Source organism: Streptodolium elevatio, from assembly GCF_040649515.1.
Taxonomy (GTDB): Bacteria; Actinomycetota; Actinomycetes; order Streptomycetales; family Streptomycetaceae; genus Yinghuangia; species Yinghuangia elevatio.
Map to the genome: position 1 here is coordinate 1 of NZ_JBEZFP010000055.1, position 50,733 is coordinate 50,733.

Here is a 50,733-nt window from a genome sequence, read left to right on the forward strand (position 1 = left end):
AGCCAGTACTCGCGCAGCGGACCCGCGGTGGCCGGAAGCGCCAGGAACGGCTCGTCGAGGAGTTCGGCGAAGGCGACCTTGTCGCGCCCCGCGAGGCGTTCGCCGAACGCGGCCTCGAGGTCACGGTGTTCGCGGACCACATGACGGACAGCGCGAACCGGCACTACAACCTGTACAACCTCGCGGCCGGCTGCCACAACAACGAACGCGGCCAGCGCGCCTGGGCGTCGCTCATCCGCGACCACGTCGACAAGCTCGTGCGCGCGATGGACGCCCCTTCGGCCGTCGAGACGCTGCCCACCGACGAGCTGTGGGCGCGGCTCTACCCGCGCGTCACCTCGGACGACAACCTCCCCGACGACCCCGCCTTCGGGTACGCCCCGGTCCCGGCCCCCGGTCTGCGCGAAGTGCTGGCCCTCGACCTGCCGGAGAGCGTGCAGACGCTGCCGGGCGACGCGCTCGCGCAGCTCGGCGACATCGCCGAACTGCGGCTGCGCGCGATGAACAACCTGCGCGCGCTGCCGGTGGAGGACCACGACGTGGTCAAGCAGGACGACGGCGCGACGTTCCGGGTGGTGCTGGGCGACTCGTTCTTCACCGCGAGCCGCGTGCTGGTGCTCGACGACCTCGCCGAGCGTGTCTCGGGCGAGGGCATCGGCCCGGACGGCGCGCTGGTGGCCATGCCGTTCCGGCACATGCTGGCGTTCCACCCGGTCGTCGGCGTGGACGTGATCCCGTCGCTCAACGCGCTGGCGGCGTTCGCCGCGTACCGGCACGAGGAGGCGCCGGGCCCGGTCAGCCCGTACGTGTACTGGTGGCGTCGGGGCCGACTCACCCAGCTGAGCGAGCGCGACGAGGACGGGCAGTTGTCGATCGTCGTCGGCGCGGAGTTCCAGGCAGTGCTGGAACGGCTGTTGGACGAGGACGAGGGGCACTGACCGGTCGCCGGCCTGGGCTCGGGACGCGCCCGAGCTCCTCGCCGAGACCGTGCGAAGACCTCGCAAAGACTTGCGGAACGGCTTCCGGGAGTTGTACCGGACGACTTCCGGAATCGTGCGTAACCCGCGGCGCGCAAGGTCGTTGTACCCGTCGAGACCCCGGAGCGTCCCCCCGTTCGCTCCGGGGTCCCTTCACGTCCGGGGTCCCGTCACGTCCGGGGTGGGCTGCGGCCTACCAGCGACGGCGGCGCGTACGCGTGCGCGTGGTACGGCGCCTGCGGTACCCGCCGCGCCGACCGCCGCCGCCGCGGGCGCCCGCCCGTACTCCGATGCGCTGGCCGCCGAAGACGAAGGCCAGCAACCAGACGACGATGACAATGACTGCGACCCACCACAGTGCCTCGATGAGGAACCCCGCACCGAAGAGCAGGAGGGCCAGGATGAGGACCAAGACAACGGGAAGCATGTAATTCCGCTGCCCGGTTGCGCCCGGTTGATGCGGTTGGAGGTTGCCCCAATCCGATTGCGTCTCGCAGCGTCCACTGCGGTGTGATCGTCCAGGTCCGGCCGCGGCGGGGGCGCACCTAGCCTGACCCCGTGGAGCCCGCCGGAGAACAACGCCCGCCCTTCTCCCCCGTCGCGGCGCGCCGCGCCCGCGTCGGACTGCACATGACGCATGATCAAGTCGCCTACGGACTCGCGGCGTTCCGGGTGCACACGACAGCCGCCACGGTGGCTGCCTGGGAGTCGGGGCAAGCGGTGCCCGACGAATCGGAACTGCTCGCGCTCGCGGAAATCCTCTGGTGTGCTCCCGTCGACCTCATGGGATCGGCCGGGGCACTGCGCGAGCACCGGATCGGACGGCGTCTGTCGGTCGCGGAGTTGTGTGCGCGCATCGGCGTACCCGAGTCGCGCTACGTCGCCATGGAACGCGAGAACGCCTGGCGCGGCGATGAGCGCGCCTCGGCCGCCCTGGTTCGCGAACTCGGGCTTTCGCTACGCGATTTGGTGCGTGTCGCGGGCGCGTCCGGGCAGGTCGAGGATCTGCTCCACGAGACCCTTCAGGGCCGTCCGAAGTCGCAACTGGCCGCGATGACCCGGCTTTTGGGGATGCGGAGGAGTCGGATCGGAGCCGCCTTGGCCGGGGTACACGAGGAGTTCACGCACCGGGCTCGGGTGTCGCTGTCATGGTCCGACGGCGTTCCGGGGGCGCGACCGCGCGGCGACGCCGACGGGTCGGCCGTCGATCCGGCGCGCATGGCCGACCGCTTCTGGGAGCTCCTCGGCCACCCCGCCGCGGAACCAGGCATGATCGGCATATGGCACCGAGACCGCCTGGACGTGGACTGACCGACGGCATAAGGCTGTTCCCGTACGTCGGCCCGCCAACTCTGGCCGAAGCCGCCCGCACCCAGCCCCCGGGGACACCCGCCCGGACGCGCGCCGATCTGTCCGCATGGCTGGGCGCACGCCCGCCCGCCGAGCACGACGAGCCGTTCACCTACACGGTCGGCGCCGACGGCGTACTGCGGCTCGCTCCACGGCGCAGCGAGCATGTGGCCTGTGCGGGCGGCGAACCGGTGGGCGCGGCAGGGGAGATCGCGTTCGTGCGCGCAGCGGACGGCTGGATGGTCGACGAGGCCGACAACCTGTCGACCGGGTACTGCCCGGACCCGGACTGCTGGACGGTCCTGGCCGCGGCCCTGGACACCATCGGCGTCGGGCGCCCGGACGCGTTCACCCGCTCGGTCGTCTTCCGTCGCTGCCCGCGGTGCGGTGAACGCAACGTAGTGCGCGACGGCTACTTCACCTGCGCCCTGTGCGACGCGGACCTGCCGAGCGAGTGGAACTTCGCCTGACTCCCATCCGGGTCTCGTGCCACCCACGGTCGTGTGCGCCCTGCGCGGCGGGTGCGGCCCCGGTGCCGTGGTGCTACCCCCTGTTAACGTCGGGCGCCTATCTTGCCGACTGGGCAGCCGGCAGGTTGCCGAGCCGGACAGGGCGCCGCCCGGCGTCCCGGGATCGCGCACAGCACCAGGGAGGCGCCATGGCCGTGATCGAGACCATTGATGTCGAAGCGGGCGGGTTCACTTTCCGCGCGCGGGCCGCGGGCCCTGGGGACGGGCGGCTGGTCCTGCTCCTGCACGGGTTCCCCGAGACCTCGGCGGAGTGGCTCGGCCAGTTGGACGCCCTGGGCGATGCGGGCTATCGGGCCGTCGCGTTCGACCAGCGCGGCTACTCGCCGGGTGCCCGGCCGGCCGAGGAGTCGGCGTACGACCGGGACGCGCTGGTCGGAGACGTCCTGGCGGTCGCGGACGCGCTCGGCGCGGTCGGGCCGGCCGCCGGCGGAGCGGCCTTCGACCTCGTGGGCCACGACTGGGGCGGGGCGATCGCGTGGCAGGTGGCGGGGCTGCACCCGGCACGGGTGCGCACGGTGTCCGTCGTGTCGACGCCGCACCCGGACGCCATGTGGGCGGCGAGTCGGCAGACCGGGTCGGACCAGCGCGAGCGCTCCTCGTACATGAAGCTGTTCCGCACCCGGGGCGAGGCCGAGGAATTGCTGCTCGCGGACGACGCGAAGTACCTGCGGGCCGCCTTCAAGGGGCTCTCGGAGACCGCGGTCGCGGAGTATCTGGATGTTCTGCGGCAGCCTGGCGCGCTCACGGCCGCGTTGAACTGGTACCGCGCCATCGAGCCCAAGTCGCTGCACGACGCGGGAAGCATCGAGGTGCCCGCGCTGTACGTCTGGGGGGCGAAGGACCCGGCGATGGGGCGCATCGCCGCGGAGATGACGGCGACGTACGTGAGCGCGCCGTACCAGTTCGTGGAGCTGCCGGACGCGGACCACTGGGTGCCGGAGAACGCCGTGGCCGAGTTGAACGAATCGCTGCTGGAGCACCTCGCGACCGACTGACGCGCGCCGCGGCACCCCGGCGGGCGGCTCACGCGCCGCGTGACAGGATCTTGGAATGCGCGAACCGCTCCTCGAAGTCGTGGTCCTCTCCCCCGCCGACGCCTTGGCCGCCGTCGCGGGCGGCGCGGACCGGGTCGAACTGGTCACCGACATGGCCGCCGACGGGCTCACTCCGGATCCCGCGGTGTTCCGGGCGGTCCGGGACGCGGTCGAGGTCCCGGTACGCGTCATGGTCCGCCGCACGGCCGGTTTCGCGCGCGGTGCGTCGCCGGACGCCCTCCGCACCGACGCCGCCGAGTTGTGGGCGGCGGGCGCCCGGGAGTTCGTGGGCGGCTGGCTGACCGAGGACGGTGCCGTCGATGTCGAGGCCTGTCACGCGGTGTTCGGCGGACTGCCCGATGGTGCTTGGACGTTCCACCGGGCCGTCGACCACGCGCGCGACCGCGCCGAGGCGTGGCGGCTGATTGGCGGGCTGCCGGGTGTCGACACGGTCCTGACCTCAGGCGCCCGCGAAGGGGTCGGAGCCGGGGCGGCTGTCCTCGCGTCGCAGCTGGACGCGACGGGGCCGGAACGCGACCGCTCGGGCGAACACGGCGGCTCGGACGGACATGACCGCTCGGGCGGACTCACCGCAGCACCGCGCGTCCTCGTGGGCGGCGGTCTGCGTCTCGACCATGTACCGCAGTTGCGGGCCGCGGGCGCGGATGCCTTCCACATCGGCACCGGGGCGCGGGACGGCGGTTGGTCCGGCCCGGTGGACCCGGAGCGCGTTCGGGTCTGGCACGACGCCGTCCACCGGCCGCTCTGAACGATTGCGCCGACCACGCCCGGTCGGCCCGACCCGGCGGCGCAACTACGGTGCCACCAGGCCGAATTCATACGCCATGATGACCAGGTGCACGCGGTCGCGGGCGGCCAGCTTGGTGAACAACCGCGCCACGTGTGCCTTGGCGGTCGCGACGCTGATGTGCAGTTCCGCGGCGATCTCGGTGTTCGACAGCCCGCGCCCGACGAGGACCAGCACCTCACGCTCGCGCTCGGTGACGCCGCCCGGCACTCCGGAGCCCTCGCCCTGACCACCGGACTTCGCGGTGGCCGCCGGGCGCGCGGCGAACTCGCCGATCAGGCGCCGCGTCACGCTCGGCGCGATCAGCGCGTCGCCCGAGGCCACCACGCGGATCGCCCCGAGGATGTCGTCGAGTGCCATGTCCTTGACCAGGAAGCCGCTCGCGCCCGCGCGCAGCGCACCGTACACCGAATCGTCGTCGTCGAAGGTCGTCAGCACGAGGACCCTGGTGTCGACCGGCAGTTCGCCGATGCGGCGGGTCGCCTCGATGCCGTCGGTGCCGGGCATGCGGATGTCCATCACCACGACGTCGGGCCGCAGTCGGTGGACCTGCTCGACGGCTTCCGCGCCGGTTCCGGCCTCGCCGACCACCACGAGGTCCGGGGTGTCGGCGATCAGCACCCGCAGCCCGGTGCGGATGAGCGGTTGGTCGTCGGCGAGCACGACACGGATCGTCATCGGTTCTCCGCGGGAAGGGGCAGGCGGGCGGTCACCCGGAACCCGCCCTCGGGCCGTGGTCCGGCGGTCAGTTCGCCGTGCAGCAGTGCCGCGCGCTCGCGCATCCCGGTCAGGCCGAAGCCCCGCCCGGACGGCGGTCCGCCGCGCCCGTCGTCCGTGATCTCCAGCCGCAGTTCTCCGTCGTCCCGGTCGACCGCGACGCGGCACACATCCGTCCCCGCGTGCCGGATCACGTTGGTGACCGCCTCCTGGACGATGCGGTACGCGGACAGGTCGATGTCCGGCGGGAGTTGCCGGGGCACTCCGCCGCACGAGATCTCGACGCGTACGCCCGCGTCGGCACTGGTGGCGGCGAGCCGGTCGAGGTCGGCGAGTCCGGGCGCCGGGGCGCGTACCGGGTCCTCGGACCTGCTGCGGCCCGCGCGGCCGTCCCGGTCGCGCGCCGGTTCGGCTTCGGCGGCGCGAAGTGCGGTGACCGTACGCCGCATTCCGGCGAGCGCCTCCCGGCTGGTCGCCTCGATCGCCTTCAGCGCGTTGCGCGCCTCCTCGGGCTGCGTGTCCAGCACCCGGTGGCCGACGCCTGCCTGGATGGCGATGATGCCGATGCTGTGCGCGACCATGTCGTGCAACTCCCGGGCGATGCGCAGGCGTTCGGCGGTGACGGCCTGAAGGGTGTCGCGGACGCGGCGCTCGTCGTCCGCGGCGCGGCGGCGGCGCAGCGCGTCGCCCGCGGCCCACGCGACGGCGGTGGCGGCCAGCAGGATTTCGGCGACGAGGACCACGCCGGGGTCGCCCGCGGGCGGCCAGGCGGCGGCGTACGCGCCCAGCACCGCCGCGGTGCCGAGCGCCGCCGCGACCGAGGTCCGCCGTACGCGCGTCGCGGCGATGTGGGCGACCGCGGCCTGCACCGCGAGGACCTGTGGGACGGCGACGCCGCGTTCACCGAGGACGGCAGGTATCGCCATAAGGGCGACCAGCAGCACGGCGAGCACCGGCAGCGGGCGGCGGCGCAGCAGGGTCAGGGGCGCCAAACCGACGGCCGTGACGAGTAGCGCGAGAGCCGGCCCCGGCCCCGCGAAGCCGAGGACCAGGTCGCCGTCGAGCGCGCCGTCCGGACTCGTGGGCACGATCACGGCCGCGCCGACCAGCGCGCACAACAGCGGCGCCGTCCACACGCCGGGCGGCGGCAGGCGGCGGGCGGACGGGGTCTCCGGTTCGGTCGGCACAGCCAGATCGTAGACGTTTGCCCTGTTCAGTGGCATTGGCCTGGGGGCGTACGCCCGGAGGCCACCTCCCGGGCCGACTACTGTGGCCCACGGCCCGATGCCCGCGTACACGCTGTGGCGGCACCGTGGACGGCATGATCGAAGTCCACGAGTTGACGAAGCGATTCGACGGCACCACTGCCGTCGACCGGCTGACCTTCACGGTCCGTCCCGGCCAGGTCACCGGCTTCCTGGGACCCAACGGCGCGGGCAAGAGCACGACGCTGCGGCTCATCCTCGGCCTGAACGCGCCGACCGGCGGCACCGCGCTGGTCGACGGCCGCCCGTTCCGCGACCGCCCGCGCGGGCTGCGGCACGTCGGCGCCCTCCTCGACGCCCACGTCGTGCACGGCGGACGCACGGCCTCGGCGCACCTGCGGGTGCTCGCGCGGAGCAACGCGATCCCGCGCCGCCGCGCGGACGAGGTGCTGGAGGAGGTCGGGCTGTCCGCGGCGGCGGACCGGCGGATCGCCGGGTTCTCGCTGGGCATGCGGCAGCGCCTCGGCATCGCGGCGGCGCTGCTGGGTGATCCGCCCGTGCTGCTGTTCGACGAGCCGGTCAACGGCCTGGATCCCGAGGGTGTGCTGTGGGTGCGCGGACTGTTCCGGCGCCTGGCCGCCGAGGGGCGGACCGTGTTCGTCTCCAGCCATCTGATGAGCGAGATGGAGAACACCGCCGATCGGCTGGTCGTGATCGGGCGCGGGGCGCTGGTCGCGGCGGAGGGCGTCGCGGAGTTCGCGGCGCGGGGACGGCGGCCGAGCGTGGTGGTGCGTACGCCGGACCCCGACGCGCTGGCCGTGCTGCTGTCCGCCGAGGGCGCGACCGTGCGGTCCGAGGCCGCGGGGCGAATGGCCGTGACGGGACTGACCGCCTCCCAGGTCGGCCGCGTCGCGGCTGCGGGCGGGGTCGTCCTGGAGGAACTGGCGGCGCGCGCGTCGTCACTTGAGGAGGCGTTCGTGGAAATGACCGGTGACCGCGTCCAGTTCACCGCAGGCGGTGAGCGATGACGGGGACGGCCTCCCGCCCGGCGGCATCCGAGGGCGCCGGGCCCGCGCTGCGCAAAGTGCCCCGCTCAGAGGCTCGTTCGGAGGCTGGTGCGGGGGCCCGTTCCGACGCCCGCCCGGAAACCTGTTCGGACGCCCGCTCGGGCGACGGACGCGAGCCCGGCCCGGCGCCCGGTCCGGCGCCCGGTCCGAAGTCCCGTACGACGTACCGCTCCGCTCCGCGGCCGGAGCCCCGCGCCCGCTTCCGCGACCTGGCGGCGGCCGAGTGGATCAAGTTGTGGTCGCTGCGCTCGACGCCCTGGGTGCTGCTGGTCACCGCGGCCGCGGTGCTCGCGCTCAACGCGAACGCCGCTTACGCCGACTACGCGAACTGGCCGCACTACGACGCGGAGGCGCGCCGGTTCGTGGTCGAGGTCACCGCGCTGCGGGACGCCTTCAGCACCAACGCGGCCATGCTGCTCGTGCTGGCGTGCGGGACCGTCGGCGCGCTTGCGGTCGTGAGCGAGTACGCCACGGGGATGGTGCGTACCGTCTATGCCGCGGTCCCCGCACGGCAGTCCGTGATCGCCGCGAAGGCGGCCGTGCTGGCCGCGCTGATGACGGTGTTCGGCGCGGTGGTGGCCGCGGCGTCGCTCGGCGTGACGCGCGCGATCCTGGGGAGCCGAGGCGCGGGCGTGCCGGTCACGGACCCCGCGACGCTGCGCGCGCTGGCCGCGTCCGCGCTGCTCGCCCCGGTGTCGGCGCTGGTCGGCATGTGCCTGGGAGTGGTCGTCCGGCATGCCGCGACGACGGTGGTGGCGACGATCCTGCTCCTGATCGTGCTGCCGTCCTTCCTCGACGACCGGCGGCCCTGGACGGCGGCGCTCAAGCACGCGGCGCCGACCAGCGCGTGGGAGCGGCTGGTGGGGCCGGACTCGATGGCCCGGCTGGCCGAGTACCCGATGACCGTCGCGGAGTCGTGGATCGTGCTCGCCACGTGGCCCGCGATGGCCGTGCTGATCGCGATGCCGGTGGTCCGCAGGCGCGACCTGTAGGGCACCCCTCGGCCCCGTGCGGCGCAATCTGCGTGGCGCCTGCGTGACTCTTCGGGGTCCGCCGTCGTTGTGCTGCGCGCTGTGCGACGACCCCAACGGAAGGCGGCACATCGATGCGGATCATTCTGGGAGCCGAGGAGGGTCCGACCTCGCGGGCGTACCGCCGCCGGGTCGTGGCCGTGGCGGCCGTGGGCCTGCTGGCTGTGGTGATGGGCATTTTGGCGCAGTTCGCGCAGGCCGGATCGGCGCCGACGGGCGGCACGTCCCCGGGCGAGACGCCCACGGCGCCGATCGAGAGCCACTCGCGCCGCGACGCGGTGCCGGCGGCGGCGTACTCGACGCCGTTCGTACGCCCGGCCTCGCCCGTGGCCACGAACGACCCGATGGCCGTCGGGCGCGCGGACGCGCCGGTGGTGATGGTCGAGTACGCCGACTTCCTGTGCGGCTACTGCACCCGCTTCGCCCGCGACACCGGGCCGGAGATCGTCAGCCGGTACGTCGACGCGGGCGTGCTGCGCATCGAGTTCCGCAACTTCCCGATCCGGGGCGAGGGGTCCGACGAGTTGGCCCGGGCGGCCTGGGCGGCGGCACAGCAGGGGCGCTTCTGGGAGTTCCACAACTCCGCCTACCAGGCAGGCGCCTACACCCCGGCGGCGGAGAGCACCCCGCTCGGGTACGCGCGGGCGGCGGGCGTACCGGATCTGGACCGCTTCGCGGCCGACATGGCAAGTCCCGCGGCTCGGCAGGCGGTGGACGACACCGTGGCCGAGGGCGTCGCTGCGGGGGCGGAGATGACCCCGACGTTCTTCGTCAACGGGAAGAAGCTGGTGGGCGCGCTGCCGAACCAGACGTTCTTCGACGAGATCGACGCCGCGGCCCGTGAAGCGCGGTCCCCGTACCCGATGCGCGGGTACGGGCAGTTGCTCTGAGACGGGCGGTCATGTTCCTGCCCTGAGACAAGCGGTCAGGTTCCGCCGACGACGGGCAGTTCCGGAGGGCAGGCCACCGGCAGGACGTCGAAGCGTCCGGTCGGTCTGGCCTGCACCGGTATGTCGTACGTGAAGCAGCGGTAGATCGTCGACTTGCCGAAGGTCGTCGTGCGCTCTTCCTCGGCCTTCACGATGCCCTTGATGCCTTCGGCCGCTCGGTCCAGCGTCACCACGCGCACCTTGACCTCCCAGAAGTCCAGGCGCAGCGAGTCGCCCAGCGGCGACGCGCCGGCGTCCATGGACCCGGCCACGATCCCGGCCCAGTGCCGGGCGTGTTCGAGGGCGAGGCGTTCGGTGCGCTTGAGGTCGCGGCGCGCCTCGACCCTGAGGGTGACCACCACGCCCGCGACGACCAGGCCGACCACCAGCACCGTGACGACGACCATCGACAGACAACTGAACCGCGGCGTACCCCGCCTGGCCATGAACGAACCCCTGTTGTCGCTGATATGGCTTTTGTCGCTTGAGCCGTTGATGTCGCGTCACATGTGAACCGCTTGTCGGTTCATGGCCGGAAATCGCCTCGAAATGTTCGAGACGCCGACCGGAACCTGCACGGAAACCGCACCCTATCGACCGATCGTGGTCGCGGTCACGGCCCGTCGGCGGAGATCGCCGCGCGCAACGCCGCGTCGTGCGCATCGGCCACCGGGTCGGCGAGGTCCGCGACGAACACGGCCACGGCCCGGACCCCACGGTCGCCCGCGCGCAGCCGCGCGAGGACGGCGCGCCACGCGGCCATGTTGGGGTGCGGAACCGCGGTGTACCCCTCGGCCGGGGCAAGCAGCTCCACCGCTCGCCCCACCTGGTCGACCGTCAGGTCGTACGACGCGGTGCCCGTCCGGTGGCCGCACGCCGTCGCCAGCACCACCGCCGAGAGGGCGGCTCCCCCGGCGTTGGCCACCGGGAACTCCGCGGCCGCGCCGCCCGCTTCCGCGTCGGTCCCGGAAGCCACCGTGCCCATGCCGAACGCGGCGGGTGTCCGCCACCCGGGAATCGCCGCCTCGAAGCGTTCGCGTGCGGCGGCGAGGTCCGCCGCGGTGGTCCAGTTCTCGGCGGTGGTCATCGGCGGACTCCCGGTGGTTCGGCGTATGTTGCGTCGGCGCGGCCCCGGGCCGGGCGGTCGATGCCCCGGCGCCCGCGGAACACACCGCGCCGCGCCGACCGTACCCGCCCCGGTAGGCTCCCCCACGCAGTGGGCCCGTAGCGCAGCGGCCGACGCGCCTGACTTCTCATCAGGAGGACGCCGGTTCGAGTCCGGCCGGGCCCACTGCGGGCGCGAGTGCGCTGCCGTTGTGCCTGGCGGGGCCGCTGCGGCCGGGGAAATCCCGGTGCCCGGAGCGGCTTTGCGCCGGTACCTTGACGGCACGCGCGGGTCCGTAGCGCAGTGGTCGTCGCGCCCGTCTCATGAACGGGAGGACGCCGGTTCGATCCCGGCCGGGCCCACCGGCGGCCGTACCGTCGCCTCCGGGCACGAGCACACGAACACACGAGCACAACAGACCTGGCCGCACGACCGACAGAAGGCGACCGCCATGACGCACGCAGCACCGGCCGGGGCACGGCGCCCCGATCCCGCAGAGCCGTAGGTACCGGCCGCTCCGACCGTCCACTACCCCAAGGGGAGCGCCGCGTTGACCGAGACGACTCCGGCACCCCCTGTGGTGCCGTCCATCCATGCCCCGACCACGACAACCGCCCCGGGGGCGACGACCGACGGGGCCGCGCACAACCCGACGGCCCACAACCCGACGGCCCACGACCCGGGTCCGGGCCGCGCGCTGGACGCGTGCCTGGCACAACTGGCCGCGCTGGAGGACCTGGCCCCCGACGACCCGGTGCGCCGCCGCATCGAGCTGGCGGTCACGGCCTTCGTGAACTCGGGCCGCAAACAGCGCCGCGCCGAGCGGAAGCGCACGCGTGCCGCCGAGCGCGCCGAGGTGTTCGCGCGTACCGCGACCGGCGCCGACGACCGCGTCGACGACGAGCCGCTCGACGATTCGGCGGCCGACCCCGGACCCGTGGGCACCGTCCCCGGGCAGCGCTGCTACGTCTGCAAGCGCATCTACAGCGTGATCGACGCCTTCTACCACCAGCTGTGCCCGCGCTGCGCCCACGAGAACCGGGTGCGCCGGCGGGCCCGCGCCGACCTGGCCGGGCGCCGTGCGCTGGTCACCGGCGGTCGCGTCAAGATCGGTTTCGAGCTGGTGCTCAAGCTGCTGCGCGACGGAGCCGAGGTGATCGTCACGTCGCGGTTCCCGCACGACACGCGGACCCGCTTCGCGGCGGTACCCGACCACGGCGCGTGGTTCGACCGGCTGACCGTCGTCCCGATCGACCTGCGGGACCCGGGCCGGCTGATCACGTGGTGCGACGAACTCGTGGCCGAAGGACGCCCGTTGGACATCCTCGTCAACAACGCGGCGCAGACCGTGCGGCGTCCGCCGGAGTCGTACGCCCCGCTGCTCGCGGCCGAGCGCGCGGCACTCGGCGCCGCGGCCTTCGAGCCGGTCACCGCGGTCGCGCCGGCGGTACCCGGAGGCGCCGTCAAGCCGCTGCCGCAACTCGTGTCCGCGGCAGGCGGGTTGGCACTTCCTCTCGACGCCGCCGGACTGCTTCCCGACACCTCGCCCGCGAACTCGTGGTCGAGGCGGGTGCACGAGATCGACCCGGTCGAGCTGCTGGAGGTGCAACTCGTGAACGTCACCGCACCGTTCCTGCTGGTGAGCCGCCTCCTGCCACTGATGCTCGAGTCGCCGTACGCACGCCGCTACATCGTCAACGTCTCTGCCGTCGAAGGGCAGTTCACGCGGCACTACAAGGCCCCCGGCCACCCGCACACGAACATGGCGAAGGCCGCGCTCAACATGCTCACGCGCACGAGCGCGGAGGATCTGGCGCGGCACGGCGTCTACATGACGAGTGTGGACACCGGGTGGATCACCGACGAGAAGCCGTTCCCGGACCGGGAGCGGGTGGCGCGTGCCGGGTTCCGCACGCCGCTCGACATCGTGGACGGCGCGGCGCGCGTGTACGACCCGGTGGTGCGCGGTGAGCAGGACCCGGGCGCGGAGCCGCCGTTCGGGTGCTTCCTCAAGGACTACGCGGTGGCGCCGTGGTGACCCGGGACCGCTCCGACGGCGCCGACCTGGCGCCGCTCCTGTCCCGGCTCGCGCAGGACGGGCCGGTCGCCGGGCGCCTCGACTTCCCGGTCGGGACGCTGCTCCCGGACGGTCGCCTGGACCTGTGCAAACAGGACCTCGGACCGGACGGCGGGCGCGCGGTGGCCGCGGCGCTGCGCCCGGGCGGGCCGGTGCGGCATCTGCTGATGGGCACCGACCTGCTGGGCGACGCGGGTGCCGTCGCGGTGGCGCACGCTGCCGCCGGGGCCGGGGTCGACACCGTGTACCTGGGGTGCAACCTGATCGGCCCCCAAGGCGCGGACGGGATAGCGGCGGCGTTGCGCGACCGGCCCGGCGTCTCGGGCCTTTGGCTCAAGCGCAATCCGTTGGGCGGGGCGGGCGCGCGTACCGTCGCGGCACTGGTCCGCGACGGTACGCCGCTCACGACCGCCGACCTCGTGCAGACCGGCCTGACCGCGGCCGATCTGCCGGAGCTGGTGGACGTGCTGACGGCTCCCCCGCAAGGCGTACACCGCGTCGAGCGGCTCTTTTTGACCGGCAACCGGCTCGGCCCGGAGGCCGGTACGGTGCTCGCCCGATTGCTGGGAGCCCCTTGCGGGCTGCGGGAGTTGTACGTCTCGGCCACGGCACTCGGCGACGCCGGCCTCCTCGCGCTGCGTACGGGGCTCGCCCGCGCCGCGCGTACCGCACCGGGCCGCCTGCGGCGCCTCGCCGTCGGCGACAACGGGGCCGGCCCCGACGCGGTGGCCGCGCTGGTCGCGGCCGCGGTCGACGCGGGCGTGGAGGTGCTGTCGGTCGGCGGCGTACGCGCGTCCGGTTTCCTCGGCGCGGCGTCGAACCGCCTGGACGACGCGGCGACGGGGCGGATTGCCGGGGTGCTGGCCGAGCGCGGACACGCGCTGGTCTATCTGGACCTGCACGGCACGGGCGTGACGAGCCGCGGCGCCCTCGCGCTGGAGGCGGGGCAGGAACGGGCGGCGACGGAAACGCACTTCGTGCTGGGATCGGGCATCGCCCGGTCGGTCAAGCGGCGTCTGTCGGCCCGGGGGCTCCCGGCCGCGCCGATGGTTCCGGACGAGGTCCGGGCGATCCGGTCGGTGTACCGGACGGCGTGAGCGAGGCGCCCGACTCGGACGCAGAGGCGGAGGCGGCCCGTTTCGGGGCTGCCGGTGCGCTGCGCCCCGACGGCACCGGGCACGCGTAGACCCCGAGGCCGAGACCCAGGCCGAGGCTGACGCCGACGGCGAGGGGACCGGGGCGGCGGTCGAAGCCGGGCGCGGAGGCGGGTACTGCGGCGGTCCGCGACGAGGAGTGCGGGTGGCCGGGACCCTTCAGCCGGTCCCGGCTCACCGTTTCTCCGTCCCGCGCACGGCCGTCCCGGGGGCGGTGCCCCGGCGGGGCGGCACGTCTCGCGCGCCCACGGTTAGTCGGCCTCGGCCAGGATCAGGTACAGACGCTTGCGGGCGTCCGCCATGACCTCCAGGGCCTTGGCCCGCTGGTCCTCGCTGCCGGTCGCCATGACCTGGCGCAGTGCGTCGCCGACCTGGAAGACGGCGGTGCGGACCTCGTGGAACGCCTCGCGGTCGAAGCCCTGGTTGACGGCATCCCACGGGGCTGCGCCCTCGGGCTGCGCGGCGGCCTCCTCGCGGCCGGTGTCGGTGAGCGAGAACAGCTTCTTGCCGCCGGACTCCTCACCGGCGATGACGCCCTCGTCCTCGAGCAGCTGGAGCGTGGGGTAGACGGAGCCGGGGCTCGGCTTCCACGCGTCCTGCGTGCGCTCGGCGATCTCGCGGATCATCTCGTAGCCGTGCATCGGCCGCTCGGCCAGCAGGGCCAGGATCGAGGCGCGGACGTCGCCGCGCCGGGCCCGGCCGCGTCCCCGGCCGCGCGGGCCGTGGCCGCCATGGCCCCGCCCGAAGCCGCCCGGACCCCACGAGGGGTCGGGGCCCCACGGGCCGAACGCCGGACGTCGCATCTCTCGGTCGCCCCATGCGGGACGGTGCTTCTTGGCATGCATGATGTCTCTCCTTCATATCGCGAACCCTTCGCGATGGCTCAACGATATATCGGAACACGCTCACGATGCAACCCCGAACTTTCCTCGCAGTGATTCACCCGTTTTGCGGCACTTGCCGACCGCGTCGGCCGCGCTCGCGGGACGGCCCCCGCAGCCGTCCGGACGACACCCGGAACTCCCTTTCCCGCCACAGGGGTTGACGGCCTTTATCCGGGTACATTTCGGGCAAGTGCCATGAGCGAACACGGCACGAACTCCGGCAGGTAGGCCCGCCGCGCCCCGGCACCATGCGGCGGACACCGCGCGACCCGCGGCCTCCGATGATCGGGGTGTGTCCGGAAACGCCCTAGGATCGTCGGGACACCGAGGGTGACCGAGCCGTCGCACCGTGACGTACGGGCACGCCTGCCGGATTCGCGAGGGAGAGCACTGTGTGGGTCTGGCTCGGGGTCGGTGTGGCCGGGTACCTGGCGCTGATGTGCGTCGTGGTCCTCGCCCTGCGGGGCGCCAAGGCCCGCAACGCCGCCGAACGTGCCGCCGACGCGGCCGACCCGGAGACCCCCTGGTACGCGGGGTCCGGCGACCAGGGCCACCCCGGGGACGCGGCGGCCCCGACGGCGGTTGCCGCCGAAGCGGGGGCCGACGGCGACCGTGACGAGGCCGAGCCGCCGCCTCCCCCGGAGTCTCGGGAGATCGCGGGACCCGCGGAGAACGCCAAATCCGCCGAAACCACCGAAACCACCCAGCCGCCGTCGGGCGCGGTGGCGGACCGCGAAGCGGACGCGGAGACGGCCGGAGAAGCCGCCTCGGGCACGAATCCGGATGCGCGTGCGGACCATGAGCCCGGAACGGACACAGAGCCGCGGCCCGAGGCCGGCGCCGAGCCCTCAGGCGGGCCCGTGACCGGGCCGTCTGCCGATCCGGGCTGCGATGCCGCGACCGCCGCGCCTCCCGGCGCTCCCCGGCAACGCGGCGGCGAACCGGGGGTCGGTCCCGCCCAGTCGCCCGCGGCCCCCGCGTCTCCCCGCCGCCCGGTTCGCTGAGGCCGCGAGGCAGCGGCCGTACGCCCGTGCCCGCCTCGCGCGAGACAACTCGCGGCCCGCTCCTGACGGATCGTCAGATGCCTGCTAGCGTCGGCCCATGTTCCTCTCGCTTGGTCTCCCGACCCATCTGGTCGACGCCGGTGCCGATCTGATCAGCGCCGAGGCGGTCATGGAGATGGCCCGTGCCGCCGAGACGGCGGGCTTCGACGCGGTCTTCACCACCGACCACCCCTTCCCCGGGGACACCTGGCTCGCGCACGGCGGCCACCACACGCTGGACCCGATGGTGACGCTGTCGTTCGCCGCCGCGGCCACCACCACGTTGCGGATGCACACGAACCTGTTCGTACCCGCGTACCGCAACCCGTTCGTGTCCGCGAAGATGATCTCGTCGCTCGACGCGCTGTCGAACGGCCGGGTGATCCTGGGTGTCGGAGCCGGCTACCTGGAACCCGAGTTCGCGGCCCTGGGCGCCGAGTTCGAGGGCCGCAACGACTACCTCGACGAGGCGCTGCGGGCGATGCGCGCCGCGTGGACCGGCGAGTCGGTGACGTTCGAGGGCACCGGGTACACCGCGGTCGGCAACACGATGCTGCCGCGTCCCGCCCAGCAGCGGATCCCGGTGTGGGTCGGCGGCAACAGCAAGCGGGCGATCCGCCGGGTCGTCGACCTGTGCGACGGCTGGCTGCCGATGCCCGCGCCGGCCAAGGCGTCCAAGAGCCTCAAGACGCCTGGCATCGAGTCGCTCGACGACCTGCGCGCACGTCTCGACTACGCGCGCGAGTACGCCGAGTCCGTCGGGCGCACCGACCCCATCGACGTCATCTTCATGCCGCGCGGGCTCAGCATGTTCTCGGGCGCCGACATCGACGCCGACGCGGTTGTCGAGGACCTCGCCGAGCAGGCGGCGGCCGGCGTGACCGGCGTGACCATCGCGCTCCCGGCCCGCACCCGCGCGGAATTCCTGGAGCAGGCCGCGTTCTTCGGCGAGCGGATCGTCCCCGGGGTCAAGAAGCTCCCCTGAGTCGGAATCCGGGTCCGAATCCGGGCGCGTGGAACGGTGCACGCCGGGATCCGCAACTCCGCCCGACGTAGGGCGGTTTGCGGATCCCGGCGAGCGGCGCGGTCAAGATCGCCAGGTCGGACCAGGGCCGACCACACCAGATCACCCCAGATCAGGTCAGGTCGGATCAGTCCGGATCAGGCCGTCGGTACCGGAGCCGGCACCGGGTCGACGCCGAAGACCCACGGCGCGAGCACGATGATCCAGCCGTCCGGGTCCGCGAAGCAGACGCAGCCGCGCTCCGGCCAGTACGGGTTGGCGGCGGCCACCGGCTCGTGCCCCGCGGCGCCCAGCCGGGCCGTCGCCGCGGCCACCGCGTCCGGACCGGACATGTACAGCACGAGCTGGTTCTCCGGGTGTGGTTCCGGGATCACCGGCGGATTGCCGTGCTGGGTGATCTCCAGGTGCACCGCCGCGCCCGGCAGCCCGACCAGCACGCCGTCGTACCCCGCGTGGCCGTCGTCGCCACGCCAGCGGGCCAGCACCGGCAGCCCGAGCGCATCCGCGTAGAAGGCCACCACCTCGTCGTAGCGGGCGGTGGGCCGGGCGAAGCGCACGGAGCCTACGGGCAGGTGGGCGGGCCATTCGGTGCTCATGATCGGGAACCTAGCACGCGTCCTGGCGCGCCCGAGGGACGCCTGTCACCGGGCGGTACGACGCTCGGCGCGGGCCTCTGAGCGGTCTCTGAGTGGGTCTCTGAGTGGGTCTCTGAGTGGGTCTCTGAGCGCGGGTCCGGGCGCGCGGGTCACTGCCGGTAGGACCCGATGAACTTCCCGATCCGCGTGACCGCGTCGTCGAGGTCGTCGACGTGCGGCAGCGTCACGATGCGGAAGTGGTCCGGGGTCGGCCAGTTGAAGCCGGTGCCCTGCACGACCAGGATGCGTTCCTGCAGCAGCAGGTCCAGGACGAACTTCTCGTCGTCGACGATCGGGCACACCTCGGGGTCGATGCGCGGGAAGGCGTACAACGCCCCGCGCGGCTTGACGCAGGTGACGCCCGGGATGGCGGTGAGGAGTTCGTACGCCTTGTCGCGCTGCGCGAGCAGCCGCCCGCCCGGCAGGATCAGTTCGCGGATGCTCTGGTGCCCGCCCAGCGCCGTCGCGATCGCGTGCTGCGCGGGCACGTTGGCGCACAGCCGCATGTTGGCGAGGATGTTCAGGCCCTCGATGTAGTTCTCCGCATGCGTCTTCGGGCCGGACAGCATGAGCCACCCGGAGCGGAACCCCGCCACCCGGTACGCCTTGGACAGCCCGTTGAACGTCAGGCACAGCAGGTCCGGCGCCAGCGACGCGAGGGGGACGTGCACCGCGTCGTCGTACAGGATCTTGTCGTAGATCTCGTCGGCGAGCAGCAGCAGGCCGTGGCGGCGCGCCAGATCGACGATGCCGTCCAGGAGTTCGCGCGAGTAGACGGACCCGGTCGGGTTGTTCGGGTTGATCACGACGATCGCGCGCGTGCGGTCGGTGATCTTCGCGGCGATGTCGTCGAGGTCCGGGAACCAGTCGGCGCTCTCGTCGCACAGGTAGTGCACGGGGGTGCCGCCGGAGAGCGAGACGGCCGCGGTCCACAGCGGGTAGTCGGGGGCGGGCACGAGGACCTGGTCGCCGTCGTCCAGCAGTGCCTGGAGGGCCATCACGATCAGCTCGGAGACGCCGTTGCCGAGGTAGACGTCCTCGACGTCCACCCCGTGGATGCCGCGCTCCTGGTAGTGCTGCACGACCGCGCGCCGGGCGTGGAACAGCCCCTTGGAGTCGCAGTACCCCTGCGCGGACGGCAGCCCGAGGATCATGTCGTGCAGGATCTCGCCGGGAGCCTCGAAGCCGAACGGCGCGGGATTGCCGATGTTGAGCTTGAGGATGCGGTGGCCTTCGTCCTCCATCCGCTTGGCCTCGTCCAGGACGGGACCGCGGATGTCGTAGCAGACGCCGGCGAGTTTGGCCGACTGCCGAATCTGACGGTACGGCAGTTCCCTGGTGCTCACCGGCTGGTCCTCCCCGAGATCGCGTGGCGTATCGGGCGAGTCTCCCATATCGCCGTGTGCGCTCCGTCGGGAACGCGCCGGGTCGGCCCGCGTCAGCGGCGTCCCATCTTGGTCAGGAAGTCGCCCAGGAACCCGTTGGGGTCGGCGTTCTTGGCCCGTGCGGTGGCCGCGTCGCGCTCGGTCGCGTACGTGACGAACACGTCCGTGCCCAGGCAGTCCAGCAGCGCCGACGCGACCTGTTCCGGCGTCGCGGCGGTGGCGGGGTCGACGGGGAAGGGCGGGTCGTTGTTGTCGCGCTCGCGGCTGAACTCGGTGGCGGTGGTCCCAGGCACGAGAAGGTGTGCGGACACGCCGCTTCCGGCGAGTTCGAGGTAGAGCGCCTCGGTCCACAGCTCGACGGCGGCCTTCGACGCCGCGTACGCGCCCGCGCCCATGCTGAACATGTGCACGCCCATGCTGGACAGGTTGACGACGTGTCCGTGACCGCGTTCCAGCATGCCGGGCAGCAGCGCGGCGGTCAGGCGTACCGGCGCCTCGAAGTTGACCGCCATGACCTCGCGCAGGTCCTCGGGGGTCAGCTTGGCGGCGCGCCGGCGTTTGGGGATGCCGGCGTTGTTGACGAGGACGTCCACACCGCCGAGTTGCCTGGCGGCGTCGGCGGCGAAGGCCTCGATGCCGTCCAGGTCCGCCAGGTCGACGGGCAGCGCGACCGGCAGGCCGGCCGAGTCCGGCGCGTGCTCGCGGCACTCGGCCAGCACCTCGGCGAGCCGGTCGGCGCGCCGTGCGGCGAGCCCCACGGTGGCGCCCTCGCGGGCGAACGCGACCGCCGTCGCGGCGCCGATGCCCGACGAAGCTCCGGTCACCAGTACGCGCTTGCCCTCGAACCGTCCCGCCATCGCCGCCGCTCCCTGCCCTACGTAGCCCCACGTGTCCGGTGGAGCCGATCATGTGCCGGTCCGCCCGGTGTTGCAAGAGCTGACGGTACGTCAAATCACCCGTCGGCGCCCGTCGCCCGTCAGTCCGTGACCGCGCCGAGCCCGCCCGGCGCAAGGTGGTGCGGGAACGCGAACACCTCGGCGCGGCCGGTCGTCCGGGCGAGCGACTGGTAGCGCCGGTGCGTGAAGCGCCAGCGGTTCGTCCGCGGCTCGCGCCGGTACTGGTCGTGGTAGACGCCGAACGCGTTGGTCCAGTGCCCGTTCTCGCGGTCCTGCCGCAGTTCGCAGATGTACAGACGGCCCTCGGCCGCGTCCGGGTCGCCGCCGACCGACGTCTCCACGCGTGTGTTGAGCGGCACGAACTGGAAGAACTCGAAGCGCTCGATGGCCCCCGAGATGAACCCGGAGACACCGTCGGGACCCGCCAGCCGCAACGGTTCGCCGACCCCGGTGTCGACCACCACGACGGCGGCGGGGTCGAAGATGTCCGCGAACTCGGCCCACGCGCGGCGGCTGACCGCGTCGGCGTACCACGCCTGGAGCCGCGTGACGCCGACGTAGTCGACGGTCTCCTGGTCGAAGCCCATGTGCCCGTCCTCCCTCTGGAACGGCCGTCCCGGGGGATCCGGGGCGTGCGGCCGCACCGGCGGACAGCAGACCGGATACCGGCGGAAGGATCAAGGGCGATCCGCCGTCCGGGATGGCAGGATCGGCTCCATGACCTCGCCCGCCTCCCCCACCTCCCCCGCCTTCTCGGCGCGCCCGCCCGCCCCCGTCGTGCTGCCGCTTCCGGACGCCCCGGTACGCCTGGCCGGACTCGGCCTCGTCCTGCGCGAGTGGCTGCGCGAGGACCTGCCCGCGATGCGCGACGCGTTCGACAACCCCGAGGTGGACCGCTGGACGCCGCTGCCGTCGCCGTTCGACGACGCGGCCGCCGCCGACCGGCTGGCACGGGCCGAGACGGACCGGGTGTCGGGTACGCGCCTGTGCCTCGCGGTGACCGAGGACGGCGGGCTTGCACTCGGCGAGGTACTGATGTTCCCCGACGCGCACCACCCGGGCGGCGCCGAACTCGGCTACGGCATCAACCCCAAGTACCGCGGGCGGGGCCTCGCGTCGCGCGCTGTCCGGCTGTTGACCGACTTCGCGTACGGCACGCTCGGCATGACGCGCGTCGTGCTGCGCATCGACCACGACAACGACGCGAGTTCGGCGGTGGCGCGGTCGACCGGGTTCGTACCCGACGGTGCGGAGCCGGTGGTCGAGATGTCCAAGGGACGCGAACACCGCCTCGTCACCTGGGTGCATCCCGGCCCGGCCTGATTCCTCACGCCCGGGCCGCAGGACGCAACCGACCAGGAGGCGCGAGCGGTGGCTGTCGCACCGACGACGTACAGTCGCCGCCGACCGTCAATCCGGAGGAGAATCGTGGGTACGTGGGGCAGCGGCAACTTCGACAGCGACACGGCGGCGGACCACCTGGCGGACGTCATGGCACGCCTGATCACCGAGGTCACCGAGGCGATGGCCGGCGATCCGGTCGAGATCGAACCCGACGAGTACTGGGGCGTCGCGGTGCCGTGCAACCTCGAGATCCTCCACCTCCTCGCCGAGCAGGGCCACGTCGGCACGGAACTGCCGAAGGCGGCGGTCGTGGCGGAGTGGAAGACCGCCTTCATGGCCGTCTGGGAAAGCACCATCGACGGCCTGGGCCCCTCCCCCGCCTACAAGGACGAACGCCGCGCCGTCCTCACCGCCACCTTCGACCGCCTGACCCAAACCTGCACCGCCCGCGAAGCCGACCTCTGAGCAGCCCGTGCCCCGACAGCGCGAGGTGTCGGGGGAAGAGCGGCGACGTGCCGGGGCGGTGCGGGGGCCGGGGACGTTACGCGGGCGGGTCTGGGGTGGGGGTGGGTTGGATGAGGTCCCAGCGGTTGCCGTAGAGGTCGCGGAAGACGGCGACGGTGCCGTATGCCTCGTGGCGCGGCTGTTCGGTGAACTCGACGCCCGCCGCTGTCATGCGGGCGTGGTCGGCGGCGAAGTCCTCGGTGACCAGGAACAGCCCGACTCCCCCGCCGAGTTGGTCGCCGACCCGCTCGTCCTGGCGGGGGCCGTCGGCCAGGGCCAGGAGCAGGCCGGTCTCCCGGGCGCCGCGAGGGCGCACGACGACCCAGCGCCTGCCCTCGCCTAGGTCGGTGTCCTCGGCGAGTTCGAAGCCGACCGCGTCCACGTAGAAGGCGACGGCTTCGTCGTAGTCCCTGACCAGGAGCGCGGTGAGTCCGATGTGCGACATGTCCCGATCATGCCGTACGGGGGTCGCGCGGGCAGGCGTGTCCGGGCTTCCGGTGGGCGGTGGACTCGTTACTCCATGCCCTTCTTGCCCGGCGTCCAGAACGGCTTGACCAGCACTGACCGGCGGGGCCAGCCGCGGTCGCGGACCAGGTGCGCGCGTACCGCCTGCACGGTGCGTGCCTCGCCCGCGACGTAGGCGATGCCGGGCTCGTCCGGCAGCGCGAGCCCGCGTACCGATTCCACCAGGCTGTCGGAGGACGCGGCCGATCGGTCGCCGCGCTCGGTCCAGGCGATGTCGTCGGCCCGCGGCAGCGGCAGGCGGTCGTCCTCGGTGGCGGTCTCCACCGCCCCGAACACCCGCGCGTCGTCGCCGAGCGCGGAGAGCATCGGGCCGAAGGCAACCTGGGCGGTCTCCTCGCCGACGAACACGTGGTACGCCGCCTCCCGGCGCGGTGTCATCGACCCTTCCGGCTTGCCCAGCCGCACGCTCAGACCGGGTTCCGCCTCGCGCCCCCAGCGCCCGCCCGGGCCGGTGCCGCCGTGGTCGAACACGCACAGGTCGAGCACGCCGGACGCGTCGTAGTCCCACACCGAGTAGGTGCGCAGTACGTCGCCGAGCGCCCCCGGTTTCCAGGAGGAGGCGGCGAAGAGTTCGTTGACGTGGAGGCGTACCTGCTGGCCCGGTGTCCAGGCGAGACCGGCCACGCCCTCACCGCCGATCCGCACGCGGCGCATCCGTGCCGCGATCTGCTCGACCTCGGTGACGGTGCCGCGCGCGAACATACGGTCGAGGAGGCGGCTGCCGAGGCCGCGGGTCGGTGCGGTCCCTGCGTCGTGGGTCATGGAGATACTCCCTCTATTGATCAGTAGAGCTACTGGGCAATCAGTCCGTTGACCTGCGAAGGAGGCAAGGCATGGCGCACGCTTGGGGAAGTACAGCGGTTCCACTGGGAAATACTCGCCCCTCTTTGACGGCCCAGGAGCGCGCATGCCCTTCGACCTTGACCCGCTCATCAAATCGTGGAGACGGTCCTTGGTGGCTCGCAATCTGACCCCAGGAACGGTCGTCGGCTACGTTCAAGCAGCCTACGGCTTCCGTGACTTCCTCCTGTCGTACGAACCAGCTACGCCCGAGGAGATGCGGCCGGCCCCCGAGCACCTGGAGGACTTGCATCGCGAGCACGTGGAGGCGTGGGTCTCCGCCAAGCTCGAATCCCTCGCCGAGAGCACGACGTCTCTGCACCTGTCACAGCTCAAGGTCTTCCTGAACTGGCTCGTCGAGGAAGAGGAGTTGGAGCGCTCGCCTGCGGAACGGGTCTCGCCACCGGTGGTGGAGGAAAGGCCGCCAGCCGTCCTGTCCGAGGACGCGCTCAAGGCAATGCTCGCCGCCCGGCAGGGAAAGTCGTTCGCGCACCGCCGAGACAATGCGATCTTGAGGTCGTTCATCGACACGGGCCTGCGCATCAGCGAGTTGAACAAGCGCTGCCTCGACGATGTCGACCTCGACCTGAAGGTGCTGCATGTTCTTGGAAAGGGGCGCCGCGGACGAGCAGTCCCTTTCGGTCGTCAGACCGCGCTTGCGCTTGACCGCTATCTCCGCGCCCGGGCGCGGGACTATCCGACGCTCGACGAACCCTCGTCACCGTTGTGGATCAATCTGAACGGCCAGTCGCTCAGCGTCGGCGGGATGAGGTACCTAGTGGGGGTCATGGCCGAGGACGCCGGCGTCGGCCCCATCCACCCGCACCTCTTTCGCCATACGTTCGCCCACTTGTGGCTGGCTTCGGGAGGCAGCGAAGGCGACCTGATGCGCATCGCGGGGTGGCTGAGTTCGGACATGCTGCGACGCTACGGCGCGTCCGCAGCGATGGAACGGGCACACGCGGCGCACAGAACACTGAGCCCCGGTGACCGGCTCTGAGCTGAGCCGGGCCGGGGCGTCGGTGGCGCTGGTCAGATGGGGAGCAGGGTGTTGAGCAGGCGTACCCAGTGGGACTGTTCGACGTTGTGGCGCGTTGCTTCGGTGAGTGCTTCGGCGAGTTCTTCCGGGTCGAGGTCGCGGTTGAAGAAGATGTGGAGTTCGTGGAGTTCGGGGTCGTCTGCGACGAGTACGCGTACCCCTTCGTCGAGCTTCTCCGCGTGGAAGAAGACTTGGGGTTGGGCGGCGCGGACCCGCGGTTCTCGGGCGCGGGGGATGCTGGCGATCACGTGTGGCCCCCCTCGGCACACATCGATCTTCCCGAACACGTGTACGAGTCGGGCGCAGGGAGAGAAGCACAAAGCTACGCGTGTCGCGCCACCCCTGTGGCTTGAATCACATTATTCGGCGAAAAAACATCCCGAGCGTCACGACTTGATCACGCTTCGGCGGCGTCGTCGCCTTCCGGAGAATCGCGTTCGGCGAGACGCTGCTCCCGCAACGCGAGGTACTTCTCCAGTACTTCGAGCGTGAGCGGCGTATTGGCCGCGTCGATCCCAGGGACTCCGGTGACGCCGATGTTGACCTCGGGCGGGTGCTGGTCCGGGTAGATGTCGCTGGTCTCCAGCGGGGTGCCGATGTACTGCCGGTGGGCGGCGATGCCGACCTCACGCGATGACCGCCCGAGGCCGGCGGCGATGGCGCGGACCAGAGACGGGTTGATCTTCACGAGGCTGCCGTCCCGAATCTTCTGGATCAGGCCGGTGCTGGGGCGGTAGCCGCTGTCCGGGTCAACAGCGCGCGCCTGGAATGCCTGGAAGGTCAAGCCTCCCGGGCCCAGTGCGGCGCTGACGAGGTCCGTCAGCGTTTCTCGCTCTACGGTCATGCTGGTCCTCATGTGCTGTACCCCCGAGCGCCCGCGCTGTCAGGGAGGTGGACGTGAGTCCGGCGCGCGGGCGGTGTCCGGACAGCCCATTGTCTCTGTCTGAATACGCAGACGCTATGTGCGAAGTCCACAAACGACCGAAACTTTTCCACGCTGACCGGCACTAGCCGGTGGACACTCCGGGCACCGCTGTGCTTAGCTATGCACATCTGCAAATGTAGATGCCAAGAACGCAGACGCGTCCAACTTGGCCACCCCCTGCACGTCCGCGACATGCGCATATGCAGATGTACATGATCGGAAGGAGTCAGTCAGATGCCCCTCGATCCCGCGGAGCGCAGTCTCCGAGCCCGGCTCGGCGCCCATGAAAGCTGGGCCAAGACACGCGACCGCTCCGCCCGTACGGCGCCGGCCCGGCGCGGCCTGATGGCCCGCTTCGAGCGTGAGGTCGACCCGGAAGGCCGTCTGCCCGCCGAGCAACGAGCCGAGATGGCGCGCCACAAGTACGTCGCCCACTTCCAGCGGCTGTCCCTCATGGCGGCGGCCGGTCGGCGCAAGAAGCGCGAAGCCGCGGCCGACCCGAAGGCTGCCTGACGCCACGAAGGAAGGCCCTGTTCCTCGTGCGCAAACGCATCAAGAGCCAGTGCCCCGCGCTCGCGCAGGTCGTCAAGGACGCCATGCGCGAACAGCGGATCTCCTACCGGGCCTTCGCCAATCAGGCCGTCGATCCGGACACGGGATACCGCATGTCGCACGGGCTCGTAAACGACATCGCCCGCGGCTTCGACTTCAAGGTTTCCCCGCCCGTGCTGCGCGCCCTCGCAGCCGGGACCAAGAAGCCGTTGGCGGTGATTCAGGAAGCCGCGATTCGGCAGTTCATCAGGCCGTTCGCCTGACGCAAACGGCCGGCCCCGAAGGACCGGCCGTGCGGACCTACCCCTATGCACCTAGGAGCACGTCTTGATCCCCAGTATCCCTGAGCCGAGCCGATCGAGCGTCTTCGACGTGCTCGGTCACAACATCCGCTTCGGTGTGACCGAGGGCGACGTCGTGTACGCGGTCGCCTCGGACTTCGCCAAGACGATGGGCCATCGCGACGCAGAGAAGGCCACGCGCCTGCTCGCAGAGGACGAAAAGGGTACCCAGATTGTGGGTACCCCTGGCGGGCCGCAGTCGATGAACGTCATCTACGAGGACGGCCTTTGGGAGCTGATCTTCCGTAGCTCGCTGCCCGGCGCGCAGGCCATCAAGAAGCGCGTCAAGGAGATCCTTCGGCAGATCCGCCAGACCGGCTCCTACTCCGTGGTGCCCGCGCTGCCGGACATCACCACTCCGGCCGGTGTCCTCGCGATGGCGGAGCAGTTCGCGCTGACGGCCCGCCAGTTGGTCGACGCCGACCGGAAGATCGCCGAGCTGGAGCCGAAGGCGCTCGCGCACGACACGTTCCTGTCCGCGCACGACGGTGACGTCCTGGTGCGGCAGGCCGCGAAGGTGCTGGGCCTGAAGGAGAAGCAGCTCCGGCAGTTCCTCGCCGACGAGCACCTGCTGTACCGCCGGAAGGCGACGTGCGGCGCGGACCAGTGGGACTTCTACGCGGACCATGCCCGGCACTTCCACGCGGTCGAGCAGACGGTCGAGCACACGTGGGGCACCTGCGCGCACTACACGGTTTACGTCCGGCCGGCCGGGCTGGCGCTGATCCAGAAGCGGATCGCGAAGCGCAAGGCCGAGATGGACGAGGCGATCAAGAACTCCCCCTGACCTCATGGGCGCGGGCCGCCTCCCGTGGAAAGCAGGCGACCCGCTGTGCCCACCACCACGAGACCGATCGAGTCCCAAGAGAGGTGGCAAGGCAATGAACATCATGACGCAGGTGTCTGCGATGACCAACATCGCGCGCCTGATCGCCGAGGACGGCGAGCTCCCGCCCGTGAACGTCGACGTGACGTGGGAGGGGCACGTGCGGCTGCGCGGGTTCTACGCGCCGTCCGGCGAGCGGTTGACTGCCGACGAGGCGGCCCCGGTCCGGGACGCGTGGGCGAACGCGCTGGGCATCCCCGCCACTCCCGCGTTCGATGCGGAGTCGAGTGGCCGCCCGATGCGGTACTTCGAGGCCGAGGGCATGTGGGCGGGCTTCGCGGTGACGCTGATGGTGATCGGCGAGCTGGCGCCTGCCGAGGTGTCGCCGTGACCGCGCACACCCGTATCGACGCGGCGACGAAGGCGATCTCCACCGCGTACACGGAGGCGTCGTGGCGTGACCGCGACACCTCGCACGCCGCGGCGGTCGAGTTGGAAGCGCGGAAGCTGCTGACGGAGACGCGGGCCCAGTTGGAGCGGGAGATCCGCGCGGAGCACGCCGCGCTGATCCAGCGGGCGATCGACGCGCACCGGGCGGAGCACCCATTCACGGAGACGGCGTTCCGGCTCGGCATGAACGAGGCGCTGCGGCTGGTGCTGAGCGCCGGCCCGGTCGTCGACGGTTCCCCGGGTGACCTGTTCGACCCGTGCGACCCGGCGGACGGTGCGTGATGCAGTTCTTCGATCGCCCGCGCAGTCTGTCCGAGTTGGCCGAGGACGCGGTGTGGCGCCGCTACCAGCGTGGCGAGCACGACCCGCGCGTCCCGGCCCCGGTGGTTGTCGCGTCCGAGCCGTCGGCGCCGAGGCGTCCGGATCACGCGACGCGCGCCCGTTTCGACGGCGGCTGCGGTTGCTTCCTGTGCGCGGAATACGCCGAGCGCCATGGCCTGATCGCGGGTGACTCGTGATGGCTGCCGAGTGCACGCGTTGCGAGGACCCGCTGTGGTCGACGCCGCCGGAGGAGCGGACTGCCGCTCAGTGGGACGAGTTCGACCACCTGAATGCGCTGCGTGTCGACCCGTGGCGGGACCGCTCCGGTGAGGACCGGTACGCGCGTATCGCGGCTGAGCGCCGCACCACCACCCCTGCCGCTGCCGTGAGGAGCACGACGTGAGCACGTACCTGGTTTCGTTCGAGCGGATCGGACGCTGCCGCGACGTTCCTGACCTGCCGGTGGATGTCGACGACGCCTCGGCGCACGCGCAGCAGATCGCCGAGGTGGTGTACGGCTACGCGGGCCGCTTCCTCGGGTCGTCGTGGTACCAGGTCGACGTTGACCTGACGGACGAAGGAGCGGACGGCGCGGGGACGATCGACGGCGGTCGCTTCGGGAAGTTCACCGTCTCGTACGTCGCGGCCAAGGTCGGTGAGTCGAAGTGACGACGATTCCCAACCCGCAGATCTACCGCAACGCGATCGACGTGATCCGCGAGCGCGGCTGGCACCAGGGCGACTTCTTCAACGACGACGGCGTGGCGATCGGTGGCTGCTGCATTGCTGGTGCGATCCGGTACGGCACGAACGGCTACCCGTCGGTGCCGTCGGACGCCACGGACGAAGCCGAGATGTGGCTCGTCGAGAAGGTGCTCGGCGCGTACTACTTCGACTGGGTGATGCTGTGGGCGTCCGGAGGCTGCGCCGACGCAGTGGGCAAGTGGAACGACGCCCCCGACCGCACCAAGGCCGAGGTCATCGCCGCCCTCGAAGCCGCCGCCACCGCTGCCGAGTCCGCGCGTGCCGCCAGCCAGACGGGCGGTGAGGGCCGTGGCTGAGTACGACGACGTCGCGGCCCGGTTCGCGAGGGACACCAAAGACCACGAGATGACCGTCCGCCTCGACGACGGCCTGTACCGGCACCTGACGTTCGCCAAGCCCGGCACGTTCATGCACTGGTTCGACCTGGTCACCTGGCCCGGGAACCTCGTGATCCGTGGCGACATGGACGACTTCGCGTTCTCCCGCCACGAGGACATGTTCACGTTCTTCCGGGGCTCGAAGGGCATCAACCCGAGCTACTGGGCGGAGAAGGTCTTTGACCGCCGCGATGCCACGGAGCGGTACAGCGAGGACGCTTTCCGGCGGGCCGTCGCCCATCACGTCGCAGGCAACCGTGTCCTGTCGGCGCTGGTGAAGGTGGAGATTCTCGACGCGCCGGGGCTCGGCGACGAGGACGTGGCGCGGTCGCTGCTGGAGGATTTCGAGTACGACGGCTTCCGGTTCTCGGACGTGTGGGAGTGGAACTTCCGCGAGTTCACGGACCACTTCCTGTGGTGCTGCCACGCGATCGTCCACGGCATCCAGCAGTACGACGCGCACAAGGCCGCGCTGGTCGGCGGTGGTGCGAAGTGACTCCCGACGACTTCGACGCCGTGCTGGCCGAGGCGTACGACGAGCCCGCGTTCTCGAACGGCTCCGAGGGCTACGGCTTCATGTGGGCCAACTGCGACCACTGCATCCACGACAAGCCGCACCGTGACGACACCGACCCTCGGGGCTGCCCGGTGATCGGCGTGACGATGCTCGGCAAGCGGCCCCGTCAGTTCGTCGACGGGCCGCGCGACGCCGAGGGCCGCTACTCCCGCGCGCACCAGTACGTGTGCACCGAGTACCGCCACGAGGACGACGGCCCGCCCGACCCGCAGCCGATCCCGGACCCGCCGGGGCAGGACGGGCTGTTTCCGCGCGAGGACCACGAGGGCGTGCGGATGCTGACCGCGCTGCCGACACGGGAGCACGTGGGCGGTGGGTCTCGTGGCTGAGATGACCCGCGACGAGCACGTGGCCGTGATCCGCGACTTCCTGAAGGCGGCCGATGAAGTCGGCAACCTCGACGCCGACGAGCATCTGAAGAAGGCGACCGTCGAAGCGCTGATCTACATCGGCGACCAGCTCGGCAAGCTGTTCGAACGGCTCGGGCCGCCGCCGGTCGAGGCCGCGCCGCTATGGGTGCCGGAGCACAAGGGCTGCTACCGGCGCGCGGGCGGATGGGCCCTGATCCTCTTCGACGAGCCGACGCCCGGACGCGAGGAGATCGGCTGGTACCTGTTCGGGCCCGGCATGGGACCGAACGGCTACTGGACCACGACCACGCTGACGGGCGCGCAGGCGACCGCGAACCGCGTGATCGAGGTCTACTACGCGAACTTCACTCCGGAGCGCTTCGGCGGCCAGTTCGAGGGCGACTCGTGACCGCCGGGACCGAGGCCGCCGCCACCACGGCGGCGGCCGGGCGGGCGGGGTCGGCGTTCCTGGTCGGCCAGTTCGCGCCTGGCTCCCCGGAGTGGAGGGAGGCGCGCGCCGGGAGCATCACCGCGACCCGGATCGCCGCGGTCCTCGGGCTCAGCCCGTGGGAGTCGCCGTTCTCGCTGTGGCACCGCATGCGCGGCACCGTTTCCGACGACATCGACGTCACGCCGCACATGGAGTGGGGCACCCGCCACGAGCCGGCCATTTCGGCGAAGTTCGCGGAGGAGCACCCGCAGTGGGACGTGCAGACGACGGGCACGTGGGCGAACCGCGAGCGGCCGTGGCAGCGCGCCACCCCTGACCGGCTCCTCGTCTACCGCGGCCGGGTGATCGGCGTCGGGGAGCTGAAGACGTCGGCGAAGGACGACGACTGGGGCCCGGACGGATCAGACGTCATCCCGGTGCACTACCGGTGCCAGGTGCTGTGGCAGCTCGACACGCTCGGGCTTCCCGTCGCGCACGTCGCCTGCCTGATCTCCGGGTGGGACTACCGCGAGTACGAGATCCGGGCGTCCTCGGACGAGCAGGAGTTCATGCGGGAGCGGGCACGCGAGTTCCTCGACTCGATCCAGGCCGGCGCCGCGCCGAAGATCGACGGCCACGGCGAGACGTACCGCGTCGTCAAGCAGCTCCCGGACGGCGTCGAGGACACCCACGTCGACGTGTTGCCGCAACTCGCCGACCGGTACATCGCAGCCCGCGCCGCCATGAAGGACGCCGAGACCGAGCTGAACGAGACCCGGTCCCTGCTGCTCGACGAGATGGGCAACGCCCTGCGCGCCAAAGCCCTCGGCGAACTCATCGCCTACCGGACCACCAAGCCCGACGGCAGCACGCTCGCGCTCCAGCCTGCGCGCGCCAAGAAGAAGGACACCGCATGAGCCAGATCACGAACGCTGTTGCCGTCCGGGACAACGGGCCGGGCGCGCTTGTCGAGCAGTACCGCGGCGACTTCGCCGCCGTCATGCCGTCCCACGTGAAGCCCGAGACGTTCATGCGCCTCGCGGTCAGCGTGTTCAACCGCGACGAGCGTCTGGCCAAGGCCGCCGTCAACAACCCCGACGCCGTCATCGCGGCGCTCCTCGAAGCCGCACGCCTCGGGCTGGAGCCGGGCACCGAGCAGTACTACCTGACGCCGCGGTGGAACGGGAAGACGCAGCGCGAGGAGGTCGCGGGGATCCGCGGCTACCAAGGCGAGATCGAGCTGATCTATCGGGCAGGTGCCGCATCGTCGGTTGTCGTCGAAGCCGTGCGGCAGCAAGACGCTTTCATCTGGGCGCCGGGCCTGTTCGACACGGCGAACCCGAAGCGCTGGGAGGGCCCGCAGGAGCGGCCGTTCCACGGCGTGCACTGGTTCGAGGAGCGCGGGGACCTGGTCGGCGTCTACGCGTACGCGGTGATGAAGGACGGCGCCACCAGCAAGGTCGTCGTCCTGAACCGCAAGCAGGTCATGGAGGCGAAGGCACTCCAGTCCAGCAGCGACAAGTCCTGGTCGCCGTGGCAGCTGCACGAAGAGGCGATGTGGCTGAAGACCGCCGCGCACCGTCTCACAAAGTGGGTCCCGACCAGCGCCGAGTACATGCGCGAGCAGCTGCGCGCGGTGCGCGACGTTGCCGCAGAGCAGCCGAGGCCGGCGCCCCGTCCGCAGCCCGCACCCGTCCAGCAGCAGCCGCAGGAGCCGGTGTACGAGGCCGAGTTCGTGGACGACGGAGGCGAGTCGTGAGGCGGGCTGTGCGCCGCGCCTGGCGCAAGGCCATGACGGAGGCCCGCTGGCTCCGGGACAGGTACTTCCCGTCGGAGCTGGACCCGTACTTCCAGGGCCCGGACCCGATCGAGCCTGACGTGCATTCGGTGCGGGTGGACCCCGAGTTCCGCAGTTGGCGTGAGCTGGCGTGGGAGGCCCGGTTCGCGGAGGTCGCGTACGAGACGCCTCAGGCCGACATCGACGACTTCCTTGCCGAGATCGACCCGAAGTTCGCGTCGTGGCTGCGGCAGGAGAGGCGGTCGTGATGGCCGGGATCGGCGGTCACCACCGCCCGCAGCGTACGGCCCGGGTGCTGACCGTGGAGGAGCGCGCGAGGCGTGAGCAGCGCGCCCGGCTGCGGCAGTACCAGCGGGCCCTCGACGACCTGCTGATGGACCCGGACGAGTGGCTGGACGGGCTGCTGCCCGACCGGCCCGAGGCCGACACCGACGAGGAGAACCCCTGATGGGCTACATCAAGCACGACGCGGTCATCGTCACCACTGCCGAGTGGCGCGACGGTGGCCTGCCGGACATCGACGCGTTCCGCAGGTCGTTGCCGGAGGGGTTCCGTCCGCTGGTGGTCGGCCCCATCAAAGCACCGCTGAACGGCTACGTGTCGTACGCGTTCCTCCCGGACGGCAGCAAGGAGTACTGGGAGGACAGCGACCTCGGCGACGTGTTCCGCGCTCAGTTCGTCGGCCAGTTCACCGCGTTGAGTGACAACGTCGTGGCGGTCTCGTTCGGCGGGGACTACCGCACGGAGTTCGAGAAGCCCGCCGCCTGGTACCCGGACGACGACCTTCCGGCGGTGGAGTCGTGACCGTCCTCATCGTCTGGCTGGTCGTCGCGGTCGTGCTGGCCCTGATCGTCGGCAGGCTCCTCGGGATCCTCGGCAAGGAGGACGACCGGTGACCGACTTCCTGTACGTCCTCGCCGCGGGCCTGATCGTTTTCGCGGCCATCCTGCTCATCCTCCTCGGCATGTCGGCTGCTGCGTCGCTGCTGTTGGGCACGAGCCTCGGCGTCCGCTGGCTGGCCCCAAGGGCTTTCCGCCTCGCACGCCGTGCCCTCGAGGCGCTCGCCGCCGCGGTGCGGGATGTGCGTGAGCCGTCCGGCCGCCACCGCCGCATCGGAGACCCGCCGCCCAAGACCGCCGACGTCGTGTGGCTCGACCCCGACGCGACCCACGAACTCGAAACCGTTCCCGAGGAGTACGCAGCATGAGCGCCAACCCGCGCTTCGAGTACACCGACACCGACGGCGTCCGCATCACCTTCGACCCCGACATCACCGAAGACGTACTGCGCGTCGTCATCCGCGTCGGCCGCGAGTCGGTGGCGGTTCCGGTCAGCGACATCGGATTCCTGACGGGTGCTCTGGAGGAGATCGCCGAGACGATCCGCTGGGAGGCCGACGGTGCCTGACACCCCGATGACCGCTGCGCGCCTCGACGAGATCGACTGCTGGCTCGCCAAGCACAGCGGCCTCCGCGCAAGCATCCAAGCCGCCCTCGAAGCAGGCGCCACCACCGCCGACATCACCCGCATGGAGAACGACGCCGACGCCGCAGCCGACTGGATCGCCGAGATCGGAGCGCCGGAGATGGCCGCCGAAATCCGGCGGCTCCGGGCGGAGGTCGGTCGCCTGCGCGCTGGGGCCGACGAGCGGATCGCGCTCCTCGAAGCCGCCCGTGACGTCCTCTATGCCGCCGGGATCAACCAAGCCCACGGCGGCGACACCTGGCCCCGCATCGACGACTCCATCGAAGAACTCGCCCAGCAGCGCGACCAAGCCCGAGCCGACGCCGACCGCTACCGCGAGGAGCACGCCGAGGCGTGCGCCCTGCTCGTCGCCGTGTACCAAGCCGCCGTCGGCCACACCAACGGCACCACCCTCGGCTTCGTCGCCGACGTCGAAGAGGTCCGCACCGAACTCCTCGACCTCCGCGCCCGGCTCGCGGCGAAGGAGGCGTGACGTGGACACCTCCACCCGCCATGCCGCGGGCGCCGTGGCTGCCACCGGGTACGTCGCCGCGATCACCCTGGCGAACTGGACCACCACCAGGTACGGCTTCGTCCCGGTCGGGTTCGGTCTCACCGCCACCGCCGGCACCTACGCCGCGGGCCTCGCCCTGCTCCTCCGCGACCTCGTGCAAGACACGTGCGGCCGGGCGTGGGTCATCGCCGGGATCCTCTTCGGCGCCGCCTTGACCTGGTGGACGTCGCCCGCTCTCGCCGTCGCTTCAGCCACAGCTTTCCTGGTGGCCGAGGCCGTCGACATGGCCGTGTACACGCCGCTGCGGCGCCGCGGATGGGCCCGCGCCGTCCTCCTGTCCGGGCTCGTGGGAGCGGTCGCCGACACGTGGGTGTTCCTCACCCTCGCCGGCTTCCCGACCACCTCCACCGCCATGGCCGGGCAACTCGTCGGCAAAGCCCTGTGGGCCACCGCCGTCCCCGTCGCCGTCGTCGTAGCCGTCAGGCAGGTGCGCCATGCGGTACTTGGCCACTCCGTCGGGGCCTGACGTGCGGGCCGCCATGACCGCCGGACTCCTCGGGTGCATGACCACGCCCGCCCAAGGCAACGTCGTCCCGGACGGCGCCGTGTACGCCTGCGACAACGGGAAGTTCGGGAAGGGCTGGCCCGGCGCCGACGCGTGGTGGGCGTGGCTGCAAAAGACGGTCGCCCGGTACGGCGCCGACCGGTGCCTGTGGGCCGTCGCCCCCGACGCCCCGTTCGACGCGGCCGGCACCCTCGCCGAGTCCCGGCCGTGGCTCGCCCGCATACGCAGCCTCGGCATCCCGGCGGCGTTCGCCGCGCAGGACGGATGCGACCGACTCGGGCTGCCATGGGACGAGTTCGACGTGCTGTTCCTCGCCGGATCCACCGAATGGAAGATCGGGCCGGTCGCTGCCCGCCTCGCCCGGGAGGCCACGGACCGCGGGCTGACCGTGCACATGGGCCGGGTCAACTCCCGCCGCCGCCTCGCAATCGCCGAATGGTTCGGCTGCGACTCCGCCGACGGCACGTATCTCGCCTTCGGGCCTGACCAGAACTTGCCCGCCCTTCGCGGCTGGCTCGACGAAGTCCACCGCCAGACCACCATCCCGGTGGCCACATTCGCCGACGCGAAGCCCTCCTTCAACGCCGCACAGGAGGCGTAACCGATGACCCTCGCCACCCTCCTCAGCGTCTTCGCCGTCCTCGCGCTCACCGGATTCGGGTGGGCCGCCCACCACTCCTCGCAGCAGCGACGCATGGCCGTCCACATGACCCACATCGCGCGCGCCGTCACCGAGCAGGCCAAGGCCATCAGCGCCATCGAGAAGCGACTCGACGGCGGTGAGTGGTGACCGAGCCGCGCGTGATCGGGATCGACCTCAGCCTCACCGCCACCGGATGGGCCGACAACCGACTCGGACTCCTCCACACCGACGTCATCACCAGCGAGGCTCAGTCCGGGCACCTCGCCCAGTGCCGGCGCATGGCAGGCATCGTCCGCGCACTGTGCTCCGTCGTCGAACGCGGCCCCGTCAGGCCCGACCTGATCGTCGTCGAAGGCCCGTCGTACGGATCCAAAGGCGCCGGCACATGGGACCGCGGCGGCCTGTGGTGGCTCGCCTACGACTCCCTCCACCAGTACGCGCCGATCGCCGTCGTCTCCCCGTCGCAACGCATGCTCTACGCCACCGGGAAGGGCGCCGCGTCGAAGGAGAAGGTCGTCGACGCCGTAGCCCGCCGCTGGCCGGACATCAAGACCGACGCCGACAACAACCGCGTCGACGCCGCCGTGCTCGCGCTGATCGGCCTCGACCACCTCGGCCACGCGCCCGTCGCCATGCCCGCCACCCACCGTGCCGCGCTCGACAAGGTCGCGTGGCCCGCCCTCGACCCCGCCCGGAGCCTGTGATGCCCGCTGCCACCGACACCCCCGACCTGAAGATCTGCGACGACTGCTTCGACGAACTGCCCGCCGCCAGCTTCAAGCGCCACGGCTCCAGCGCCGACGGCCTCCAAGCCCGCTGCATCCCCTGCGCCGAGAAGCGCAAGCCGCGCGCCAAGAAGTGCAAGCAGTGCGGCCTCAGCAAGCAGCTCACCGCCTACCCCGTCAACCGCCTCCGCGACGACGGCCACGGCTCCTGGTGCACCGACTGCCACAACGCCGAAGCCCACCGCACCCGACGGCGTCTCGACGAGAAGCGCATGCAGCGCCTGTACGAGGCCGGGCTCCTCGCTGCCGAGTCGGCGTACTCCGCCTGATCTCCCGTGCCCGGCCGTGACACGCCGGCCGGGCACGGGCCAAGACCGACACGAGCGCCGAGAGGAGACGGCCGTGGCAAACCCCGTATGGCACACCGAACTTCAGATCCGCCTCGACCTCACGCGGCCCGACCTCGGGCACCCCGACATGCCCGACCTGTGGGAGCGCTTGCGGGCGGACAAGCGTGAGCCTGCTCGTCGTCGCGGCCTCCGATGCGCAGGAATCTGCTGGGACCGGGGCGTCGAGGCGTACATGTACCTGAGGGAGCGCAATGGGCTTCGCGAGGCCGTCCATCTCAGCGAGGCACACCAGCAGCTGCACTTCACGCCGACGTCTCCCGAGCACAAGGCGTACCAGGAACGGCTTGTCCGTACTGCGGAAGAAGCAGGTCACCGGGCGAAGACCGAAGTCTCCTCTCCGGGGCGGCGCATACGCAGCGACGTCCTGATCGAGGGCGCCGGCGGGATCGTGGTCCGCGGAGAGGTGCAGGTCTCCGACGTGTCGGCGCCGAATATCGCCTACCGCCGGCGTGTCGGCGAGGAGTTGGGCTACGTCCAGATCTGGCACACGGACAAGCGGGACCTGAGCGCGCGGTCGGACACGTGGTGGACACGTGCCGACGTGCTGCCGCCGGAGGCCATACTCGGGCGCCGCGACCTGGAGATCCGGTCCGGCTTCCGGCGCCTGACCTGGGACCGCTGCGGGGTGCTGCGCGGACTGCCGTGCCCGGACCGGCGCAGTGGTTACTGCGGCGGTCTGCACCCGAAGCATGAACCCGCGGCCATCGGCCTGGACTCCCTGGTGCGCGGCGCGTCCTCCGGGCTGTTGGCCCCCATCGAGTTTCAGCTGACCCCGACTTCGCGCATCCACCGGATCTGGGTGACCGCCGCCGACAGGGACCGGTACCTCGACGGGGGTGGCCCTGCATCTCCAGAGCCCGAGGCGGCCGCGGCGTCGCACGCAAGCCGAGGCGGCCCGACCTGCCGGCCTGCCCTGTGTGTCGGCGGCTGCGGCCGAACGGTCTCGCTCCTGGACAGCACCGGGTCTCGGCGCTGCTGGCACTGCACGCAGCCCGCTCGGCCGCAGCGACCGGCCGGCAGCTGCGCATGGTGCGGATCCACCGAGGGCGTGCGCCTGTACGCAGCAGGTCGCCGCTGCCGCTCCCATACGCCCGCTGCTCTGGCCGAGGCGGAGGAGCCCGGGCGGGACGCGTACTGCCCGCCCCGCATCTGCTGGTGCGGCAACTGCCCGCACGCGGGAGCCAGGCAGGCCCGCGACCACTGATCCCGCAACACCCGATTTCCCTCCACGTACGAGTGCAAGGAGATGCCGCGCTGATGGCCCGCATCCGCAGTACCAAGCAGGAGACGCGCGAAGCGTGTTGGAGCCACTCCGGGCTTGCCGTGTCCAGCATCCTCGGCGCTGCCGCTGGCGGTGCCTGATGGCGCGCGCGCACGGCCGCACCCTTACGTCCATCTGGGACAACGAGGATTTCTGCGCGCTGGACGAAGGGCCGCAGCGGCTCTACCTGTTCCTCATCTCGCAGCCCAACCTCAACCACGCGGGGCTGTTGCCGCTCACGCTGAAGCGCTGGGCGAGGAAGGCCCGCGGGTTGTCCGTCGCCGGACTTGAGGAGCGACTCCACGTCTTGGCCGACGCTCGGTTCGTCGTCCTCGACGAGGAGACGGAGGAAGTCCTCATCCGCACGTTCGTCCGCAACGACGGCGTCTGGAAGATGCCGAAGGTGATGGGCGCGATGGTGTCCGGCGCACAGGAGATCTCGTCGCATCACCTGCGGCGCGCGCTGCTCGCCGAGATGGACCGCATCCCCCTCGACGAACTCAGCGACGAGGCTACGGCGCGCGGTGGACCGTCTGTGCGCCGGCAGATCGCCGACCACATCGGCGCGCTCCGCAAGGCCATCGCCGTACCGGACCCGAGCCCCCTGCCCGACCCCAGCGGAGGGGGATCGCCAGGGGTATCGGAACCCCCTGCGATACCCCTGGCGAACCCTTTCGCAGGGGGTTCCGCATCCTCCTCCGAAACCCTCTCGGATCCTCCTCGCGAACCCTCTACGCACGCGCACGCGCGCACATCACACGCGCATTCCCCTGCCCCTGCCCCTGCCCCTACCCCTACCCCTGCCCCTGACCCCAGTTCGGCCTACGGCCGGCAAGAGGCCCTCCCCGGGACGCCCGAGCCCGAGCCGGACGTCGTCGACGCCGAACTCGTCGACGACACCGCCGCCGGCGCCGAGCTCGTCCTCGTCGAAACGACCACCGCCCAGACCCTCGTCGGCGAGTGGATCGACAACGTCCGCAACCGGCCGCCCGGCAACGTCATCGGCCAGGTCTCCAAACAGCTCAAGCAGCTCCTCGACGAAGGCATCGACCCGCACCACGTCCGCGCCGGCCTCGCGCAGTGGGCTCACCGCGGCCTGCACCCGTCGGCGCTGCCCGCGCTCGTGAACGAAGTCATGAACCGCACGGCGCCCACCGGAGCCGGGTCCCGGCAGCAGCAGGAGACCGACGACATGTTCGCCCGCATGGCCTCCCGTGCCGCCGCCCGAGTCGCAGCGAAGGAACAGGAGGCGTCGTGAACGAGCTCGAAGCGGTCTCGATCACCCGCTACGTCAAAGCGCTCTGCCCGCACCAGAAGTTCGACGAGTTCACCGCGGACGCCTGGTTCGACGTCCTCGGCCCGTACGGATTCGACGACTGCAAGCAGGCCGCGGCAGCCATCGCCGGGCGGCAGGCGTTTATCTCGACGTCCGACATCGTCGCCGAGGTCAGGCGCATACGCGCCAAGCGCCTCGACGGATTCGTGTACGTGCCCGGCGACGGAGACGGCGACCCGCAGGTGTACCTGGCCCGGCGCCGCGCCCAGATCGAGCTGGTGGCGTCCGGCCGCCGCGCCGCCGACCCCGAGAAGGCGCTCACCGCCGGAGCCGACCAGGTCGTCGTCGGCGAACTCGTAGCCGGCGTCGGCCAGCCCGTCCCCGAGGAGTCGACGTGACGTACCGCATCACCGAGGACGACATCCGCGAGGTCCGCGCGCAGGGCGACCTGAAGGCGCTGCTGACCGCGGCCCGCACCCAGGGCACCGCGGACGCGGCCCGCAACCGCGCGGCCGTCCTCGCCCACCCGGACCTCGCCGAGCAACTGTGCGTGGCGCCGTGCAAGTTCGCGGCCCCCGAGATGTGGACGGGCTACATCGGCCCGAAGTGGATCGAGGGCCGCCACGGCGAAGCGGTTCTGAACACCAGCCCGTACCGCGCCCAGCTCGTCGCGCTCGTCGCCGAGGCCGAGCAGCGCAACACCCGGAAGGACGCCGCCGCATGACAATCCGCGTCTACGGCGACCCCGCCGCCAACCGCTGGTACCCCCGGCAGCGCACCCAGTGGACCTGCTCCGACGAACTCCAGCCCGGAACCATTGTCGTCTGGGAACGCGAACCGCACCGCGTGATCGAGGTCCGCGAACGCCCCGACGAACTCTGGGGCGACAAGTTCGAGCAGGCGTGGCAGGAACGCGGGCGAGGCGACCGCTCCACGTGGCGGTACCGGCCGGTGGTCGTCGTGCTCCAGCCCGACGAGCAGCCGACGGCCAAGCCGCTGCACCTGTGCGGTCCCGCCAACCATCAGTGGTGGGTGCTCCCCGAGCACTACGCGATCTGCCGGATCTGCCGGGAGCTCCCGCCGTGCCGGCACGAGATCACCGAGGGCCACATCTCGTTTCAGATGAAACGCACCACCGAACTCCTCGCGATCCCGCGCGGCCACTGCCTCGCCTGCGGCGAGGCGATCACCCGGCGCATGAACGCCGCCCGGTTCCCCGGCCCGAACCTATGGCGCCCCGACCTCGGCGACAACAGCGCCGTCTTCCACGCCCGCGCGGCCTGCGCTGAAGGACGCGCCGAGTACAAGGCGCAGTGGGACGCCCGCGGAGACGACGCCGACGAGCAGTTGTCCATCGACCCTCCCGACACCGGAGGCCCCGCATGATCCCCGACGCTGCCGTGCCCGTCCTCGCCGAAGCGCTGTACGCCGTCGGCGACGAGATCGGCATGAACGCGGACGCCGACGCGCTGTTCGTCGCCCGCCACCTGGAGACCGCGGGCTGGGCCGTCGTCGACGCCGACGAACTCGCCGAGCTACGCGACCTCGCCTCCCGCCTCGCCGCCCGATCGGAGACCCCCTGATGCCCGCCCGTGTCCAGCGCCGTCGCACGAAGGGCTGGCGTCTGCCGCCCGGCGCGGTGATCGTCGACCGCAGCAGCCGCTGGGGCAACCCGTACCGCGCGTACGACTCCAGCGCCCGCGAGCACTTGATCGCCGCGTCGCAGTTCGCTCTCCTGCTGGCCGGGCGCGCGGACTTCCCGCACCCGGACCTGCTGATGCCGTATCCGCCGGACGAGGAGATCCGCGCCGAGTTGGGCGGTCGGGACCTCGCCTGCTGGTGTCCGCCGGAGCACGCGTGCCACGGCGATGTGCTGCTGGCCGTCGCGAACGGGCTGCCGATGCCTCGGCTGCTGAACGACGAGGCGATCTTCCTGGCGCTGATGGTGAAGGGCAGGCCGTCCGGTGCCTGACCTCGATCTCGCCGCTGTGCGTGCGGACCTGGCTACGTACCAGGCTCCGGCTGCGCCTGGGCAACCACTGGTCGCCACGGCGCCCTTGCCGCTCTTCGCGGTCAACGCACTCGGGCGGATCCTCCAGGAGCACCTGCCCGCGTTGCTGACCGAACTCGCCCGCCGCGATGCCCGCATCACCCGCCTGCGGATCGCGCTGGCTGCCGAGCGTCGTGAGGCGGCGTGTTTCCGGGCGGCGCACCGGGACCGGCAGGGCCTGCCGTCGGATCCGAGGCACGCGGTGTGCCGGATGGCGGACGACGACGGGTTCGAGCGGGCGGTCCTCGACAGGTGGCACGCGGCGTCGGGTGCGGACTGCCCGGTGCACGGCTGCGACGGGGAGCGGATCGAGCTGGAGGTCGTCGGCAAGCCGTCGTTCGTCCGGCTCACGTGCGGCCACGACCCGGTGCCGCCCGCCGTGGGCGTCGTGATCGACGAGACGCACGTGTGGCAGCCGGGCGAACCTGCGCCCCTCCCTACCCCCGCGAGCGCCCCTGTGCGCCCGCCTGAGCCCCGCGACCCCACTCCGGCGGGCGCGGACTAGACCCGCACCCCTCCCGGGCCCGCAGAGAGGCGCACAGGGCCTCGGGTGGGCGAACTCCGCACAACAGCCGCAACCGACACGAACGAGGAGAACCCCATGGTCTACAAGATCCCGCCGCTCACCCGCGAGGAACTGGCCGCCGAACGCGACGCCAACCCGCGCCCCGCCGACTGCGAGACATGCCAGTCCGGCACACCCGTGGAGCACTGGCCGTCCACCGTCGGCTGCCGTTCGTCCTGGCGCCGAGGCGACGACGGGATCGAGCGCGTGTCCCGCACCCACTGCACCTGCGACTTCTGCTTCTGACCCGCCCGCCGTCGTCCACCCCGGCATCACCCCGACCACCTGACCACCCATCAGAACCAGCCAGCCAACCAGTCACAGGAGACCCCGTGAGCCTGTTCCGCAAGTCCACCAAGACCGACATCCCCAACGGCCTGATCGACCTCACCAAGAAGGCCGCCGTCAGCCTCGAGGGCTTCTACCGCGACGGGTCCGTGCAGCGCCTCGCCGAGCAGACCCTCGCCCTCTCCGCGAACCTCGACGACGACGGCACCGTGCCCATGTCGTTCTTCTCGTCCGCCGTCGACGCGACCGTCGACGTCCGCCTCGACAACTACGCCGGGATCGTCGACCGCGAGCACGTCAAGTGCTACTGGGGCGGCACCAACTACGCCCCGGCGATGACCACCGTGTTCCGCGACTACTCGCTGAGCAACGCGACCGACCCGGCCCTGGTGATCTTCCAGACCGACGGCGCGCCCGGCGACCAGGCCGAAACCGAGCGCGTCCTGCGTGACCTGTCGTCGTTCCCAGTGTTCTTCGCGTTCGTCGGGTTCGGCGGCTCGATCCAGTTCCTGGAGCGCCTCGACGACCTGACCGGCCGCCGCGTCGACAACGCGTCGTTCTTCCACGCCGCGAACCCGCGCGCCGTCACCGACGAGGCGCTGTACGACGGCCTCACCTCGGAGTTCGCGTCCTGGCTGGCCGACGCCCGCAACGCAGGCATCGTCCGCTAACCCGCAACGGCCCGGCTGTCGCCCCCCGGCAGCCGGGCCACCCACCCCGGAGACACGCATGGACACCATCGCCACCACCATCTGCGGCCACAACGACTGCACCCGACGCGTCGACCAGGCCGAACACCAGCTCTGCGGCACCACACCCGGCCGGCCCGGAGGCATCGGCTGCGGCCACTGGTACTGCGACCGGCACCTCCACACCGACGTCAGCACCGTCGCGTACACCTGCGACACCTGCCGCGACCAGGCACTCCGCCTCCCCAAGGCCGCCGCCGGACTCGCCGAGTCCCACCCCGCCGCGCTCGCTGCCGGCCTCGCCCACCTCGCCGAACACACGGAGACCCGATGACCTGCGACGTGTGCAACCTGCCCGACATCCACGACGGCCAAGGCGACGGCATCGGCTCGTGCGAATGCCCGCGCTGCGACTGCGGCGTGGCCTCGTGGTCGTCGCTGTGCACCTGCCCAACCGAGGACGACGCCAGCTACTGGGACCCGCAAGACGAGGAGCCCCCGCGATGACCGAGCCGATCCCCGCGCACAGCCACGCAGCAGACAGCGACACGGCAGACAGCGACGTGGCGTGCGACCACGAGTGGCCGTCGGATGACGTCGCGCCGAACTACCTCTGGTGCGTCAACTGCGGCCACCACGAACGCTTGTCGCCGGTCGTGCACCCGACCGGGAAGTGCCCCGTCCCGACCGCGAAGTGGGTGCCGCGCAGCCCGTACTTCACCCGCGACAACGTGACGATCCTGCCCGACAGCGGACCGCCGCTTCCGAAGATCTTCGGCGAGGAAGCCGACCGGCTCGGCGACCAGCTCGACGCCGAACGCGAGGCCGCCGCCCAGGACATCCCGCCCGGCGAGAACGCGGAGGACTGTCCGTACTGCGGCAGCGACCTGCCCTACCCGTGGATCTGCAAGGGCCACCCGGCGGCGTACGCCCAGGCGATGGACCTCGCGCGAGGGCAGGAAGACGACGACCGCCTCGACGCCTTTCGCGTAGCCCTTACGCGCGGCGAACGCTGGCCGCTCGACCGGCTGACGGACCCGATGGTTGAGGTTCTGTACGACGAGCACGCGATGCTCCGGAAGCGCAACACGGGCGACGAGATCTGGCAGGTCCAGTCAGCGGAACTGCTCAAGATGCTCGCCGACCGGGACGTACAGCGCTCTGGCCGCGACCACCTCATCCGAGGCATCCGGATGCTCGCCGACGACCTGACCAAGCTCGAAGCGACAGTCACGCCGGACGAGATCCAGGCCGCCCTGCGCAACCTCCTCGGTCAGCACCGCGACCGCGTGCACGAGACGTCCTGCCCGGAGCACACCCGCTTCAAGGTCTGCTACTGCGACTGCCGGACGTGCCGACCCGACGGGGTGTGCGCCTGCCCGCACTGCGGCGAGAAGCACCCGGACCAGCCGTGACCCACGACCACGACGACTGCCCGACCCCGACCTACGGCGCCCGGTGCACCAGCGGCGTCGTCTACGGCTACTGCGGCGCCGACGTGTGCACCGAGCCGGACTGTGTGGACATCGGGCACTGCGAATGCGCCTGCCACCACGGCCAGACGTGCGGATGCGGACACGTGTGGCCCGCCAGCGACGACACCACGGAGATGACATGACCGACAAGCCCGACGACGCAGACAAACTCGGCGTGTACCTCCATGACCGCGTCGACTACGACGACCACTGGGGCACGTGCATCGCCACCGACGTCACCGTCGTCGCCCAGTACGCCCTCGACTGGCTCGCCGCCCACCCCGAGACCGCGTCCGCGCTGTGGCCGGACGGCGTCGAGATCTACGTCGACGGCAAGTGGGTGTCCGCCGCGTCATCCGAAGTCGTCGCCAAGATCCGGCGGCTCGAAGGCGAAGCGCGCGCCGCCCACGCCGCAGCCGACAAGCGCATCGCCGACGCCGACCAGCGGATCAAGGACCTGCAAGCCGAGTTCGCCCGGCAGCGCCGCGTCTACGAAAGCCGCATCGAACGCGCCCAAGCCGCCCTCCACCAGCCCACCCAGGAGCAGTCGTGACCAAGCAGCCCGAGCACCGCGCCATGCCCAACCGTGGCACCGGCGGAGGGCGCATCGCGTGCAGTTGCGGCCAGTGGCGCTCCGAGTACGGCGACGCCCTCAGCAACGAGCGCGCCGCCCACCGCGCCCACTGCGCCGAGATGGCCGCAGCGGTGAAGCCGACGGTGCTCGAACGCCTCGCCGAACCGGTCCCGCTGCACCTGTCGCGTGGGCTCTGGTACCTGATTGCGGCAGGACTCGCCCTGAGCGCGTTCAACACCGTCTGCGGGTGGGTGCTGTGACCCACCACCCGACCGAGGCCAACCGGTCCCACTGGTGGCTGACTGCGTGGGGCAGTTGGCGTCGGCTCCACGCCGTACCCGCCGACGAACTCACCCAGCAGCAGCACCGCGACAGCATCGACCGGGGCGACCCGATCGTCCGGTTCACCGCGTGCGGCAGCCGGATCGCGCTCGCCGTCCCCGGCATGGGATCCCGCCTCAGCCTGCGCCGCTGCGTGCCGTGCTGCCGACGTCTCGGCATCCGTGGAGGGCGAGGGACGCCCGCGAACGAGCGGAACACGCTCAGCGTCGACATCGACGTGCGCGTCCCGGACTTCAAGGCGGCGACCGCCAACCCGTTCGAGCCGAACGTCCGCACCTGCAACGACTGCGGTCAGCCGTACGTCGCCGGATGGGCCGACATCTCGCAGTGCTTCAGCAGCCTCACCATCGACGGCCAGACCACGCAGGCGTTCAGCGTAGCCACCAACGAGACGCACTCGCCCTGCCCGGCCAAGCCCGCCTGACCTGCCCTCGGGGCTTGCCGCAGCCTCCCCGCCGCGACAAGCCCCACCGAAGCGTACGGATTACGAAAGGCCACCATGTTCCGCTTCATCCTCGGCACGTTCCTCGGCGTCCTCGCCGGAACCATCGCCACCCGGTACGTGACCGACCTGCAAGCCGGACTCATCGGATTCGGCGTCGCGCTGCTCATCTGGGTCGGCGTCAGCATCCTCGACGAACTCGCCTGAAAGGCCAGACCGTGACCCGCAAGCTCGCCGACGTCATCCCGCCCGACGAACTCGCCCAGGACATCGCCGACGGCTACATCCGCCGCCGCACCCACCCCGGCATCTCCCTGTCGATCTACACGTACACCGAGGCGTGCACCTACGCCGAGCACTGGACCACCGCCACCCGCCTGTGCCGAGGCCTCATCGTCGACGACAGTACGGATGAGATCGTCGCGTGGCCGTTCCCGAAGTTCTTCAACCACCACGACCACGTCAACGGCAAGCCGTTCGCCCCGCCGCTGCCCGACGAGCCGTTCGAGGTGTACGACAAGGTCGACGGATCGCTCGGCATCGTCTTCCACTACCGAGGACGCTGGCTCGTCGCCACCAAGGGATCGTTCGAGTCCGAACAGGCCAAGTGGGCGCAACGCTGGATCGACGACCACGACGCCGGGGCTTTCCTCACCCCCGGCTGGACGTACCTCACCGAGATCACGTACCCGGAAAACCGCATCGTCGTCCGCTACGACGGACCGGGCACCCTCAGCCTCCTCGGCGTCTACGACCAGGACGGCACCGAAGTCCCCGTGACCCGCGTGTGGGACGACTGGAACCTTGCGGGTGGCGCAGTGGTCGAGCCCTTCGCTGCCGAGTCCCTTGCCGCCGTCGTGCAGGCCGCCGCCGAAAGCCGCGACTTCCACAGTGGCCTGCCTATGCCCGGCAACGAGGACGAAGGTTGGGTCGTGCGCTTCCAGTCCGGGCTGCGCGTCAAGGTCAAGACCGCCGAGTACGTCCGCCTCCACGGCGTCCTCTCCCGCACCAGCCCCCGCACCATCTGGGAAGCACTCGCGGCAGGAACTGACCCCGCGTCCCTCCTCGGCACCGTCCCAGACGAGTTCCGCGACTGGGTCGAGAAGACCGCCGCCGACCTCCAGGGCGCGCACGCGCGATGGGTCTACGGCGCCCACGCCGATTACGCGGCGTTCGCCGACTTCACCGGCGACCGGAAGACGTTCGCGCACCACGCGCAGTCCAGCCCATACCGGGCCGCCCTGTTCCGGCTCCTCGACGGACGCGACATCACCGAGCTCGCATGGCGGGCAGTCAAGCCCGAGCCCGCGCTGATCGACACCGTGCCCAGCCCGTGGACGCCCGGCGAGGGATGACATGCGAAGGGCCCGCCGCGCCAACGACGGGCCCCGGAGGAACGCACAGCCCGGGTCAGGAGCCGCAACCAGCGTAGCCCCGCCGCGAGGAGCCACCGTGCACACCGACGACACGCCTGTATGCCCGCGACACACCAGCCGCCACGGCACCCCCGTCTGGTGCACCCCCTGCACCGACCAGATCCGCACCGCCCTCGTGGAACTCCCCGCACTCCACGCCGAACTCGACCAGATGTACGGCACCACACCCCGCCGCGCCGACCGCCGAGCCACCGGCAACCCCCCGCCCATGCCACGCCGCGAATTCGGACTCGCCGACGAAATCGCACGCGCCCTCGACTCGTGGGCACGCCTGTGGGCCGACCACCTCTCGGAGAACCCGCCCGAGAAATGGAACCCGCTCAACGACCCCGTCGACATCAGCGCAAAGCCCATCGGCCTCTACACCAACCGCGCCGAACTCGTCTGGGAACGCCTCCAGCAAGCCCGCGCCTACCACGACCTCCACCACCGCAGCGCACCCCGACCCGTCCTGCGCCCCCGCATCGCAGCCCGCTACCTCAACGCCCACCGCACCAACATCGACATCCTCGCCACACCCGGAGCCCGGCCCCTCGGCGAACACCTCCAAAGCCTGTGGAGCACGGCCCGCAACGCCGTCCCCGCCAACCAGCCGCAGAAGCCCAAGACCACACACCGGCGCTGCACCGGCGTCTGCGAAGGCTGCGACAGCGCCAGCCTCTACCGCACCAGCGACGACGCGCTCATCCACTGCTGGCAGTGCCCGCGGACCATGACCGAGGACGAGTACCGGGCGTACGCGCAGAGGGTCAAGGCCGTGTACTCCGGGGCGGCGTAGCTACTCGGCGTCCGGCCGGCGGGGCGGCTGGGCGTCGGGCCGGCGGACGAACCACTCCATGAAGCGCCGGACTTCGGCGGATCGGTCGCTGCCGAGGGATCGGCACGCCTGGTCGAAGTCGGCGATGAGGTCGTCGTCGATGCCGCGGACGACGCGCTGCTTGTGCTTGTGAGCGTTGGCCATGAAAAGAATCATGACAGGTGGCTTGCCACCCGTCTAGAGGCATGTCATATTGGAGGTGGCAAGCCACCCCGGATCAGGGAGAACGCCATGAACTACACACTCCGCAGCATCGAGATCGTCCGCGACGGCGACGGCATGACGTACGACGTCCTGGAGGACGGCGAGCACCGCGGCTGCGTCATCGACGAGCGCCACGCCGGCCTCGCCCGCGGCGGCTGGGCCGCATGGACACCGCGCAACCCCGGCAACGGCCGCCGCGACGGCGTCGTGGGGTTCTACGCCACCGCCGAGGAGGCCGCCGACGCCATCCTCGACACCTGGCCCGCCCCCGCCGGACCCAAGGGTGAGACCGAGCCCCGCGCCCAGTGGCGCGCGATCCACCTGCGCGCCCTGCCTGCCGGTCGCCGCCGCGCGGTCGCCGCGCACGCCGCGCGCCTGCACACCGAGGGTGGCCGCACGCCCGCGAGCTGCTGGAAGGCGGCGATCGACGCCGACTGGAGCGCGCAGCTCGACGCGTCGCCGGTCCCCAGCGAGGACGAGTTCGTGCGCTGCGTCTCGGTGCTGGGCGGCGACGTCCACGACGCGCCGCGCGAACAGGCCGGCGACCCGCACATGCTGCCGATCTGCCGGACCGGCGACATGACGAACCGCGGCACCCGCTACCGCGAGACCGGCGGCGAACTCACGTGCCAGCACTGCATCGCGCAGCGCGACCGCCGCGCGGAGCGTCGTGCCCGCCGCGCCGCATAGGACGGTCGCGGAACGGCTGTTGGAGCCGATGCGCCGAAGGGATCGAACTCCCCGACGGCGCGCGCCCGGGGCGCGCCCCATGGCCCCCAGGCCTCCCCGCTGGGGGGCGTGGAGTGCGCCGGGACCGCGCGATCATGGACCCATGACCGACGGCCTCCGCCCCGCACCCCGCGGCAAGCTCGGCGCACCAGTCCACCGACAGGAACTGGTCGCCGAGTCCGTCATGGCGCGCATCGACGGGGTGTGGGTGCCGGCCGACATCATCGCCCAGCGGCAGACACGGCCGGACGCGCCGTGGGAGGTGTGCCTGCAGTACACGCCGCGGCGAGGGAGCAACTGCCTCGGCTGGTTCGTGGCGGACCCGCAGTACCTGCGCGAGGACGAGCCTGGCAGCGACTGAAGCGACCGTTCCCCGGACGCGTGTCGCACCGGCAGCGCATCCTGAGGGCATGGCCGGCGACCTCCCGCTCATCGACGCCCTCATCGACGGCATGCCCCGGCGCGCCGAACTGATCTGCTACGTCGACACGGCGGACGGGCGGAAGGGCCGGATCTGCTGGTACGAGCGGGTCGGCGACAGCGACCCCGAACCGGTCACCGTCACCCTGCCCGAGGTGCTGCTCATCGACGTGCCCGGTGTGGACTACGGGGACGTGCCGGTCATCGAGGCGGAGGCCCGGCGCACGGGGCGGGTGGCCACGGGGTGGGACTGGCGGCGGACAGGGTGATCCTTTGGGGCGACTTTGGGGAAGGGCTTGCAACTATGACTCACGTGAGGCATAGTTAGTGGTGTCAGCAAGGCCCGGCACCACAACCCCGAGGAGCCCGCCATGTTCACCCAGACCGACCTCCGCAACCAGGTCATCACCGCCACCGACGCCAGCGAAGGCACCTACGACGTCGACGCCATCGTCGAAGAGATCCAGGACACCTACGGCACCGTCGACGTCGACACCCTCGACCACCACGAGTTCTGGGACATCGTCTTCAAGCACGTGACCGCCTGATGGCCGAACCCGAACTCTGGACCATCGACCAGGCCGCCGAACACATCGGCGCCGCATCCACCGGCAGTGCACGCAAGACCCTGTCCCGGTGGGGCGTCACCGCAGTCGGCTACCAGCGGCACCCCGAATCCGGGCGCCCCGCCGCCCGGTACCTCGCCGACGACGTCCGCGCCGCCCACGCCAACCGGCCCGGACGCGGCGCACGCACCGACCTCCAGCAGTAGCCGCACACGACGAAGGCCCGCCTCGAATGGGACGGGCCTTCGCCACGCAGCGGAACCCACCGCCCGCGCAGGTTCGCGAGAGCCGATGATGCAGGCAGCGTAGAGGGCGGGGCCGACAACAGCGGTGCGACACTGGACCATGCGCTTCCGTCTCCTCGAAGCCGCCGACCGTGTCGCGCACTTCCTGTACGAGCCCGCGACCCTCGGCCGCCGCTGCGTCGCCTACCCGGCCAGCCGCGACTGGCTCCACCGCATCCGGCTCATCCCCACGGCGTGGTTCGTCGCCATCTGCGACCGGTACGAAACCGCGCTCACCGGAGACGCGAGCTGACCATGCGCTTCCGCTTCCCGCGCCTCCGACGCCGAGGCAACATGCCCGCGACCGGGTCCGGTACCGCGTACTGCGGCACCTGCGGGCGCGGCACCCGCTACGGCACCAACGGACCCGACGCCCAGACCGTGCAGTGGCTCATGGGCGGGCACGACTGCGAACCGCCCGGGCTCATCGAAGGGATCGGTGACTGACGTGCGCTTCCTCATCCGCTGCTGGGACGAGATCGCCTACCGCGACCCGGCGCGAGCATGCCTCGCGCTCGCGGGGATCCTCGGGTGCATCGCAATCATCAGTGGAGTGACATGACCGACGACCTTGTGGCGTGGTTGACGGAACAGCTTGACCACGACCAGCGCATCGCCGAGAGCACCCGGCAGGCAAGCCCGAGCTGGCAGAACTTCGACATGGACGGCGAGCTTCGCGACGACGTCAACGCCGGAACCGTGTGCATCGCAGGCGACGCCGACCGCGCCCACATCGCCCTGCACGACCCCGCGCGGGTGCTGCGGGAGATCGCGGCGAAGAAGGCAATCATCAAAGCCCACGGCCCCCACCTGCTGTACCACCAGGTCGTGAAGGACTACGACGGCAGCCAACGCCTGGGCACGCTGGTCCGCTGTCGAAGCTGCGAACCACCGCAGGAGATCACCCGCGACACATGGCCCTGCCCGACGCTTCGCCACATGGCCGCCGTGTACGCCGACAGGCCCGGGTACGACGAAAGCTGGCGCCCCTGAGCGAACCGATTCGGCCAACTCCCTGACAGGGCACGGCGAAACCGGCAAGCTGGACCGCCTCAGGGTGGGGACCCTCCGCACAACCAGCGCGCCCACGCGCGCCCGCAGACGCCGAGCCCAGGGGGACACATGAACCGCGCCATCACTGCCCTCGCAGCCGCAGCAACAGCCCTACTCCTTGCCGCA

84 protein-coding genes and 2 tRNA genes (1 of these 86 only partly in view) are annotated in these 50,733 nt (G+C 71.4%); 71 read left to right on the forward strand and 15 right to left on the reverse strand.

The window, feature by feature from the left end; genetic code table 11:
- Positions 1-140 precede the first annotated feature (140 nt).
- Positions 141-938, forward strand: coding sequence for a DUF1444 domain-containing protein (locus AB0C36_RS21155; protein WP_358356210.1), 798 nt, complete (start codon positions 141-143; stop codon positions 936-938).
- A 232-nt stretch (positions 939-1,170) separates the two neighbouring features.
- Here the strand turns inward: AB0C36_RS21155 and AB0C36_RS43265 are convergent, their stop codons facing one another.
- Positions 1,171-1,404: a hydrophobic protein gene (locus AB0C36_RS43265; protein WP_435839088.1), complete on the reverse strand. Its 234-nt coding sequence runs from the start codon at positions 1,402-1,404 to the stop codon at positions 1,171-1,173.
- A gap of 131 nt (positions 1,405-1,535) precedes the next feature.
- On the opposite strand from AB0C36_RS43265, the gene AB0C36_RS21165 reads away from it, so the two are divergent.
- The 4 genes from AB0C36_RS21165 (at position 1,536) to AB0C36_RS21180 (ending at position 4,660) form a co-directional block, all read left to right on the forward strand.
- Positions 1,536-2,288 carry a helix-turn-helix domain-containing protein gene (locus AB0C36_RS21165; RefSeq protein WP_358356211.1) on the forward strand — a complete coding sequence of 251 codons (753 nt, stop codon included), beginning with the start codon at positions 1,536-1,538 and terminating at the stop codon, positions 2,286-2,288.
- Complete coding sequence (locus AB0C36_RS21170; RefSeq protein WP_358356213.1) at positions 2,258-2,797, forward strand: hypothetical protein; 540 nt, start codon at positions 2,258-2,260, stop codon at positions 2,795-2,797. Before AB0C36_RS21165 ends, AB0C36_RS21170 begins: the two co-directional genes overlap by 31 nt.
- A gap of 188 nt (positions 2,798-2,985) precedes the next feature.
- The gene (locus tag AB0C36_RS21175) at positions 2,986-3,852 is read left to right on the forward strand and encodes an alpha/beta fold hydrolase (RefSeq protein ID WP_358356215.1); all 867 of its coding nucleotides are present in this window, start codon (positions 2,986-2,988) and stop codon (positions 3,850-3,852) included.
- A 55-nt stretch (positions 3,853-3,907) separates the two neighbouring features.
- The gene (locus tag AB0C36_RS21180) at positions 3,908-4,660 is read left to right on the forward strand and encodes a copper homeostasis protein CutC (RefSeq protein ID WP_358356217.1); all 753 of its coding nucleotides are present in this window, start codon (positions 3,908-3,910) and stop codon (positions 4,658-4,660) included.
- A 45-nt stretch (positions 4,661-4,705) separates the two neighbouring features.
- On the opposite strand, the gene AB0C36_RS21185 is transcribed toward AB0C36_RS21180, so the two are convergent.
- Complete coding sequence (locus AB0C36_RS21185; protein ID WP_358356219.1) at positions 4,706-5,377, reverse strand: response regulator; 672 nt, start codon at positions 5,375-5,377, stop codon at positions 4,706-4,708.
- Entirely contained in the window at positions 5,374-6,603 is a 1,230-nt protein-coding gene (locus AB0C36_RS21190; RefSeq protein WP_358356221.1) for a sensor histidine kinase, read from the reverse strand. Before AB0C36_RS21190 ends, AB0C36_RS21185 begins: the two co-directional genes overlap by 4 nt.
- A gap of 134 nt (positions 6,604-6,737) precedes the next feature.
- Here AB0C36_RS21190 and AB0C36_RS21195 point away from each other — a divergent pair, with 134 nt between their 5' ends.
- The 3 genes from AB0C36_RS21195 to AB0C36_RS21205 all read left to right on the forward strand — a co-directional run bounded on the left by AB0C36_RS21195 (position 6,738) and on the right by AB0C36_RS21205 (position 9,609).
- Entirely contained in the window at positions 6,738-7,649 is a 912-nt protein-coding gene (locus tag AB0C36_RS21195) for an ABC transporter ATP-binding protein (protein WP_358356223.1), read from the forward strand.
- Positions 7,646-8,680 (forward strand): ABC transporter permease, encoded by a 1,035-nt coding sequence (locus AB0C36_RS21200; protein ID WP_358356225.1) that lies wholly within the window; start codon positions 7,646-7,648, stop codon positions 8,678-8,680. The genes AB0C36_RS21195 and AB0C36_RS21200 overlap by 4 nt, the downstream gene beginning before the upstream one ends.
- 113 nt (positions 8,681-8,793) lie before the next feature.
- A complete protein-coding gene (locus tag AB0C36_RS21205; RefSeq protein WP_358356227.1) occupies positions 8,794-9,609 on the forward strand; it encodes a DsbA family protein in 816 nt (271 codons plus the stop codon).
- A 35-nt stretch (positions 9,610-9,644) separates the two neighbouring features.
- Here the strand turns inward: AB0C36_RS21205 and AB0C36_RS21210 are convergent, their stop codons facing one another.
- Both AB0C36_RS21210 and AB0C36_RS21215 read right to left on the reverse strand, forming a co-directional pair.
- Positions 9,645-10,094, reverse strand: coding sequence for a hypothetical protein (locus AB0C36_RS21210; RefSeq protein ID WP_358356229.1), 450 nt, complete (start codon positions 10,092-10,094; stop codon positions 9,645-9,647).
- Between the two features lie 167 nt (positions 10,095-10,261).
- Positions 10,262-10,735, reverse strand: a complete 474-nt coding sequence (locus AB0C36_RS21215; protein WP_358356230.1) for a hypothetical protein — start codon at positions 10,733-10,735, stop codon at positions 10,262-10,264.
- Positions 10,736-10,866: 131 nt separating this feature from the next.
- Here AB0C36_RS21215 and AB0C36_RS21220 point away from each other — a divergent pair.
- From AB0C36_RS21220 to AB0C36_RS21235, 4 genes are all read left to right on the forward strand, one after another.
- Positions 10,867-10,939, forward strand: a tRNA-Arg gene (locus tag AB0C36_RS21220).
- 103 nt (positions 10,940-11,042) lie between these two features.
- Positions 11,043-11,115 (forward strand) — tRNA-Met (locus tag AB0C36_RS21225).
- 188 nt (positions 11,116-11,303) lie between these two features.
- Complete coding sequence (locus AB0C36_RS21230; RefSeq protein WP_358356232.1) at positions 11,304-12,791, forward strand: SDR family NAD(P)-dependent oxidoreductase; 1,488 nt, start codon at positions 11,304-11,306, stop codon at positions 12,789-12,791.
- Positions 12,785-13,927, forward strand: coding sequence for a leucine-rich repeat domain-containing protein (locus AB0C36_RS21235; RefSeq protein ID WP_358356234.1), 1,143 nt, complete (start codon positions 12,785-12,787; stop codon positions 13,925-13,927). The genes AB0C36_RS21230 and AB0C36_RS21235 overlap by 7 nt, the downstream gene beginning before the upstream one ends.
- A gap of 308 nt (positions 13,928-14,235) precedes the next feature.
- On the opposite strand, the gene AB0C36_RS21240 is transcribed toward AB0C36_RS21235, so the two are convergent.
- A complete protein-coding gene (locus AB0C36_RS21240; RefSeq protein WP_358356236.1) occupies positions 14,236-14,829 on the reverse strand; it encodes a PadR family transcriptional regulator in 594 nt (197 codons plus the stop codon).
- A gap of 431 nt (positions 14,830-15,260) precedes the next feature.
- Between AB0C36_RS21240 and AB0C36_RS21245 the strand changes: the two genes are divergently transcribed.
- The gene (locus AB0C36_RS21245) at positions 15,261-15,872 is read left to right on the forward strand and encodes a hypothetical protein (protein ID WP_358356238.1); all 612 of its coding nucleotides are present in this window, start codon (positions 15,261-15,263) and stop codon (positions 15,870-15,872) included.
- 97 nt (positions 15,873-15,969) lie between these two features.
- Entirely contained in the window at positions 15,970-16,896 is a 927-nt protein-coding gene (locus tag AB0C36_RS21250) for an LLM class F420-dependent oxidoreductase (protein WP_358356240.1), read from the forward strand.
- A gap of 176 nt (positions 16,897-17,072) precedes the next feature.
- On the opposite strand, the gene AB0C36_RS21255 is transcribed toward AB0C36_RS21250, so the two are convergent.
- From AB0C36_RS21255 to AB0C36_RS21270, 4 genes are all read right to left on the reverse strand, one after another.
- Positions 17,073-17,531, reverse strand: a complete 459-nt coding sequence (locus tag AB0C36_RS21255; RefSeq protein WP_358356242.1) for a VOC family protein — start codon at positions 17,529-17,531, stop codon at positions 17,073-17,075.
- A gap of 149 nt (positions 17,532-17,680) precedes the next feature.
- Positions 17,681-18,916 (reverse strand): pyridoxal phosphate-dependent aminotransferase, encoded by a 1,236-nt coding sequence (locus AB0C36_RS21260; protein ID WP_358356243.1) that lies wholly within the window; start codon positions 18,914-18,916, stop codon positions 17,681-17,683.
- A gap of 92 nt (positions 18,917-19,008) precedes the next feature.
- Positions 19,009-19,812 carry an SDR family NAD(P)-dependent oxidoreductase gene (locus tag AB0C36_RS21265; RefSeq protein WP_358356245.1) on the reverse strand — a complete coding sequence of 268 codons (804 nt, stop codon included), beginning with the start codon at positions 19,810-19,812 and terminating at the stop codon, positions 19,009-19,011.
- Positions 19,813-19,931: 119 nt separating this feature from the next.
- Positions 19,932-20,438, reverse strand: a complete 507-nt coding sequence (locus AB0C36_RS21270; protein WP_358356247.1) for a nuclear transport factor 2 family protein — start codon at positions 20,436-20,438, stop codon at positions 19,932-19,934.
- Between the two features lie 130 nt (positions 20,439-20,568).
- Here AB0C36_RS21270 and AB0C36_RS21275 point away from each other — a divergent pair, with 130 nt between their 5' ends.
- Positions 20,569-21,174, forward strand: a complete 606-nt coding sequence (locus tag AB0C36_RS21275) for a GNAT family N-acetyltransferase (RefSeq protein ID WP_358356249.1) — start codon at positions 20,569-20,571, stop codon at positions 21,172-21,174.
- A 105-nt stretch (positions 21,175-21,279) separates the two neighbouring features.
- A complete protein-coding gene (locus AB0C36_RS21280) occupies positions 21,280-21,660 on the forward strand; it encodes a DUF4259 domain-containing protein (RefSeq protein WP_358356251.1) in 381 nt (126 codons plus the stop codon).
- A 76-nt stretch (positions 21,661-21,736) separates the two neighbouring features.
- Here AB0C36_RS21280 and AB0C36_RS21285 read toward each other — a convergent pair whose 3' ends face one another.
- Together AB0C36_RS21285 and AB0C36_RS21290 are read right to left on the reverse strand one after the other, a co-directional pair.
- Positions 21,737-22,144, reverse strand: coding sequence for a VOC family protein (locus tag AB0C36_RS21285; RefSeq protein WP_358356252.1), 408 nt, complete (start codon positions 22,142-22,144; stop codon positions 21,737-21,739).
- Positions 22,145-22,212: 68 nt separating this feature from the next.
- Positions 22,213-22,986, reverse strand: coding sequence for a siderophore-interacting protein (locus AB0C36_RS21290; RefSeq protein WP_358356253.1), 774 nt, complete (start codon positions 22,984-22,986; stop codon positions 22,213-22,215).
- Positions 22,987-23,131: 145 nt separating this feature from the next.
- Here AB0C36_RS21290 and AB0C36_RS21295 point away from each other — a divergent pair, with 145 nt between their 5' ends.
- Positions 23,132-24,064, forward strand: a complete 933-nt coding sequence (locus AB0C36_RS21295) for a tyrosine-type recombinase/integrase (protein ID WP_358356254.1) — start codon at positions 23,132-23,134, stop codon at positions 24,062-24,064.
- Positions 24,065-24,096: 32 nt separating this feature from the next.
- On the opposite strand, the gene AB0C36_RS21300 is transcribed toward AB0C36_RS21295, so the two are convergent.
- Both AB0C36_RS21300 and AB0C36_RS21305 read right to left on the reverse strand, forming a co-directional pair.
- Positions 24,097-24,351, reverse strand: coding sequence for a hypothetical protein (locus AB0C36_RS21300; RefSeq protein WP_358356255.1), 255 nt, complete (start codon positions 24,349-24,351; stop codon positions 24,097-24,099).
- Positions 24,352-24,500: 149 nt separating this feature from the next.
- On the reverse strand, positions 24,501-24,947 hold the full coding sequence (locus AB0C36_RS21305; protein ID WP_358356257.1) for a hypothetical protein: 447 nt from the start codon (positions 24,945-24,947) through the stop codon (positions 24,501-24,503).
- 315 nt (positions 24,948-25,262) lie between these two features.
- On the opposite strand from AB0C36_RS21305, the gene AB0C36_RS21310 reads away from it, so the two are divergent.
- The 45 genes from AB0C36_RS21310 (at position 25,263) to AB0C36_RS21530 (ending at position 47,312) form a co-directional block, all read left to right on the forward strand.
- The gene (locus tag AB0C36_RS21310) at positions 25,263-25,541 is read left to right on the forward strand and encodes a hypothetical protein (RefSeq protein ID WP_358356259.1); all 279 of its coding nucleotides are present in this window, start codon (positions 25,263-25,265) and stop codon (positions 25,539-25,541) included.
- Between the two features lie 26 nt (positions 25,542-25,567).
- A complete protein-coding gene (locus AB0C36_RS21315) occupies positions 25,568-25,843 on the forward strand; it encodes a hypothetical protein (protein ID WP_358356260.1) in 276 nt (91 codons plus the stop codon).
- A gap of 64 nt (positions 25,844-25,907) precedes the next feature.
- Positions 25,908-26,708: a phage antirepressor gene (locus AB0C36_RS21320; protein WP_358356261.1), complete on the forward strand. Its 801-nt coding sequence runs from the start codon at positions 25,908-25,910 to the stop codon at positions 26,706-26,708.
- Between the two features lie 103 nt (positions 26,709-26,811).
- Positions 26,812-27,138 (forward strand): hypothetical protein, encoded by a 327-nt coding sequence (locus tag AB0C36_RS21325; RefSeq protein ID WP_358356263.1) that lies wholly within the window; start codon positions 26,812-26,814, stop codon positions 27,136-27,138.
- The gene (locus tag AB0C36_RS21330) at positions 27,135-27,479 is read left to right on the forward strand and encodes a hypothetical protein (protein ID WP_358356265.1); all 345 of its coding nucleotides are present in this window, start codon (positions 27,135-27,137) and stop codon (positions 27,477-27,479) included. Before AB0C36_RS21325 ends, AB0C36_RS21330 begins: the two co-directional genes overlap by 4 nt.
- Positions 27,479-27,715: a hypothetical protein gene (locus AB0C36_RS21335; protein WP_358356267.1), complete on the forward strand. Its 237-nt coding sequence runs from the start codon at positions 27,479-27,481 to the stop codon at positions 27,713-27,715. Before AB0C36_RS21330 ends, AB0C36_RS21335 begins: the two co-directional genes overlap by 1 nt.
- Positions 27,715-27,921, forward strand: a complete 207-nt coding sequence (locus AB0C36_RS21340; RefSeq protein ID WP_358356268.1) for a hypothetical protein — start codon at positions 27,715-27,717, stop codon at positions 27,919-27,921. Before AB0C36_RS21335 ends, AB0C36_RS21340 begins: the two co-directional genes overlap by 1 nt.
- Complete coding sequence (locus tag AB0C36_RS21345) at positions 27,918-28,187, forward strand: hypothetical protein (protein WP_358356270.1); 270 nt, start codon at positions 27,918-27,920, stop codon at positions 28,185-28,187. The genes AB0C36_RS21340 and AB0C36_RS21345 overlap by 4 nt, the downstream gene beginning before the upstream one ends.
- On the forward strand, positions 28,184-28,579 hold the full coding sequence (locus tag AB0C36_RS21350) for a DUF6197 family protein (RefSeq protein WP_358356271.1): 396 nt from the start codon (positions 28,184-28,186) through the stop codon (positions 28,577-28,579). Before AB0C36_RS21345 ends, AB0C36_RS21350 begins: the two co-directional genes overlap by 4 nt.
- Positions 28,572-29,156 carry a hypothetical protein gene (locus tag AB0C36_RS21355; protein WP_358356273.1) on the forward strand — a complete coding sequence of 195 codons (585 nt, stop codon included), beginning with the start codon at positions 28,572-28,574 and terminating at the stop codon, positions 29,154-29,156. The genes AB0C36_RS21350 and AB0C36_RS21355 overlap by 8 nt, the downstream gene beginning before the upstream one ends.
- A complete protein-coding gene (locus AB0C36_RS21360; RefSeq protein ID WP_358356275.1) occupies positions 29,153-29,566 on the forward strand; it encodes a hypothetical protein in 414 nt (137 codons plus the stop codon). Before AB0C36_RS21355 ends, AB0C36_RS21360 begins: the two co-directional genes overlap by 4 nt.
- A complete protein-coding gene (locus tag AB0C36_RS21365) occupies positions 29,559-29,996 on the forward strand; it encodes a hypothetical protein (RefSeq protein WP_358356277.1) in 438 nt (145 codons plus the stop codon). Before AB0C36_RS21360 ends, AB0C36_RS21365 begins: the two co-directional genes overlap by 8 nt.
- A complete protein-coding gene (locus AB0C36_RS21370; protein ID WP_358356278.1) occupies positions 29,993-30,934 on the forward strand; it encodes a YqaJ viral recombinase family nuclease in 942 nt (313 codons plus the stop codon). The genes AB0C36_RS21365 and AB0C36_RS21370 overlap by 4 nt, the downstream gene beginning before the upstream one ends.
- A complete protein-coding gene (locus tag AB0C36_RS21375; protein ID WP_358356280.1) occupies positions 30,931-31,776 on the forward strand; it encodes a recombinase RecT in 846 nt (281 codons plus the stop codon). Before AB0C36_RS21370 ends, AB0C36_RS21375 begins: the two co-directional genes overlap by 4 nt.
- Positions 31,773-32,063, forward strand: coding sequence for a hypothetical protein (locus tag AB0C36_RS21380; RefSeq protein WP_358356281.1), 291 nt, complete (start codon positions 31,773-31,775; stop codon positions 32,061-32,063). Before AB0C36_RS21375 ends, AB0C36_RS21380 begins: the two co-directional genes overlap by 4 nt.
- Entirely contained in the window at positions 32,036-32,263 is a 228-nt protein-coding gene (locus tag AB0C36_RS21385; RefSeq protein ID WP_358356283.1) for a hypothetical protein, read from the forward strand. The genes AB0C36_RS21380 and AB0C36_RS21385 overlap by 28 nt, the downstream gene beginning before the upstream one ends.
- Positions 32,263-32,619: a hypothetical protein gene (locus AB0C36_RS21390; RefSeq protein ID WP_358356285.1), complete on the forward strand. Its 357-nt coding sequence runs from the start codon at positions 32,263-32,265 to the stop codon at positions 32,617-32,619. Before AB0C36_RS21385 ends, AB0C36_RS21390 begins: the two co-directional genes overlap by 1 nt.
- Positions 32,620-32,707: 88 nt before the next feature.
- The gene (locus tag AB0C36_RS21395; protein WP_358356287.1) at positions 32,708-33,022 is read left to right on the forward strand and encodes a hypothetical protein; all 315 of its coding nucleotides are present in this window, start codon (positions 32,708-32,710) and stop codon (positions 33,020-33,022) included.
- Positions 33,019-33,222, forward strand: coding sequence for a hypothetical protein (locus AB0C36_RS21400; protein WP_358356289.1), 204 nt, complete (start codon positions 33,019-33,021; stop codon positions 33,220-33,222). The genes AB0C36_RS21395 and AB0C36_RS21400 overlap by 4 nt, the downstream gene beginning before the upstream one ends.
- Positions 33,215-33,772, forward strand: coding sequence for a hypothetical protein (locus tag AB0C36_RS21405; protein ID WP_358356291.1), 558 nt, complete (start codon positions 33,215-33,217; stop codon positions 33,770-33,772). Before AB0C36_RS21400 ends, AB0C36_RS21405 begins: the two co-directional genes overlap by 8 nt.
- Position 33,773: 1 nt before the next feature.
- The gene (locus AB0C36_RS21410; RefSeq protein ID WP_358356293.1) at positions 33,774-34,319 is read left to right on the forward strand and encodes a VUT family protein; all 546 of its coding nucleotides are present in this window, start codon (positions 33,774-33,776) and stop codon (positions 34,317-34,319) included.
- 13 nt (positions 34,320-34,332) lie between these two features.
- Positions 34,333-34,959, forward strand: a complete 627-nt coding sequence (locus AB0C36_RS21415; RefSeq protein ID WP_358356295.1) for a hypothetical protein — start codon at positions 34,333-34,335, stop codon at positions 34,957-34,959.
- Between the two features lie 3 nt (positions 34,960-34,962).
- The gene (locus AB0C36_RS21420; RefSeq protein WP_358356296.1) at positions 34,963-35,148 is read left to right on the forward strand and encodes a hypothetical protein; all 186 of its coding nucleotides are present in this window, start codon (positions 34,963-34,965) and stop codon (positions 35,146-35,148) included.
- The gene (locus AB0C36_RS21425) at positions 35,145-35,705 is read left to right on the forward strand and encodes a hypothetical protein (protein WP_358356298.1); all 561 of its coding nucleotides are present in this window, start codon (positions 35,145-35,147) and stop codon (positions 35,703-35,705) included. Before AB0C36_RS21420 ends, AB0C36_RS21425 begins: the two co-directional genes overlap by 4 nt.
- Positions 35,705-36,055, forward strand: a complete 351-nt coding sequence (locus AB0C36_RS21430; RefSeq protein ID WP_358356300.1) for a hypothetical protein — start codon at positions 35,705-35,707, stop codon at positions 36,053-36,055. The genes AB0C36_RS21425 and AB0C36_RS21430 overlap by 1 nt, the downstream gene beginning before the upstream one ends.
- Before the next feature lie 73 nt (positions 36,056-36,128).
- The gene (locus AB0C36_RS21435) at positions 36,129-37,340 is read left to right on the forward strand and encodes a hypothetical protein (RefSeq protein ID WP_358356302.1); all 1,212 of its coding nucleotides are present in this window, start codon (positions 36,129-36,131) and stop codon (positions 37,338-37,340) included.
- A 157-nt stretch (positions 37,341-37,497) separates the two neighbouring features.
- Entirely contained in the window at positions 37,498-38,655 is a 1,158-nt protein-coding gene (locus AB0C36_RS21440; protein ID WP_358356303.1) for a hypothetical protein, read from the forward strand.
- Positions 38,652-39,071, forward strand: a complete 420-nt coding sequence (locus AB0C36_RS21445) for a hypothetical protein (RefSeq protein WP_358356305.1) — start codon at positions 38,652-38,654, stop codon at positions 39,069-39,071. Before AB0C36_RS21440 ends, AB0C36_RS21445 begins: the two co-directional genes overlap by 4 nt.
- On the forward strand, positions 39,068-39,397 hold the full coding sequence (locus AB0C36_RS21450) for a hypothetical protein (protein ID WP_358356307.1): 330 nt from the start codon (positions 39,068-39,070) through the stop codon (positions 39,395-39,397). The genes AB0C36_RS21445 and AB0C36_RS21450 overlap by 4 nt, the downstream gene beginning before the upstream one ends.
- Entirely contained in the window at positions 39,394-40,059 is a 666-nt protein-coding gene (locus AB0C36_RS21455) for a hypothetical protein (RefSeq protein WP_358356309.1), read from the forward strand. The genes AB0C36_RS21450 and AB0C36_RS21455 overlap by 4 nt, the downstream gene beginning before the upstream one ends.
- A complete protein-coding gene (locus AB0C36_RS21460; RefSeq protein ID WP_358356311.1) occupies positions 40,056-40,256 on the forward strand; it encodes a hypothetical protein in 201 nt (66 codons plus the stop codon). Before AB0C36_RS21455 ends, AB0C36_RS21460 begins: the two co-directional genes overlap by 4 nt.
- Positions 40,256-40,645: a DUF4326 domain-containing protein gene (locus AB0C36_RS21465; protein ID WP_358356312.1), complete on the forward strand. Its 390-nt coding sequence runs from the start codon at positions 40,256-40,258 to the stop codon at positions 40,643-40,645. Before AB0C36_RS21460 ends, AB0C36_RS21465 begins: the two co-directional genes overlap by 1 nt.
- A complete protein-coding gene (locus AB0C36_RS21470; RefSeq protein ID WP_358356313.1) occupies positions 40,638-41,228 on the forward strand; it encodes a hypothetical protein in 591 nt (196 codons plus the stop codon). The genes AB0C36_RS21465 and AB0C36_RS21470 overlap by 8 nt, the downstream gene beginning before the upstream one ends.
- Positions 41,229-41,324: 96 nt before the next feature.
- On the forward strand, positions 41,325-41,534 hold the full coding sequence (locus AB0C36_RS21475) for a hypothetical protein (RefSeq protein WP_358356315.1): 210 nt from the start codon (positions 41,325-41,327) through the stop codon (positions 41,532-41,534).
- A gap of 86 nt (positions 41,535-41,620) precedes the next feature.
- On the forward strand, positions 41,621-42,247 hold the full coding sequence (locus tag AB0C36_RS21480) for a VWA domain-containing protein (protein WP_358356316.1): 627 nt from the start codon (positions 41,621-41,623) through the stop codon (positions 42,245-42,247).
- Between the two features lie 58 nt (positions 42,248-42,305).
- Positions 42,306-42,599, forward strand: coding sequence for a hypothetical protein (locus AB0C36_RS21485; RefSeq protein ID WP_358356318.1), 294 nt, complete (start codon positions 42,306-42,308; stop codon positions 42,597-42,599).
- On the forward strand, positions 42,596-42,772 hold the full coding sequence (locus tag AB0C36_RS21490; protein WP_358356319.1) for a hypothetical protein: 177 nt from the start codon (positions 42,596-42,598) through the stop codon (positions 42,770-42,772). Before AB0C36_RS21485 ends, AB0C36_RS21490 begins: the two co-directional genes overlap by 4 nt.
- Positions 42,769-43,680 (forward strand): hypothetical protein, encoded by a 912-nt coding sequence (locus AB0C36_RS21495; RefSeq protein WP_358356320.1) that lies wholly within the window; start codon positions 42,769-42,771, stop codon positions 43,678-43,680. Before AB0C36_RS21490 ends, AB0C36_RS21495 begins: the two co-directional genes overlap by 4 nt.
- On the forward strand, positions 43,677-43,883 hold the full coding sequence (locus tag AB0C36_RS21500) for a hypothetical protein (RefSeq protein WP_358356322.1): 207 nt from the start codon (positions 43,677-43,679) through the stop codon (positions 43,881-43,883). The genes AB0C36_RS21495 and AB0C36_RS21500 overlap by 4 nt, the downstream gene beginning before the upstream one ends.
- The gene (locus AB0C36_RS21505; protein WP_358356324.1) at positions 43,880-44,293 is read left to right on the forward strand and encodes a hypothetical protein; all 414 of its coding nucleotides are present in this window, start codon (positions 43,880-43,882) and stop codon (positions 44,291-44,293) included. The genes AB0C36_RS21500 and AB0C36_RS21505 overlap by 4 nt, the downstream gene beginning before the upstream one ends.
- Entirely contained in the window at positions 44,290-44,574 is a 285-nt protein-coding gene (locus AB0C36_RS21510; RefSeq protein WP_358356326.1) for a hypothetical protein, read from the forward strand. Before AB0C36_RS21505 ends, AB0C36_RS21510 begins: the two co-directional genes overlap by 4 nt.
- Positions 44,562-45,080: a hypothetical protein gene (locus tag AB0C36_RS21515; RefSeq protein WP_358356327.1), complete on the forward strand. Its 519-nt coding sequence runs from the start codon at positions 44,562-44,564 to the stop codon at positions 45,078-45,080. The genes AB0C36_RS21510 and AB0C36_RS21515 overlap by 13 nt, the downstream gene beginning before the upstream one ends.
- Positions 45,081-45,155: 75 nt before the next feature.
- Positions 45,156-45,305 carry a hypothetical protein gene (locus AB0C36_RS21520; protein WP_358356329.1) on the forward strand — a complete coding sequence of 50 codons (150 nt, stop codon included), beginning with the start codon at positions 45,156-45,158 and terminating at the stop codon, positions 45,303-45,305.
- 11 nt (positions 45,306-45,316) lie between these two features.
- Positions 45,317-46,453 carry a T4 RnlA family RNA ligase gene (locus tag AB0C36_RS21525; RefSeq protein WP_358356330.1) on the forward strand — a complete coding sequence of 379 codons (1,137 nt, stop codon included), beginning with the start codon at positions 45,317-45,319 and terminating at the stop codon, positions 46,451-46,453.
- Positions 46,454-46,550: 97 nt separating this feature from the next.
- Complete coding sequence (locus AB0C36_RS21530) at positions 46,551-47,312, forward strand: hypothetical protein (RefSeq protein ID WP_358356332.1); 762 nt, start codon at positions 46,551-46,553, stop codon at positions 47,310-47,312.
- Here AB0C36_RS21530 and AB0C36_RS21535 read toward each other — a convergent pair whose 3' ends face one another.
- Entirely contained in the window at positions 47,313-47,495 is a 183-nt protein-coding gene (locus AB0C36_RS21535; RefSeq protein ID WP_358356334.1) for a hypothetical protein, read from the reverse strand.
- Positions 47,496-47,582: 87 nt separating this feature from the next.
- Between AB0C36_RS21535 and AB0C36_RS21540 the strand changes: the two genes are divergently transcribed.
- The 9 genes from AB0C36_RS21540 to AB0C36_RS21580 form a co-directional block, all read left to right on the forward strand.
- Entirely contained in the window at positions 47,583-48,245 is a 663-nt protein-coding gene (locus AB0C36_RS21540) for a hypothetical protein (RefSeq protein WP_358356335.1), read from the forward strand.
- A 142-nt stretch (positions 48,246-48,387) separates the two neighbouring features.
- Entirely contained in the window at positions 48,388-48,645 is a 258-nt protein-coding gene (locus AB0C36_RS21545; protein ID WP_358356336.1) for a hypothetical protein, read from the forward strand.
- Between the two features lie 49 nt (positions 48,646-48,694).
- Positions 48,695-48,973, forward strand: a complete 279-nt coding sequence (locus tag AB0C36_RS21550) for a hypothetical protein (RefSeq protein ID WP_358356338.1) — start codon at positions 48,695-48,697, stop codon at positions 48,971-48,973.
- 102 nt (positions 48,974-49,075) lie between these two features.
- Positions 49,076-49,252, forward strand: a complete 177-nt coding sequence (locus tag AB0C36_RS21555) for a hypothetical protein (protein WP_358356339.1) — start codon at positions 49,076-49,078, stop codon at positions 49,250-49,252.
- On the forward strand, positions 49,252-49,476 hold the full coding sequence (locus tag AB0C36_RS21560) for a hypothetical protein (RefSeq protein WP_358356341.1): 225 nt from the start codon (positions 49,252-49,254) through the stop codon (positions 49,474-49,476). Before AB0C36_RS21555 ends, AB0C36_RS21560 begins: the two co-directional genes overlap by 1 nt.
- Positions 49,477-49,615: 139 nt before the next feature.
- Positions 49,616-49,807 carry a hypothetical protein gene (locus AB0C36_RS21565; RefSeq protein WP_358356343.1) on the forward strand — a complete coding sequence of 64 codons (192 nt, stop codon included), beginning with the start codon at positions 49,616-49,618 and terminating at the stop codon, positions 49,805-49,807.
- Positions 49,808-49,848: 41 nt separating this feature from the next.
- Positions 49,849-50,001, forward strand: a complete 153-nt coding sequence (locus AB0C36_RS21570) for a hypothetical protein (protein ID WP_358356345.1) — start codon at positions 49,849-49,851, stop codon at positions 49,999-50,001.
- A 111-nt stretch (positions 50,002-50,112) separates the two neighbouring features.
- Complete coding sequence (locus tag AB0C36_RS21575) at positions 50,113-50,547, forward strand: DUF6221 family protein (protein WP_358356346.1); 435 nt, start codon at positions 50,113-50,115, stop codon at positions 50,545-50,547.
- Positions 50,548-50,676: 129 nt separating this feature from the next.
- Positions 50,677-50,733, forward strand: partial view of a DUF4352 domain-containing protein gene (locus tag AB0C36_RS21580; RefSeq protein WP_358356348.1) — the beginning only. It continues 573 nt past the right edge of the window; 57 of the gene's 630 nt are visible here — the first part of the coding sequence; its start codon is at positions 50,677-50,679; the stop codon falls past the right edge of the window.

Excerpts from the sequence above, each read along its gene's own strand:
- AB0C36_RS21155 (WP_358356210.1), top strand. The coding sequence starts at position 141 with ATGACGGACAGCGCGAACCGGCACTACAACCTGTACAACCTCGCGGCC.
- AB0C36_RS43265 (WP_435839088.1), bottom strand. The coding sequence starts at position 1,404 with ATGCTTCCCGTTGTCTTGGTCCTCATCCTGGCCCTCCTGCTCTTCGGT.
- AB0C36_RS21170 (WP_358356213.1), top strand. The coding sequence starts at position 2,258 with ATGGCACCGAGACCGCCTGGACGTGGACTGACCGACGGCATAAGGCTG.
- AB0C36_RS21175 (WP_358356215.1), top strand. The coding sequence starts at position 2,986 with ATGGCCGTGATCGAGACCATTGATGTCGAAGCGGGCGGGTTCACTTTC.
- AB0C36_RS21180 (WP_358356217.1), top strand. The coding sequence starts at position 3,908 with ATGCGCGAACCGCTCCTCGAAGTCGTGGTCCTCTCCCCCGCCGACGCC.
- AB0C36_RS21185 (WP_358356219.1), bottom strand. The coding sequence starts at position 5,377 with ATGACGATCCGTGTCGTGCTCGCCGACGACCAACCGCTCATCCGCACC.
- AB0C36_RS21195 (WP_358356223.1), top strand. The coding sequence starts at position 6,738 with ATGATCGAAGTCCACGAGTTGACGAAGCGATTCGACGGCACCACTGCC.
- AB0C36_RS21200 (WP_358356225.1), top strand. The coding sequence starts at position 7,646 with ATGACGGGGACGGCCTCCCGCCCGGCGGCATCCGAGGGCGCCGGGCCC.
- AB0C36_RS21205 (WP_358356227.1), top strand. The coding sequence starts at position 8,794 with ATGCGGATCATTCTGGGAGCCGAGGAGGGTCCGACCTCGCGGGCGTAC.
- AB0C36_RS21210 (WP_358356229.1), bottom strand. The coding sequence starts at position 10,094 with ATGGCCAGGCGGGGTACGCCGCGGTTCAGTTGTCTGTCGATGGTCGTC.
- AB0C36_RS21215 (WP_358356230.1), bottom strand. The coding sequence starts at position 10,735 with ATGACCACCGCCGAGAACTGGACCACCGCGGCGGACCTCGCCGCCGCA.
- AB0C36_RS21240 (WP_358356236.1), bottom strand. The coding sequence starts at position 14,829 with ATGCATGCCAAGAAGCACCGTCCCGCATGGGGCGACCGAGAGATGCGA.
- AB0C36_RS21250 (WP_358356240.1), top strand. The coding sequence starts at position 15,970 with ATGTTCCTCTCGCTTGGTCTCCCGACCCATCTGGTCGACGCCGGTGCC.
- AB0C36_RS21255 (WP_358356242.1), bottom strand. The coding sequence starts at position 17,531 with ATGAGCACCGAATGGCCCGCCCACCTGCCCGTAGGCTCCGTGCGCTTC.
- AB0C36_RS21265 (WP_358356245.1), bottom strand. The coding sequence starts at position 19,812 with ATGGCGGGACGGTTCGAGGGCAAGCGCGTACTGGTGACCGGAGCTTCG.
- AB0C36_RS21270 (WP_358356247.1), bottom strand. The coding sequence starts at position 20,438 with ATGGGCTTCGACCAGGAGACCGTCGACTACGTCGGCGTCACGCGGCTC.
- AB0C36_RS21275 (WP_358356249.1), top strand. The coding sequence starts at position 20,569 with ATGACCTCGCCCGCCTCCCCCACCTCCCCCGCCTTCTCGGCGCGCCCG.
- AB0C36_RS21285 (WP_358356252.1), bottom strand. The coding sequence starts at position 22,144 with ATGTCGCACATCGGACTCACCGCGCTCCTGGTCAGGGACTACGACGAA.
- AB0C36_RS21290 (WP_358356253.1), bottom strand. The coding sequence starts at position 22,986 with ATGACCCACGACGCAGGGACCGCACCGACCCGCGGCCTCGGCAGCCGC.
- AB0C36_RS21295 (WP_358356254.1), top strand. The coding sequence starts at position 23,132 with ATGCCCTTCGACCTTGACCCGCTCATCAAATCGTGGAGACGGTCCTTG.
- AB0C36_RS21305 (WP_358356257.1), bottom strand. The coding sequence starts at position 24,947 with ATGACCGTAGAGCGAGAAACGCTGACGGACCTCGTCAGCGCCGCACTG.
- AB0C36_RS21310 (WP_358356259.1), top strand. The coding sequence starts at position 25,263 with ATGCCCCTCGATCCCGCGGAGCGCAGTCTCCGAGCCCGGCTCGGCGCC.
- AB0C36_RS21325 (WP_358356263.1), top strand. The coding sequence starts at position 26,812 with ATGACGCAGGTGTCTGCGATGACCAACATCGCGCGCCTGATCGCCGAG.
- AB0C36_RS21335 (WP_358356267.1), top strand. The coding sequence starts at position 27,479 with ATGCAGTTCTTCGATCGCCCGCGCAGTCTGTCCGAGTTGGCCGAGGAC.
- AB0C36_RS21340 (WP_358356268.1), top strand. The coding sequence starts at position 27,715 with ATGGCTGCCGAGTGCACGCGTTGCGAGGACCCGCTGTGGTCGACGCCG.
- AB0C36_RS21375 (WP_358356280.1), top strand. The coding sequence starts at position 30,931 with ATGAGCCAGATCACGAACGCTGTTGCCGTCCGGGACAACGGGCCGGGC.
- AB0C36_RS21390 (WP_358356285.1), top strand. The coding sequence starts at position 32,263 with ATGGGCTACATCAAGCACGACGCGGTCATCGTCACCACTGCCGAGTGG.
- AB0C36_RS21400 (WP_358356289.1), top strand. The coding sequence starts at position 33,019 with ATGAGCGCCAACCCGCGCTTCGAGTACACCGACACCGACGGCGTCCGC.
- AB0C36_RS21415 (WP_358356295.1), top strand. The coding sequence starts at position 34,333 with ATGACCGCCGGACTCCTCGGGTGCATGACCACGCCCGCCCAAGGCAAC.
- AB0C36_RS21420 (WP_358356296.1), top strand. The coding sequence starts at position 34,963 with ATGACCCTCGCCACCCTCCTCAGCGTCTTCGCCGTCCTCGCGCTCACC.
- AB0C36_RS21430 (WP_358356300.1), top strand. The coding sequence starts at position 35,705 with ATGCCCGCTGCCACCGACACCCCCGACCTGAAGATCTGCGACGACTGC.
- AB0C36_RS21440 (WP_358356303.1), top strand. The coding sequence starts at position 37,498 with ATGGCGCGCGCGCACGGCCGCACCCTTACGTCCATCTGGGACAACGAG.
- AB0C36_RS21455 (WP_358356309.1), top strand. The coding sequence starts at position 39,394 with ATGACAATCCGCGTCTACGGCGACCCCGCCGCCAACCGCTGGTACCCC.
- AB0C36_RS21460 (WP_358356311.1), top strand. The coding sequence starts at position 40,056 with ATGATCCCCGACGCTGCCGTGCCCGTCCTCGCCGAAGCGCTGTACGCC.
- AB0C36_RS21465 (WP_358356312.1), top strand. The coding sequence starts at position 40,256 with ATGCCCGCCCGTGTCCAGCGCCGTCGCACGAAGGGCTGGCGTCTGCCG.
- AB0C36_RS21475 (WP_358356315.1), top strand. The coding sequence starts at position 41,325 with ATGGTCTACAAGATCCCGCCGCTCACCCGCGAGGAACTGGCCGCCGAA.
- AB0C36_RS21485 (WP_358356318.1), top strand. The coding sequence starts at position 42,306 with ATGGACACCATCGCCACCACCATCTGCGGCCACAACGACTGCACCCGA.
- AB0C36_RS21490 (WP_358356319.1), top strand. The coding sequence starts at position 42,596 with ATGACCTGCGACGTGTGCAACCTGCCCGACATCCACGACGGCCAAGGC.
- AB0C36_RS21495 (WP_358356320.1), top strand. The coding sequence starts at position 42,769 with ATGACCGAGCCGATCCCCGCGCACAGCCACGCAGCAGACAGCGACACG.
- AB0C36_RS21505 (WP_358356324.1), top strand. The coding sequence starts at position 43,880 with ATGACCGACAAGCCCGACGACGCAGACAAACTCGGCGTGTACCTCCAT.
- AB0C36_RS21520 (WP_358356329.1), top strand. The coding sequence starts at position 45,156 with ATGTTCCGCTTCATCCTCGGCACGTTCCTCGGCGTCCTCGCCGGAACC.
- AB0C36_RS21535 (WP_358356334.1), bottom strand. The coding sequence starts at position 47,495 with ATGGCCAACGCTCACAAGCACAAGCAGCGCGTCGTCCGCGGCATCGAC.
- AB0C36_RS21540 (WP_358356335.1), top strand. The coding sequence starts at position 47,583 with ATGAACTACACACTCCGCAGCATCGAGATCGTCCGCGACGGCGACGGC.
- AB0C36_RS21545 (WP_358356336.1), top strand. The coding sequence starts at position 48,388 with ATGACCGACGGCCTCCGCCCCGCACCCCGCGGCAAGCTCGGCGCACCA.
- AB0C36_RS21550 (WP_358356338.1), top strand. The coding sequence starts at position 48,695 with ATGGCCGGCGACCTCCCGCTCATCGACGCCCTCATCGACGGCATGCCC.
- AB0C36_RS21555 (WP_358356339.1), top strand. The coding sequence starts at position 49,076 with ATGTTCACCCAGACCGACCTCCGCAACCAGGTCATCACCGCCACCGAC.
- AB0C36_RS21560 (WP_358356341.1), top strand. The coding sequence starts at position 49,252 with ATGGCCGAACCCGAACTCTGGACCATCGACCAGGCCGCCGAACACATC.
- AB0C36_RS21565 (WP_358356343.1), top strand. The coding sequence starts at position 49,616 with ATGCGCTTCCGTCTCCTCGAAGCCGCCGACCGTGTCGCGCACTTCCTG.
- AB0C36_RS21570 (WP_358356345.1), top strand. The coding sequence starts at position 49,849 with ATGCCCGCGACCGGGTCCGGTACCGCGTACTGCGGCACCTGCGGGCGC.
- AB0C36_RS21575 (WP_358356346.1), top strand. The coding sequence starts at position 50,113 with ATGACCGACGACCTTGTGGCGTGGTTGACGGAACAGCTTGACCACGAC.